The following is a 56,634-nucleotide window of genomic DNA, read 5'->3' on the forward strand; positions in this document are numbered from 1 at the left end:
GTGTCATAGGCCTTGCGTGCTACGCGCTCTTCACGCCCGCGCACGACCATATCGAGTAGACAGGCGTAGCCGAACACATATTCTTGCCACTCTGTTGCGGCAATATCTTTGCCCTGTTTGCCAATCACAATGGCTAATTCACATTCGTGATGAATTTCGCGGTTGGGGGTATTGGGTAGGACAACAGGCTCGTCTGCGCCCGACAGAGAAGAGGCCGGTTTCAGAAAAAAACCCTGGTGCGTGGCACGGTAATCGGCCTGCATTTCCTTGCCATGGTCGTGATAGTTGACAGGAAAGGCGATCACTTTGTTCGGCCATGGGATCGGCGTTTTAAGGGTGACATCACTTAGCTTGTGACGTGGAGCGTGTGTTAGCGCGGCTTCGATGTTGCCGCGTTGCCGATCAAATGCCGCGATTGTCTGCACCATGCCCACGGGAGGCCAGGATTGGCTATTTACCCCGCACACATCTGTGATATCGACAATGCTATCTCCGAGCACGACTCCAAGCCGATGGTCGTTAAAACTGGCCAATTTCATTGTTTCTTCCCGAATACGAAAGTGTCGTTGTTATTGACAACCAGAATTATCATGCAATATATTTGGATTGTCAATTAATATTATACTGTACTATAAAATTAGTTGTAATATCATGTTTTCATTGATTTATATCTCAGGTAGTAAGTGGAAATGGACCAAAAAATCGAGCAGCCACCAAGTAGCACAACTGTTAGCGAGGCATATTTGGCTCACTTGCGTGCACGGGGGATTGAATATCTGTACATGGGCGCGGGGACAGACACGGCGCCGATTGTCGAGGCGTACGCACACGTAGGGAACGCAGCGCGCTACCCCACACCCGTGGTGGCAGCGCATGAGAACCTTGCGGTGGGCATGGCCCACGGCTATTACATGGTGACCGGCAAGCCGCAGGCGGTGATGTTGCATGTGACGGTTGGCGCAGCTAATGCCATTTGCGCCTTGATGAATGCCAAACGCAGCCAGATTCCGATTTTCTTTACTGCCGGCCGCACGCCGTTGTATGAACAGGGCATTCTCGGCTGCCGCAACAGCCCGATCCATTGGGCGCAGGAGATGTACGACCAGGCCGGCATGGCTCGTGAACTGGTCAAGTGGGATTATGAGCTGCGTGATGGTCGCAACGTGACACATATTGTGGATCGGGCGTTGGATATCGCCATGACCCACCCTAAAGGGCCGATTTATCTCACCTTGCCAAGGGAAGTGCTGGCGCAGTCGTTGAGCGCGCAGGCTGTCGGTAGTGAGCGCATTAATGAACCACAGCGGGCCGGGGTGCGGGTGAATGACCAGGATCTGACGGCACTGGCGCAACGCCTGAAGGTGTCCAGCTACCCCGTAATTGTCACTGCCAGCTCTGGAATTGAACCGGCGACGGTGAGTCTGCTGTCCGAGTTAACACGGGAATTCGGTATTGGTGTGGTCGAATCCATGCCACATTATGTGAACATCCCCAGCGGCCATCCGCTCTATTTGGGAACCAACGCATCGGCCGCCTTGCGCAAGGCCGACCTGGTGATTGTGCTTGAATGCGATGTTCCCTGGATTCCAGAGGCTGGTGGTCCGCCCGCAGAAGCCTTTGTCGCTCATGTTGCCGTTGATCCGCTATTCGGCGATCTGCCGGTGCGCGGCTTTCGAAATGATTTGCTTGTTAGCTGCGAAGCCCTGCCGTTTTTATCACAACTGAAAGAGGCGCTGAGCAGGGAACAGGTTCAGGCGTCTGCTCCAGCTCGTTATGCGCAATTGAGCGCCGATGCGGAAAAATATCAAGCGACACTTGCCCGTAGCGCACAGCAAGACGAGTCAACGGGTGGAGCTATTACTAAAATATTCCTGTCGCGCTGCGTGGATCAGGTAAAACCGGGCGATGCCGTGCTGGTCAATGAATATTCAGTACTTCCTGAGCATATGCATTTTGGTCAGGGCGGGACATATTTTCTGAATTCAACTGCTGGTGGACTGGGCTGGGCATTTCCCGCTGCTCTGGGAGCCCAACAAGCCTTGCCGGACAGAACGGTCATTGCCGTCCACGGCGATGGCGCCTATATTTTTAGCAACCCGGCCGCCTGCCATCATGCTGCACAACTGTATCAATTGCCAGTGCTGGTGCTGGTCTATAACAATAGCCACTGGCATGCAGTAGAAAAATCCACACTTGCCATTTACCCGGGTGGAGCAACCCATCTTGCGGTGGATGCCGGACAAAAAAGCCCTCTGTCTAGCCTGGCGCCAGTGCCGGATTTTGAGGCCTATGCCGAAGCTTCGGGCGGCTATGGGGAGCGCGTAGTGCGACGGGAGGACTTGGTGCCTGCATTAAAGCGCGCTCTGCACGTCGTGCAGCATGAAAAGCGTCACGCCTTGCTCAATATTATCGGTATTTGATGCAAGTACCACCGTCCCGACGCTGTAGATGCGGTTATGTGAGCTGGTCGAGGTCACTTGACAACGAAATGTCGCTGACCAACTCCAGCGGATCTATAGCGAAACCCTCGAACGCGAGCTGGTACAGCTCGTGCAGCCGCTCCATACCTTGGCGCAGGTTCATTTTATTTGTGTTGAGCCAATTGCGCAGATGCTGGTTGTATATGCACCACCACAGCTCGGCCACCAGATCCGGTTTGATATCAGCTCTTAAGCGCCCCGCGGCCTGCCGCTGCCGGATGGCATCGGTGAGCATTTCGATCCGATGAGGCTTGCCTGCTGCAAACTTAAGGGCCTCGGGGCCGCTGTATCGGCCTAGCAATACGGCGCTGACTTCTACCCGGGCCTGGCGGGAGATTTCGGGATCGCGGGCCCAATACTGAAACGTCCTGATGCTGAAATGCATGAGCATGTACATCAGTCGCGTTTCCGGCGGCCAGTCGGAAAACTCGCGTAGTTTCTGCAGGGCGATATCGTCGTTGACGATCATGAACAACAATTCGGATTTTGTTGACGCATAGGCAAAGAGCGTGCCTTGAGATACCTCTGCGCGCTCAGCGATTTCGCGTGTGGTTGCGGCCTCGTAACCCATTTCACGGAAAACGATCCGGGCCGCTTCCTTGATTCGATTGCGCCGTCTCAGCTTGCCTTTTTCCCTAATGGTCAATGGCGGCTCAGTGCGGCCGTCGTCTGACTCGTGGCTCATTTTCAACATCTGGTTCCTGAATAATTTCGTATTCAAGTCGAAAAATACCACACGCTCTAAATATAAGCGACCCGGTGCTGGTGATGTTTCCTATCACTCTACCAATTTGCGGGACGGCTCTGTATGTAGTGTGTTGACTGATGTCCGCGCTTTCCACGCACTGGGTGGGCGATCTCCAGGTGCCTGGCGATCTCCGAGTTTGAGGCGCCCTGTGGGTGCATCTGCCGTACATCCTCCCAGCGTTGCTTGCTCAGCATCACCATCTCCTGTGGCGTGAGGTGGGCTGACATGATGCGCTGCTCTGGGTTCAACTGACTGTCCATCTGTTCTGTCTCCAGAAAGCAGGTGGGGAATTTTTAATGACCCTGAGGGGGATTATTGGATGACCGATAACAGACGCCCATACCCTGGCGGGTACTTCGGGCCACGCCTACGACTTTTCTTCTACCACGCGCTGCTTCGGTGCGCTGGGCTCGGCCCGCGGCAACGACGGGCGAACTTCGGTGCAGCCGCGGGCGACGCTGCCCATCGGCAAATCGGCCGGCGCCTATGTGCGCTACGACAGCGTGCTGCACACGGGCAATGTCAATGCGCAATCGCTGCAGGCGGGAGTGGCCTACCAGTTCTGAATGATCAGCGGCCTGCGGCCGCGCTGGATTGCTGGATGGCACGGGCTGGAGAGGATGTTCAAAATAAAGCTTACGAGAAGGGTAGAACTTTATTTTTCCCTTGCACCCCGCCATATTGACGTCAAGAAATGTCGATGGATTTGGCGATAGCGCGCCATAGTGCAACATCATTCGCCAACATGGTCGAAAACTCCTGTGGAGTCGATGCCTGGGGTTCTAGCCCCTGAGTCTCAAACTGCTTGCGCAACGAGGGTTCGGCTAAGCTGGAGACTAGACTTTGGTTCAACGCTGTGACTATTTTCTCGGGGATCTTTGCTGGCGCAGCCAGGCCGTGCCACAGAGCCTCGGCGAACCCATGGATCCCTGCCTGTTCTGCCGTAGGCAGATCTGGAAACAGCGGCGAGCGTTTGGCTGTAGATACGCAAAGAGCCTTCAGTTTGCCGTCCCTAACGTAGCCTGTCACCGAAGGTGCACTGGCAAGCATGAATTGCACACGGCCTGCAATCAGGTCGGTCAGGGCTTGGCCGCTGCTGCGATACGGGACGTGCGTGACTTTAATCCCTGCCTTTTGCGCGAACAATGCCGTTGCCAGGTGCGTGGAAGAGCCCGTACCCGAGCTTGCGTAATTCAGGGAATCCGGCTTGGCTTTGGCCAGAGCCAAGAGCTCTGTGACGTCCGAAACGTGCAAGTTTGAGTTGACCACTAGGATCCAGGGGCCGCTCGCGATGAGCCCAATAGGGGTCACATCCTTTATCACGTCGTAGGTAAGCGACATGACGGCCGCGTTGGACGCGTGCGAGGTCGAAAGCAGAATTAATGTGTAGCCGTCGGCTGGCGCGCGTACCACGTACTCAAGACCCAGCGCGCCACCGGCCCCTCCTTTGTTCTCTACCACTATGCTCTTGCTCAAGCGCCGCGACATCGCGTTTGCAACCAACCTGGCAAGGACATCGGAGCCGCCTCCGGGGGCATACGGTACGACTAAGCGGATCGGTCGCTCTGGATAGGCGGCGTGCGCCACACTGTGAATCAGTCCTGCACCCGGCAAGACCATTGATGCGGCGCCAAGCAGTTGTCTTCTGGTGATCATGTCATTCTCCTGTTGATCCAGCGAAACTCGGATCGTTGATGGAAAGTGGTATGTGGGAGTACGGATGCTTTGAACTGACTGTCTCATCAAGTGCCAGGCCCAAACCCGGTTCCGTCGGTACCGTGAAGTGGCCATCGATAAACCGTGGCGCAGTTCCCGTCACTGCGGTACCGAATAAGTGCGATTCGGCGAACTGCTGCTCCACGGCTTCCTCTAGCCCCAAGGCAGCACAGATTTGTACTGTGTGCGCGTGCGCAATAGGCCCTGATGGATTGTGCGGTGACACACGGACGGCATGGCGGGAGGCCAACTCGGCGATTGCGGAAAATTCGCTGTAGCCGCCGCAATATTTGATGTCAGGCATGATGACGTCATATAGGCCCTGCGTGATGTAAGGCCAGGCCCCATCTCTTGAGAATACGTTTTCTCCGCCGGCCAGGAGCATACCTCGACGATTGGCATGGCGACGCAAGTCCTTTACACTGCGGCACCGCTCGTTGGATTCGGGCACAGGGCACTCGAGCCAGTGCAAATTTATGTCCGCAAGTGCGTCGATCAGATCCATTGCGCGCGGCACGTCCAGCCGCCAGTGGCAGTCCGCCATTAAGGAGACTTCGGGGCCGATCGCGTCGCGCACCGCCTGTAGACGTCGCACGGCTTCTTTCAATTCGGCAGCGCCCTCGGCAGTCGACGCAGACTGCGGCGTCACTGCGTCGAAGGGCATTATTTTGATGCCGCCAAAGCCGGCGCGCACAGCGGCCGAGCAGCTTTCGGCGAAGCCCTTTGGCGTGCGCTGCAAGACGCTACGATTGACGGTCGCATAAGCCTTCAAGCGGCGCGATGAACCGTTTCCCCATAGATGATGGATGGGGCGATTCAAATACTGGCCGGTCAAGTCGCAGCAGCACTGATCGAATGCGCTGAGCACGGCATTGCCGGCACGACCCGACGGAAGCCCTGGGTATGCATGCCTATACGGATGCAGTTGATCCAGAGGCTTGCCCCGTAGCGCCGGTTCCAGCGTATCCAACAAAGCTGACAGCACGGCCTCATGCGACCGCAGCGTCAACTCTCCCCATCCAACGCTACCGTCGCTCATTTCAAGTTTCAAGAAAGACCAGTTGCTTCGCTTTCCCACGCCGATCGCACAGAGTCTCAGAGAGGAGACCAACGCGTCGTTGCATGTGGATATGGGTTTGATCATATGTGCCTGTTTGTGATGTCGTCTGCTAGTATGATATTGGTTGTACTTTTACGGTCAATCTCGATTGCTCGAATCAATATGAGAAATCTGCACCCGACAAAAGAATCAGCAGTCGCGTTGATAGACTCGAAGACGGCAGCCGAGATGTTGGGTATATCGCTGGCGACCTTGTACTCGTACGTAAGCCGAGGAAAATTGGGCCGCTCGTACGATGAACGCACTGGGAATAGCCAGTTCAACCAGACCGAAATCATCGACTTCATCCGGCGTCGTGACCGAGGCCGAACGCCCGGTAATGTGGCGCGCGCATCGCTGGACTTCGGCTTCCCTGTGCTCGACAGCCAACTATGCGAGATCAAGGCAGGAAGGCCCTGGTTTCGGGGAATCGATGCGGTTCAACTGAGTGAAACAGCAACACTCGAGGAAGTGGCTGCATTGCTGTGGGATGTGCCCGTTGCTGATGTAAACAGGGCGGAATTTGTCTCGCGCCATTGCGCTGATGAGAGGGAATTCTTCCCGCGTTTTAGCTTATGGCTTCTACAGCGCATGCGTGAAGTAACGCACGATCAGTGTGCATCCCGCGCGGCTCGCTTCGCACATGCCAACGAAATACTGCACGCCGCGATTGCCTTTGCAGCCGGCGTTAACGCTGCGGCGGCCGAAAACGCGCATGATGTCATTGCCAATGCGTGGCGATTGAACTCCACCCACGCCACGATTATCCGACGTGCCCTGGTTCTCCATGCGGATCACGAGCTGAATCCTTCGAGTTTCGTTGCACGTTGTACGGCCTCCACTCTTGCCAACTCCTACGCGGTGACATTAGCGGGTTGTTGCGCGGCAAGCGGCATGAAGCACGCGGACTTCACACAGTCCTATGATCTCGTCGGCCGTATGCTGTCTTCAGAGCGGCATACACCCCAACTTCTGCAATTGGCGGGGCAGGGCATACCGCCTGGGTTCAACCATCCCCTTTACCCAAAGGGTGACCCCAGAGCTGCCGCGATACTGGCCGACTTGCGCGAGTACGTAGGAGGGCCTGTGGTCGCGCTCATCGACAAATATTTGCACACTGCTCATAGAGAGTTCGGGCTATTACCGAAGAACGACTTCGCCATGGCTGCGGCCGCTCATGCTCTGGGGTTGTCGGTGCTGGCATGCCAGATTCTTTTCATCATCGCTCGCGTCGTGGGTTGGAATGCGCATGCCTTGGAGCAGTATGAGTCTCCGCTCCTGATTCGGCCGCGTGCGCGCTATGTAGCGGGCTAATTGTCATCCTTGGACAATGGTGGCGGACGGCGAGCGTCCAGCACTTGCTCTATCGACATGGCGATTCCGAGCAATCTGGCATCCTGTCCGGGCTTTCCCAGTATGTCCAGGCCTATGGGTAGCCCCTGTGGCGATTTCAGTTCCCTTGGTGTGAAGCCGGCAGGAAGGTCGATTGCAGGAAACCCAATCGCAGACGCGAATACCCCATTACGCTCAGGCCGTCGTGCTTCGTCGATACGCAATGGCGGGCGTTTTTGCGATGGGTACACCAGCGCATCCAGCTTGTAGTCGTCCATTAAGCCAAGTATCCGCTTTCGTAACGCCTCTCCTTTCTTCAGGGATTGTCGGTAGCCGTCCATCTGGAGCGGTGCCTTCCAGGACACGGCGTTCTTCAGAAAGCTTTGCATGGTCGATGGAAATTTTTTCGCGTTGTAGTATTCCTGCAGTGTTGCCACACCTGGTACAGGTTTGATCTGTGCGAGATAGGCTTCGAATAATGGACGAAATTCATAGTTCGCGACATTAAGGTTCTTGCTACTGCGTTCGGAGTCAAAGCTTACGTCGTCTATGTTCACCGTCTCCAGCCCTAGGGCTCGCAACTTCGTCAGGGCAGTGTGGACCACTTCGTTGACGGCCTGGTGTTCGGGGCCAGTCCCGAACAGATTTTCCAGAATACCCACTCTAACGCCCTTCAGTACGATGGGCTGCAGCGCAGTGGCAATGGGTGCAGCCAGTCCCTCGAACGCAGTAGTTGCAGGATCTAGTTGATCGCGGCCTTCGATGATATTCAGTATTTGAATCGTGTCGGCAACCGACCGGCAGATCGGCCCCACGACATCCATTGTCGACGATTGCGGTATCACGCCGCGGCGGCTGATAGCGCCATGTGAAGTCCGTACCGCCACAACACCCGCCGAGCTCGCAGCATTACGTAGGGAGTTCACTGTCTCGCTGCCGATCGCACATGCTGCCATTCCCGTGGCAACGGCGACGGCCGGTCCTCCGCTCGACCCTGCAGCAAAGCGGCGTACATCATAAGGATTCAATGTCTGGCCTCCCAGGGAACTGATGGTGCTGCCTGATACGGCGAACTCATCGAGATTCGCTTTTCCGACGAGCAATGCTCCGGCAGCTCTCAGCCGCCTAGCGATCTCCGAATCTGCGCGAGGCATGTTGTTCCTAAACAGCACGGAACCGCCTGTCGTCGGCATGCCGCGGACATCGATATTGTCCTTGAACGCGATCGGTACACAATGAAGTGGGCGTACATCCCCTACCCGTCGCCTTTCGTCGAGGGCATGCGCGTCTTCTAGCATTCGAGGATTGATGGTAATGAATGCCTTTAATTTTGGATCCAGGCGCTTTATGCGGTCTAAGGTTGAGCGGGCGAGCTGCTCGCAACTGAGATCTCCCTGCGCCTGAGCCCGCAGCAGCGTGGGAATGTCGGCTTCGAGAAGGTCTGCTGCATTGCCAGTGACAGAAGATCCCATTCCCACAAGGCCAATCGCACACATAAGTATTCCTGTTACCCTGCAACTATTTTGCATCGTCATCTCCTCGAGTCATGCCGCCCTTGCGACGTATGGTGTCCGTGCGGATTATGAGCGGTGCGGTTCCGAACCGTCTAGATTGATTCGTCGAAGCAACATGAAAAGTGCACGATATTCGCTCTATCTACACAGATTTTGTGAAGGGGAAAAGGTTTATGATCTGCATTTGTCATCGATACCTTCGTTCGTGTAGCTGCCATGTGCTCGCAGCGACGCGCCACCGAGCTTGGTGTGCGCACCATTACGCCAGCGGGTTTTCTTCAACATCTGGAGACCTCGACATGACTGCCTTGACTATCCGTCTACCAGACTCCGTCCATCGCAAGATCAAAGAGCTTGCCGCGAATGATGGCGTTTCGGTCAACCAGTTCATCGCTAGCGCGGCGGCCGAGAAGATGGCCAGTGTAATGACGCTGGACTATCTTCGTGCCGAAGCCGCCAAGGGGCGCCGCGAAGACTTCCTGGCCGTGCTGAACCATGTGCCGGGTGTGCTGCCGGCACCAGGCGATGAATCGCCGAGCTGAATTTCAGTTTTTTATTTGGTGTCTATAGCATTGGATGACGCCGACTTGGAAGGCAGTTCCGGTTCAAACTTGCATAGGATAGAACTATATTTTCCGTCTACAGTGACAGCAAGGGTTATAGTCTGTCGATTTGCAATTTCTCCTTGTTGCTTCTAATTATTCATAAATAAAGAGCAATTAACTTTAATTCATGCTTAACGCTCTTTGGGCCGTGCGGGCAAATCCAGCTTGTCGGAGCCTGGGTTCAGCGGATACCCTACCTTATTATCTAGAGATCCAAACTATGAATCTGCGGCAGCTCGAAGTGTTCTACGCAATCATGCGTACAGGCTCTGTTACAAGTGCCGCTCGGATGTTGCATGTGTCACAACCGGCAGTCAGCACGGTTCTTAAGCACTTCGAGTCACGGCTCGGCATCAAACTATTCGAGCGCGTTGCGGGAAGGCTGACACCTACTCCGGAGGCGCAAGCTATTCTGCCAGAGGTTCGTTCCATTTTTGGTCGAGTCAATCGCCTTGGGCAATCCCTACAAGATCTGATAGGCGGAAGAATCGGGAGACTGGCCGTCGCTGGATCCTCTCCAATTGCGAACGGTTACCTCGCGCAGGGATTAGCATCATTCGTGAAGGCACGGCCCGATGTCCAAGCATTGCTATACTCAATGACCTCAAGGCAGGTGGTTGAAAGCGTTATCAATCGGGAGAGCGATGTTGGAGTCGCTTATGGGCCCGTCCTGAATTCGGCGGTGCGCACCGATGTTTTGACCAATGACGCCGTCATGTGTGCGATGCGAGAAGATTGTCCATTGGCCGCGCGGGAGAAAGTCAGGATCGAGGATCTCGCCTCATATCCCTTGATTACCTACCTGCCTCAAGCTGGGTTGCGCAGTGGCATCGATAGTGCGTTCGAGCATGCAGGCGTATCGCCGCATATAGCCTTCCAGGTGGTTCTGGCGCTCAGCGCGGCGATGCTTGCTTATCACGGAGCAGGTATCGCCCTGGTACTGCCGGTGGATGTACCGATTGACGGCTTGGTCTGGCGTCCCTTGGAGCCCCACATTGAAGTCAATATGGTGATTATCACCGCCCGGGACTCAACCCTTAGCAGGACTGCCAGCGCTTTCGTCGAGCATCTGAAGAACTCCAGTTCATAATCCAGCGTGAATTCTGCGGAACTCAGACCGCTGCTTGACGCGACTCCTTCTCCTTGATGCGCTCCGCCGTTCGGAGCAGCTGTATCGCTCGGTCATAAATCGGGTAATCCACCATTCGTCCATCGACCTGAACGGAAGCGCGACCGGCCGTCGTGGCATTCACGAATCCCTGCACCACGCGCTGAGCTGCCGCAAGTTCATGCTCCGCTGGGCGGAACCCCTCGTTGAGCAGGGGTACGGATCGGGGGTGGATGCACGTGGCGCCTCGTAATCCGAAATTCCGTGACCGTCGAACCAAATCCCGGTACGCCGCATCGTCATTGAACTCCGCAACTGAATTTAGCAATCCCATAGGCAAGATACCGGCAATGCTCGCGGCTATGACACTGCGCTGGCGCGGATAGATCATCGTCTCGCCGACCGGCAAGGAACCCGTGGCTGTTGCGAAATCTTCACCTCCTGCGCTGATAGCAATGTTGCGGGGGTGGGCTGAAGCGATCGAAACGATATCTTCCAGGGCTTCGGGTGATTCAATCAGCAGCATGAATCGGGTGTGCCCCTTTTTCATGCCGTGTCGTGCCTCGATGCGATCCGCCAGTTCCGCCAGCAGGCGTACGTGGCTGGCCGATTCAACCTTCGGTAAGATCAGTGCCTTTACCTTGGGTGAGATTGCCGTTTCGAAATCGGGTACGCACAGCTCCAACGGCTGATTTACCCGAACCAGGACATCGGCTCCGCTTGCTCCCACTGCGTCCACCGCTGCTGGTAGCTGCTGCCGCACGGAATCCTTTAGCGTCGAAGGGACGCTATCTTCTAGATCGAGGATGATCCCGTCAGCCGCGACCGTCTGTGCCTTATCGATAAAACGCTGGATATTGGCCGGGACAAATAACAGCGAACGCCACACAGGCAGATCTTTTTCGTCGTGAAGCCTCATGATGCTGATCCTGTCTCGAGCCCTAGATGATCTTTCGTGCTTCGAACTCCGCTATCTCGGTATCAGAGTAGAAGCGTGAGTAGACTTCCCTGTTGTGCTGGCCGATGGAGGGCGCTGGGCTCCTTAGCGTCGCGGGCGTATTCATGAGTGCCGGCGCGGCGCAATTCATCATCAACGATCCCAGATCCTCATCTGGAACCTCGTACACGACTTCACGATGCTGAATGTGGGGATCCTCGATCAGTTGCGCAATGTTATATACCGGCGCTGCCGTGATTCCATTCTTCTCGAAGAAGACCAAGTTCTCTGTGAGTGTGTACTGTTTGATCCATCCGCCCACGATGGCGTCCACTTCGCTCCTGAGCTTTACGCGCGCAGGAGCTGTTTTATAGTCGGGATTCTCGTTCAAATCCCCTCTTCCTATTGCCGAGAACAGGCGCTCTGTCATGCGCTGCGTGGAGGCGGAAATGGCGACCCAGCCCCCGTCTTTGGTTGCATAAACGTTGCGGGGCGCAGATATTTCTGAGGCCGACCCTACTCGGGTATGCTTTTTTCCCGTGGCCCGGAAGATTGCTGCCTCTGGCCCCAAGACTGTAAAGAGCGGCTCCATCAGACTCAGGTCGATGACCTGCCCTTCGCCTCTCTTCAACTCGACTTCGCGTATGGCGATCATGGTTGCCATCGCACCGTACAGTCCGGCGACCATATTGGCCAGAGCGAGTGGAGGCAGCACGGGTTCGCGGTCAGGGAAGCCATTGCGATCCGCGAACGTTGACATGGCTTCGATCAAGGTGCCGAATCCCGGACGTGATGCATACGGGCCGGTCTGGCCGAACCCCGATACTCGCACATACACCAATTTGGAATTGATAGTGCGGAGATCCTCCGGCCCCAGGCCTAGCTCCTCCATATAGCGATATCGAAATGACTCGATGACAACGTCGAAGCCGCGTGCAAGCTCCTTGACGATTTCTGTCGCGCCTGGCGACTTTAGGTTGAGCGAGATGCTCTTCTTGTTGCGGCCATAGACTTTCCAGTAGATGCTGTGGCCGTTCTCCTTCCAGTCCCGCAGCGTGTCGCCGCGGCCGGGCTGCTCGACCTTCACGACCTCTGCACCGAAGTCGGCCAACTGCAGGCTGAGCATGTTGCCTGCGACTAGGCGGGAGAAATCCAGAACCCGGATCCCTTGCAACGGTCCTGGCCGAGTTGGATCGTATTGTTTCTTGGCGATGGGCATAAGTGGTATAAGGTCGTCGGAATCGATGGGACAGGACTGCAATTGCTGCTATTGTTTCTTCATGTGTATCGATTCCATCACCTTTCCCCATCTCTCCATGTCTTCCATCATGAGGCTGCGCAATACCTCCGGCCCTCCGTATTGCGGCACTGTACCCAGAACGATAAACCGCTTCTTGACGTCGTCCTGCTTCAGTACCTGGGCAAGTTCATGGTCGAGCCGGGCAACAATAGGCGAGGGCGTCCCTGCCCGTGCAGCCAAGCCATTCCAGGCCCCGACGACATAGCCTGGCACCACGGTACTGGTGATAGTTGGCACTGCGGGCAAGCCGGGGAATTTCTCCTTTCCCGTCGTTGCCAGAGCGCGTAGGGTACCGGAGTGCAGTAGCCCTGCCAACGGCGCAATCGTCTCTATTATGACGTCTGCGTCACCTCTTCGCACCGCACTTACAGCGTCGCCGGAGGTACGATATGGAACCGTGACGGCATCGATGCCGGCCATGGATTTGAAAAGCTCGGCGGCGAAGTACTGGCCACTACCGACCTGTATTGTGCCGATATTCAACTTGCCGGGGTTTGCCTTCGCATAGTCGATGAGCTGCTGCATCGACTGATACGGCGAGTCCGCCCTTACCGTAAAGACGTACGAGAACGACGCAACCTGCCCCACCATCTGGAAATCCTTGACCGGGTCATAGGGCAGGGATTTGAAAAGTACGGGTGCGATCCCGAAATTTCCCCCCGCGGCAAGAACCAGGGTGTAGCCGTCTGCAGGGGCCGCTAGCACAGCTTGCGACGCGGCGATCCCGCCCGCGCCCGGCCTGTTTTCAATGACGATAGGTTGCCCGAGTCGGGCCGACAGCTTGGGCGCGATTATCCTCATGCAGAGGTCTCCAGCGCCGCCCGCTGAATAACCTACAAGCAGGCGTATTGGTCTCGTGGGATAGTTTTGGTCGGCCTTAGTGATTGATCTCGCTAGAGAAGGCCCCATAGCTGCCGTTGCCGCAGCAGCCCGCAGCAGTTTCCTTCGATTCATATGCTATCTCCGTAGTGTTGTACTTTCAGGTCATTCGCCTGAGCAATCCGGCCTGTTCTATCGCGGCGATATAAGCCTCCGTTGCGGCATCCTGAGCCTGCAACGCCGCCATGTCGGGCTGCCCCCCCACGCTCTTGGGCTTGTTGTTCAATCGTTCCAGGATTGTCCTGGCATAGGCACGCGGCACGACAGCGATTCCGTCACCGGAGGCGCACATGACATCGCCCGGGTGGACGATGACTCCTCCACAGCAGACAGGAACATTGATTTCGAAAGGCCCGGTCTTGGGGCCGGACCAAGCTGAGTTGGCTTTTGCATAGATCGGAAATCCCGCAGCTTGGGCTTCGCTCGCGTCACGGTACGCGCCGTGCACAATCAAGCCTGCAAGGCCGCGTTCCCGTATCGCTCGTTGCAGCATCTGGAATCCGCCCAGGCACCATTCCGTAAAACCCTGTGCGTCGACAACGAGGATGTTGCCTGGGTCTATCGCCATGAGCGCCTTTTTTACGCCCAGGTTGTCGCCCGGTGGGCATTTGACAGTGACTGCTGTTCCCGTAATCGCCTTGGCGGGTTGGAACAGGGATTGAATACCATGCACCGTGTACATTCGTCCCACCATATCGGCGATATCGGGAACGTAATACCGTGAAAGGCCGGTCACGACGTAGGAGTCGATCGCTTGCGTACACTCCTGCATTACCGACGGGATCGCCGGATATTTCCATCTGCGATCCAACGGGGATTCGGCTACCACAATCGTCTCCTTGAATGGTTGCGGGTGGCCGACGGCTTTCTATTATTCAATTCCACCCTGGCTGCGACGGTGTCATTGTCACATCGCCCTCCGGGGATCGTCCAATTGCAATTACACAGCTATCCATAAACGTCATTTATAGGGCCACTCAATATTCAAGCCGTTGAGCAACATGCTGTAATCAGCCCTGTCAAGTAGACATTGGTTGATAGAGTGATAGAGATTCGAAGCGAGTATTAGCCGCGACATCACGCTGTACGCCGGGTATTTCCGCAAGCTCATGATGACCGAGTCGCTCCTGCTCAATCACCCATCGACGCGGCAAATTGGGGTTGATGCCATGATCCATGGTAATCGCCGCGAACGACACACCGGGTTATTGGCAATTGGCGACCACCTTCGCCTTGAATTCAGCATTATGCCTACTCCGACGGAGGCGCCCATATGTTTCCAGTGAGCCCATGGTGTGTACGTGCCCATGATCGTTACGTGGACACGTATGGCCTTATGAGCCGAGCATTACTTCAATGGGTGTTAGCCGAACGCTAACGAAAATCCCACTGAACACCTGAATCCTTCGAAAATGCGAGCGTTGACAAGATTTTGTGAGCCAATCTTGCCAAGGTAGAGTATGCGGTCACCCCTGGCACAATGCCTCTAATGTAAAGAAACAACCTATATCAATTGGTATTTTTACCAACCTCGAACGAATGGTACTGTATTTTCATCGCCTCGCCGGAAATCCAGTTGCCACAACTTCCGATTTCCTTCTTTGGCATGTCAGAGGACGGCTTGTTTTGAAAAGTCCTTGCTTTTATTGGGAGGTATGTATGAAAAAGTCTATGATTTTGTCCACTATTTTAATGACGACTGCATTGAGTATGGGTTTGCAGCCAAATGCTGTTGCGGCCGATAACGGCACCAATGTGGATCATTCCTCGACGGTGGGTGCTGCAGTTAGCGATACGTGGATCACCACGAAAATCAAGGCCGATCTTGCAAGTACCAAAAACTTGAAAAGTGCGGATATTTCTGTCGAGACCAATAATGGGGTTGCTACGTTGACGGGGGTCGTGCCTAGTAAAATCGAAGTGAAAAAGGCGATTTCAATAGCGGAAAGTGTCAAAGGCGTCAAAAAAGTTGATGCTGCCGGCCTGAAAGCCAAAGCAGAGAATTAATTTGCGAGGCTGACGCCTATCGAATTACTCATATTTTCGAGGTTTGCGATGAACGAAGACACGATCAAGGGAAAATGGAAACAACTGGCTGGAAAAATCCGTGGGAAATGGGGGAAATTGACCAACGATGATCTTGATGTTGCCGAGGGCAATATGGAGTACTTGGTCGGCAAAATTCAAGAGCGGTACGGCATTGCCCGTGAAGAGGCCGAGAAACAAGTGCGGGATTTCAATGATGGCGCTCAATATTGATATTTGATTGGCGCTTGTCCTTTTAAAACCGCTTCGGGAAAGCTGGGCATTTTTCCGATCAGCAATCCGACGGCCTGTGTGGTCTGCGCTATATCGATTTTGAAGCGGGCGCCGTGGCGCAAACATGGCCTTGATGGCGGCTCAAGAGAAGCTGGGGGAACGTGGTCGTCATGGGCATTGTTCATGACAAGCTGCGGGCCACGCTTCTCGCTGCGAGCCACGCTTCCCATTCCTCCGGAAATGTATTCAGTAGTCTTGTTCTGTCTGGGCGCTGCGGAGGATGCCCCGGCACGGAATAGATAGCGGATATGCCGCAATTCGACCAGCCTCAAACCCCGGCTACGATCGAATTGCGCAACACACCGAGACCGGTGATCTCGATCTCCACGATGTCGCCGGGGTACATATCCAGCGTCGGATCATCCGTTCCCATCCAGATTACGTCTCCGGGCACAAGCGTGATGTAGCGGCTGATGCGGCTGATCGTCGTCGGGACGTCAAACACCATTTCTCCTGTACGAAAGCGGCTGACTTCGCGGCCGTTCAGTCGTACGCACGTGGTCATCTTATCGATGTCCGCAGAGGTGTCTATCCAAGGGCCCATAGGTTTGAAGGTATCGGCATTTTTGCTACGCCAGAATGTTGGGTCGGATTTCTGCCAAACGCGCTCGCTTATGTCATTGCCGATCGTGTAGCCAAACACGTAAGCCATTGCATTCTCAGGCTCGATGTTTCGACATGTGCGGCCGATTACGACGACAAGTTCGCCCTCGAACTGCACTTTACCGGATGAGTCGGGAGGAATGACGACCGACGCTTCATGTCCGGCCAGCGCGCTATTGGCCCGATAGCTTATGTGCTGTTCGGCTGGTGTTGCGGGCTGCAGGGCTGATTCGTGGCTTCGGCGATGGGTGAAGTAGTTCCCGCCCGAAGTGCCTGAATAGAACGTTACGGGCACGATGGGTGGCAAGAGTTGAGTTCCTGCCAAAGGCTGGCGCACGCCATTGAACGAGATCTTGGACTCAAAGAGCCCTCCGCGCAACTCGACGATCTCGAGCCCTTCAATCATTCCGTAGCGGGTGATCCCATCCCGCAAATACCTTACGAAACGCATGGTGAATAGTTCCCGGCGTAGAGTTCTTTTATTGCGGTTGGATGCCGGCTGCCGACAGAATCCGATGCCATTTATCTTTTTCAGCCAGCTGGAATTTCATCAGTTCGTCTGATGTCGTCGGAAAGGCCTCACTGCCTGCGCCAGTCTCCAGGAATTTCTGGACTTTGGGCGACGCCAATGCCTGCACAAACAGGCCATTGAGCCGTTTGACGATAGCGGACGAAGTTTTGGCCGGCACCCAGGCCCCCAGCCAGAAGGACAGCTCGTAGCCAGGGACTCCCGCTTCTTCCACGGTCGGTACATTCGGCATGGTCGAAATGCGCTTCGGGCTTGAAACGGCGAGAATACGGGCCTTGCCGGACGCGACAACGGACGTTGCCGTCAACAATTCGGAGGTCATGAAATCAATCCGTCCTCCGGATAGATCAATTGCGGCTTGCGGGTTGGTTTTATATGAAATGCCTCTGAATTTGACTCCCGTCATCTGCGCCAGCAGCTCGGCTCCTGCCCGCACCGACGAACTCGCATAGCCAAAGGTCAGCTGGCCTGGCGACCGTTTTGCCAAAGCGATGAATTCCGAGAGGTTCGATACCGGAAGATCCTGTCGGACGATCAGCCCCAGATAGCCTTTCGAAATTCCCGAGATCGGTACGAAATCGTGTACGAAGTCGTAGGGTAGTTTCTTGTAAAGGCTTTGGTTGGCCGCATGGGTGGAGCTCGTTCCGATCAGTACGGTATATCCGTCCGGCACACTGCGCGCCACATAAGCTGCCGCCAACGATCCGTTCACGCCGGGCTTCGATTGGACGATGATCGATTGTCCGGAAAACTTGCCGATCTCGTCCGCCAATGCACGGGAAACTGCCTCAGGCAAGCCATTGCAGCAAACGACAAAGGTAATCGGCTTGGATGGATAAGTGCCTTGAGCCCACGCGGGGCACCAAGAGAAAAACGCCAGTAATAGGCCGGCAAGGTAACGAAGCATTTTGTCTCCTTTCATTCTCGATGAAGCCGTTGGATAAGCTCGTGAGCGCATGGTAGGTTCTTCCGGCTCTGTTTTTGACTATCTTGTTTAGGTAATATTCACATTGTGAAATTCCATATCGAAGACGCGAGATGCCTACAAAAGTTCCAGATGTATCTGCGGGGGATCTGCCTCGCACGGGTACCCAAGCAATTAGCCGTGCGGTGATGGTTCTCAAGGAAGTCAGCACTCGCGGCAAGTTCGGATGGCGCATGTCTGACCTTGCCGACCGTTGCGGTCTCGATCGTGCAACCACCCATCGCATTCTTTCCTGTCTGGTTCGTGAGCGCATGATCACGCAGCGCGACGAAGACCGTCACTACCTCCCTGGCCCGCTGCTCTATGAGATGGGGCTCGCCGTGCCTAGATACGTGGGATTCCAGAACGCTTGCGCTCCGGTATTGCGGCGGCTTGTAAAACGGTTCGGTGGTTTCTCGCTTGCGCATGTTCGCAGCGATACCGAAAGTATTTGTGTTGCCCGGGCAGGCGCGTCAGTTTACGTAGGAAACCCGATGGATGTCGGTTCGCGATGGCCGCTCTGTGCGTCTGCGGGCGGAGTCGCCATGCTGATTGAGCTTCCTCCTGAAGAACGGCAGCGCATCTGGGAACAAAACCTGACCCAGTTGCGTGGGCGAGGTAGAGGGGCTATTGGAGCGTTGAAAGCGATGATTCGCCAATCCGAGACGCTCGGCTTCGCTTTCAACCGAGGGCAGACCGCGACGGGTGTGGTCGCAGTGGCGTGTCCTGTTTTCGACGGGCGGAATTGTGTGTTCGGCTCTTTAGTGCTCGTTGGACTTGATCAAAACGTTTCCGAGTCCAGCGTGCTAGAGCTTGTGAAGGCAGTCCGCCGGGAAGCCGAGGTGCTCATGAATGGCATGGCCCAGGCTTCTTAGCAAATAGAAGGGATCGACCATCATGTGTGCGACGCTGAACGCTGCTCGGTAGCTGCTCTGGAAGCGTAGCTGATTGCTCCACCTTTGGGCATTGTCTCCGGTATGTTTTGTACCGATTGGAGGGTGCGAGAGCCTTGTCGCGCTATAACCGCCCGCTTCTGTTCGATTGTGAGTCCTGATAGCGCCGGCTAGTCAGTGCTCACAAAATTTTCTAATGGGCCGTTGAAAATATATCGATGGCGGACAGATCTGGCCGCACCTACCATACGAATACGATCGATACTAATTGATGTGGTAGTGCGCAACCACCAGTTTCGGGAAGAGATACGGAGAGGGAACTCTCCATAGTTGGAGACGTCATCAGGAACTGTCACCAATATGGTTCGAATAAGAAGGAAGGCGCCGTACTTTATGGGCTGTGCCGTCTAGCACTATAACGAGCAGCTCCCTCACTTGTCACAACGGCTCCACAATCCGCCTGCGCAATTGAATAAATATTCTTTGTCGGATGGGAGAGCGGCGAGCCATTGCTCGTTTTTGGTTTTCTTGCTCATGTCGGTGCGCCAGATAGTTGAGCACGGGGAAAGCCGTCTTGATCACGATACTGTGTAGATACAATTTAAGATTTTTATGATATTTCTGAACACTTTCTTATAAAAAAGCATGAATTTCCCATAAGCCTACACAAGGCTGGCAGGTCGATTCTCAACAAGAAGTTCATGCGCCATGTCACTTGGGGACTGCCATGAATATCGGCTTGCGTCAAAACAACGCAGCATCTCCCGCACGTTTCTCCTTGTCCCGGCATTCCTGCGCCCTGGCTCTCGGCCTGGCCGTGGCCGGCTCAATCGGCCCGTCTGATACGGCCCGGGCGGAGCCCATCCAGGCTGGATGGCGGCGCTGGACAGCTGGAGGGCGCGGGCTTGAGAGGCGGTTCGAACCTAAAACTTACTAGACGCTACTGACGCCCAGTTTTTTTATAGTGGCAGAGATGTACCAATCGGCCTGCGTGTTAGTGCTAGCGCGACTTGCATGATCTAGTCATGCATTCCGGGTCACTGCGGTGCCTCCGGATCCAGCTCGAAGGCCGCTTCGAGCACTGGCTTGACCCAGTCCGGTGTGTCGACAGCATTTGCAAGCCTTGTCGGATAAAGGCGCTTGGCGGCACACATTTCCAGGAGCAGCTTCGGCTCGCCGATTGCCTGCCCTATTTCATATTGCGTGCTGTTATCGTACACGCGCAAATGCGCTAAAGAAGGCATCAGGACGATCAGATTTCCCAACGAAGACGTCCAGCGCTGATGCACCTTGGCCTGCGGAATGTCATGACCGCCGTTGCGGACGCAAAGCCTGATGCGATCAAGGTGTAGCTGCGGATCGCGTAGCCCGCAATACCAGATCATGACGTCATGCGTTTTGCACGCCTGCAGCAGATACTGTGTGATGCTTTGCCCACCCAGTGTCGTCTCGAACGCAAAGGAGCCGCGTTTGGCCATGGCTTGCCGCAATCGGCACACGCCTTCTTGCCAGGCTTCTATGTTGGCCTGCTCCTGGACGGCCTTGTAGTCAGATACGAGCGCCCTGGCAAAATCATCCGGGTTATACCAGGCCAGGCCTGCCTGGGTAAGCAAATACCCGCCAATGGAACTCTTGCCGGCGCCGTTGACGCCGGCAAGCACATACAAGACGGGCCTGTTCGCATTAATAGGTTTCTCCGGCCTTGACCTTGCCACCCAATGTCCCTGGATTGGCCATCAGGCCTCGCAGCCGATGCTCGGCGTCAGGCGCATCGAGCGTTGCCAGCCGGGCGTCGAATCGATCCCGGAGCGCTTGTAGCGGATCATTGACCGCGTTGGCGGCGGCGCGAGCAGCTTTGATGAGCCGGTCGTATTCATGGGTAGACAGGATGACGGCCTCTGGTTCGTTGTGATTGGTGACCACCAACCGGCCGGTGCCGCTTAGCGAACGCATAACGCCTTTCCAACCCTCGCGCTTGATGGTCGAAGCGGGCGCCGTCGGCAACTGGGAAATAGCGTCAAATCGAACAGGCATCATGCTCTCCGAGAAATAGTCTATTTAGTCTATTTTATCCAATTTGGGCCTTCTGCTGAGTCACTTGTGCTTGCGGGTGTGCCACCCTGCGGTGGCTAACGGCCTACGATCCTATCAAGTGTCGCTGCAGGTCGAAACGTTATCGTCTGTCAACATCTGAAAAGGACAGTCGCCTGAATCGGCAAATTGGCTGATTCCCTATAAGCTATAGGCCATTACCTGGATGTACAAGGAGGATCACACTTATGCCCCGTTGGCGCTGGATACTGACGCAATTGGCGCGGCGCCTCTGGGTTCGCGCCACCCTGATCGGGCTAATGGGGGTGGCGGCGGCGATTCTCGCAGCCGTGGCCGAACGCTTTATCCCGTGGGACTTTCCCACCAACATCGGTTCCGATGCCGTAAGCAGCATTCTGAGCATCCTCGCGGCCAGCATGCTGACCGTCACTACATTTTCGCTCAGCATCATGACGGCGGCCTATGGCACGGCCGCCAGCACTGTCACGCCGCGCGCCACGCGGCTACTGATAGAAGACCGGGTCGCACAGAATGTGCTGTCCACCTTCATTGGGTCGTTCCTGTTCAGCGTGGTTGGCATTGTTGTGCTCAGCACCGGCGCTTACGGGGATCGCGGACGTTTCGTGCTCTTTGTCGTTACTGTCGCGGTCATCATCCTGATCGTGCTGTCGCTATTGCGTTGGATCGATCATTTGACTCGACTGGGGCAGGTGGGCGAAACGACCGAGCGGGTCGAGCAGGTGGCGCGCCAAGCTATTGAAGCCCGCCTTGAAGAACCTTATCTGGGCGGCCGCGTATTGGACGAGGTGCCGCACGATGCGGTGCCTGTCGTGGCGCAGGCGATTGGCTATGTGCAGTACATCGACATGGCCGCCCTGTCGCATTGCTGCGAGCAGCTTGATGCTGATATTTTCGTGAACGCGATTCCCGGCACGTTTGTCTACCCCGACACGCCGATCGCCTGGATCGCCCCCCATGCTCTCCAGGAATCCGGCTCAGACCTGCCTGAGGCCTTGCAGAGAGCCTTCACCATCGGCAACGAACGCCGTTTCGACCAGGATCCGCGTTTCGGCCTGGTGGTTCTGAGCGAAATCGGATCGCGTGCATTATCGGCGGCGATCAACGACCCCGGCACGGCCATCGACGTTATTGGCCGCATGACGCGCTTGATGAACCTGTGGGCCGGTTCGAGCCAGCAAGGCGACATTGAAGTGGCGCATCCACGTGTACATGTACAAGACCTGAGCTCCGAAGATATGTTCGAAGACGCCTTCATGGGAATGGCGCGCGACGGCGCCGGGCTGATTGAAATTCAGCTGCACATACAGAAATCGTTGCGGGCACTGAGCCGACTGGGCGACGCCGAATACCGTGCTGCAGCCTTGCGCCAGGCTGGCCTGGCGCGCGACCGGGCCGAGGCCGTCCTGGTCGCCGAGGCAGACAAGGCGAGGCTGCATGCCATAACCGACGCGGTGAAGGGCTAGCCGCCAGGTTCATGCAACCGGCGTTGGGCTGCTTGCATCATCCCAGCGCCGGCTGCTTGTTCCGGATCAGCCTGTTCCATAGGGTCTGCGCCGCCACTGACAGGCTGCGGCGCTTGCGTTTGACGAGGAATATCGGGCGCACTGCGTGCCGGTCGACGATCGGCACTGCCGTCACTCCCTTCCTGTTGCACAGCTGCAAAGCGAACTGCCCGACGATGCTGATCCCGAAGCCGTAGGCTACCAGTCCGGCCATCGTGCCTGGCTCCGAGACTTCGAAACCGCTGTCATGGATCTTGGCGACTCCCAGCATGGGTTGCAGGTGTTGCCACACGCTGCCGGTGCGTGTGGTGTGAATGAAGTCGCGGCCGCGTAGGTCGCGCAGGCGGATGCCGCCGTTTCCCGCCAGAGAATCGGTGTCGCGACAGATGAGGAACAAGCGCTCGCTGAACAATAGATGAGTCTCGAATTCCTGCTTGTTGCCGGCGCGGGCGTTCAGACCGAAATCCACCTCGCCTGCCGAAATCATGGATAGGCACCGATCCGATACCACGTCGTGCAATTGCAGTGCGATGCCGGGATGGTCGTCGCGAAAGCTTGCCAGTATGCCGGGCAGCCATTCCGCGCAAACGGAAGGAGGGCCGGCGACCGACACACGGCCGGTGTTGCACAGGCTGCGTTCCTTGAGTTCGGCCAGCGCCGTCGCCATTTCGCCGGAGATGCGGTGCGCGCTCTGCGCGAACATCTCGCCTTCCGGCGTAAGGGAAACATTGCGGGTGTCGCGGTCGAACAAGCGTGCACCGACCTGTTCTTCCAGCCGGCGGATCATCTGACTGAATGCGGACGGCGAAACATGGCAGCGTTCGGCCGCCGTGGCGAACCGGCGGGTTTCTTCCAGCGCCAGGAAAGCATCTAGTAAACGGCCTGACAGATTCATTATATAAACAGCATAATGGTTCAGATAAATTCAATATACATACATAATTTGCAATAGTAAACTTTGCCGAAATCAAGAACGTATCCATGATTTCACAAGGAACGAGACAAATGGAGAAGGAAAAATCGTCCCGGGTTCTGAAGGAGTCCGATTTCCACCCGGAACAGACGCAGCATCAGCTGAGTGGTTGGCCAAAGCAGGCTTTCCATGTCAGCCACTTGCGTGAAGAAGACTTTACTAGCGAAGGTTTTCGATCCTATACCCTGACACGCGACCTGGGTTTTGCCAAGGCCACGGGCGGCATGGTGCAGGCGCACGTCAATCGCCGTGCTCGCCCCTACAACGCAGCCGACGTCTCGCACCCGCACTTCCACGACACGCAGTTCCAGATGGTCTATGTGCTCAAGGGCTGGGTCAAGAGCGAATTCGAGGGACACGGGGTCATGGAGATGCGCCAGGGCAGTTGTTGGCTGCAGCCGCCGATGATCAAACACAATGTGCTCGATTACTCGGACGACCTGGAGATTCTAGAGATCATCATTCCGGCGCGTTACGACACCGTGAATGTAGAGGGGTCTATTCCTCAGCCCGAAAGCGCCTCAGCAAGCTGACGTGAGGGCGACATGGCAGGCATATTGAAAGGGCGATCCGTGCTGGTGACAGGCGCCAGCGCTGGCATCGGCCGCGCCACGGCGCTTGTGCTGGCGCGAGCAGGCGCCGACGTGCTGGCCACGGGGCGACGCCAGGCGGAGCTGGACGAGGTTGCCGACTTGTGCGTGCAAGCGGGCGGCTCCGGCCGGACACTGCGCGGGGATCTCACCGATCACGGCTTCGTGCGCGAGCTCGGGCAAGTGGCACGCAGTGTCGATATTCTGGTCAACAACGCGGGCATCCTGACCTACGCGCCAATACGCGATGCTACGGTCGAGGACTGTGAAGCGATGTTCCGTTCCAATGTGGTCGCTGGTTTTGCTGTGGCCCGTGAAATCGCACTTGGCATGATCGAACGCCGGCGCGGGCACATGGTGTTCATTACTTCGCTTTCAGCGCGCAGCGTCAACCCCATGGCCGCCTCGTACGCAGCCACCAAGCACGCCCTGTCGGCTTATGCCAAAGGCTTCCGGGCCGAATTGAAGTCGTTCGGCATCAAGGTGACCGAAGTGGCTCCCGGCATGGTCGACACCGCCATTCGCAATGGCAGCACCCACCCCGACGTATTGAAGTCCATCGCTGCACGCAAGTTCGCGCCACTGACTCCGGAGGATGTGGCAGACGCCGTTATGTATGCCGTTACGACCAGGGCCGGCTGCTGCCCTGACTTGATTGAGTTGCGCCCGACAGAGAATTGACATGGATATTGGGCTGAAGGGCAAGCGGGCGCTGGTGACCGGGGCTTCCCGCGGCATCGGCCGAGCCATCGCCGAGGCGCTGGCCGCCGAGGGCTGTGCATTGCAGATGCTCGCGCGCAATGCCGAGGCGCTGGATGCCGCCGCGGCAGAGATCGGCAGACGCTACGGTGTAGCCGTGGCCACCCATGCCATTGATCTTTCCCGAAGCGGCGCGGCCGAAGAGGCGGCTGCGCAGTATGCGGATGTCGACATCGTAGTCAACAACGCCGGCAGCACGCCGCGCGGCGACATTCTTTCGGTGGACGAAGACGCATGGCGGCAAGGGTGGGATCTCAAGGTATTCGGTTACATCAACCTGACTCGCGAGTTCTACCGCCACATGCAGGCGCGCGGCGACGGCGTCATTATCAACATCATCGGCATCAGTGCCGAGAAATATGAATATGCCTACGCTGCTGGCGGTACTGGCAATGCTGCGCTGGCGGCAATGACGCGCATCGTCGGCGGCGCCAGCCTGGATCATGGTGTGCGCGTGCTTGGGGTACATCCGGGATGGGTCGAGACCGGCAAGGCTAGGCGTTCGCTGATGGGGCGCGCGGCGGCGGAGCTGGGCGACGAGCAGCGCTGGCCTGAGCTTGTCAAAAGCTGGCCGCGCGGCCGCTTGATCCAGCCCGAGGAGGTGGCCAACGTCGTTGCTTTCCTGGCCTCGCCGCGTGCGGGCGCCATGTCCGGAACGATCGTGACAGTCGACGCAGGCTTTACGTCCCGCGGCTATCCGTATGTCGCCAAGCAGCCTGCACCCAGGAAGCAGGCATGATCGTCCGATAGTGAGCGTCAATCATTTCAGGCGCAAGCCTGGAAGCTGGCGAGTGCCGCTGTGCATCTTCCTGGGCGGCGCCGACGTGGCCTACCTCGTGGCGGGGACAAGAAAAGCGGCGCGGGTACTTCAAGGATAAGAAGTTTTTTTACATTGGATTCAAAAACAAAGAGGAGACAATCATGTGGAAAAATGTGCTGAATATTCTGGTCGCCGCGATCGGCGCCGTAGCGTGTACTGCGTCGGCAATGGCTGCCGGCGCCTATCCATCAGTCAAGCCGATTCGCATGATCGTGGCTTGGCCTCCCGGTAGCGGCGACGATATATTCATGCGTATGATCAACGACGCCCTTAGCAAGGAGCTCGGCCAGACGATCATCGTTGAAAACCGCCCCGGCGCGGCCGGGGTGATCGGTGCACAAGTCGTGGCGGAAGCCGAGCCGGACGGTTATACCTTGCTGTTCAGTTCGGCCGCCATGAACATGGTAGCGGCGATGCGCACCAAGACCTCGTACAAGATGCCGGGCTCCTTCACTCCCATCGTGAACGCGTTCTACTCCCCATTGGCACTGGTGACCAATCCGGCGCTCGGCCTGAAGAGCCCCCAGGATCTGATTGCGCTGGCCAAGAAGGAAAAGCTGTTCTATGCCACCTCGGGGGTTGGGGCGCCGTCGCATTTCGTCGGCGAGCTGTTCGCCAGCCGCGCAGGCATCCACGTGACGGCGGTGCCGACACAAGGGTCGCCGAAGGCGATGATGGAACAGATCGCCGGCCGGGTGACTTACCACTTCGCCGTCACTTCGACAGCGCTGCCGCCAGCGAAGGACGGAAAGATACAGATACTCGCCGTCGCCAGCAAGCATCGCGTGGCCATCGCACCCGATATCCCCACGCTCGACGAGCTGGGCATCAAAGGGGTCGACGGCAGTTACTGGAATGGCATCCTGGGGCCCAAGGGGCTGCCCGAGCCGATTGTGGAGAAGATTGCCAGCGCGGTGAACAAGGTTCTGGCCATGGACGAAATTCGTAAAAGGGTTGCTCCTACTGGCAACGAAATTGACGGACATAGCGACCCCGCCAGTTTTTCTGCGCTGCTAAAAAGCGACTTTGAGCTTTGGCGTGGCGTGGCCAAAACTGCCTCCATCGGCGCCCAATAGTCTGTCTTACGTTTCGGGGGGGCGATTGTGTCGATTCAGAATAAAGTGGCGCTTGTCACGGGGGCGGCTTCCGGCATCGGCCGCGCTGCGGCGCATCTGCTCGCTCTGGAAGGTGCCCAGGTGCTTGCCGTCGACCGCGATGAGTCCGGCGTCGGGCGGGTCTGCGAAGCCATCTCGGCCAGGGGCGCGCGCGCTGGCTGCGCAGTGTGCGATCTTGGGGAGGCGGAACAAATTCGCGCGATGGTCGAGAGTGCGCTGGCGCAATACGGCCGCATCGATGTCCTCGTCCATGCTGCGGGCATCTGCCATGCCATGCCGCTGCTGCAGCTAAGCGACGATCAGTGGCGGGAAACGCTGCGCATCAATCTGGACGGCACTTTCTTCCTGACCCGTGACGTCGGCCGTGCCATGGTGGAGCAAGGTTCGGGCACGATGATCCTGATGACCTCTGATCGCGGCGTCTACGGATCGATCGATTACGCGCATTACGCCGCGTCCAAGGGCGGTATGATTGCCCTGACCAAGAGCCTCGCGCTTGCACTGGGCAAGCACGGCGTCACGGTCAACGGGCTCAACCCGGGTATGACCGACACTCCTCTGGCACGCACCGCCAATCCGAAGAATTGGGATATCAAGGCGGCCGCCGACGTGCTGGGCAAGGCCGCGATGCCGGACGAGATCGCCCAGACCATCCTGTTCCTGGCGGGCACGGGCGGGGCCTATACCACTGGGCAGATCCTGGGCACGCGCATTCGCTACGGGCAATGATTCCGCTCCAGCCATTGAGATACAAAGGAAATTGCGATGTTGAACGGCAGGGGAGCAGTAATCACGGGATCGCTGGGCGGCATAGGTTACGCCATTGCCAGCGCGCTCGCCGGACAGGGTTGTTCTGTCATGCTCAACGGGTTCGGGCCGGACGAGCTGATCCAAAGCCGCGTCGCCGAACTGCGCAGCCTGGGCGTCGATGCTGACTACCACGGTGCCGACATCTCCGACGCGCGGCAGGTCGAGGACTTGGTGGCCGCTGCGAACCGCCGTTTCGGCCAGATCGACATCCTGGTCAATAATGCCGTGACCCGCTTCGACGCCAACATCGAGGATCTGCCTCCCGAAAAGTGGTCGTATGCATTAGCGGTCAACCTGACGGCAGCCTATCACCTGATCCGCTTGACGCTGCCAGGAATGAAACAGAGAAACTGGGGCAGAATCATCAGCCTGGCCTCGATCTTCGGTGTCGAGGGAACCCCGCGGCGCACCGACTACGTGGTTACCAAGCACGGCCTGGTGGGGATGACCAAAGTCGTGGCACTCGAATGCGCCGGCTTCGACATCACCTGCAACGCGCTTTGTCCGGGGTTGGTGGATACGCCGCACATTCGCCAGAGAATCGCCGGCCGCATGGCGGAAATGGGCCTGACGGAAGAGCAGGCTAGAGCGGCTTTCCTGGAGCCGCGCCAACCATCCAAGCGCTTCGTCACCCCGGAACGGATCGGCGCGCTGGCCGCTTTCCTGTGCAGCGACGATGCATGCGACATTACCGGGACGCCCATTCCGATCGATGGGGGTTGGCAGGCTCGGGCGTGAGGTCGGACGGTTCTGATCTTCAAAAAGTAAATGTGAGATCGCAGGCAGCCGTGCCGTCCGGCCGCCTCTGAGCGTGCTTGCGCTAGTGCGTCTCTCGGAAAATCGAGTATGCGCGCCGACATCGGATGAACGGGTGGTGTGTTGGCCCGCCAGCAAGACATCATGAAAACGGCGATCTCATGGTGCCGATCATGATGTAGCCGTTACCCTCGAATCATTTCATGAATAAACCGAGGGATCCCGTCTTCTATGAATTCACGTTGGTGTGTGCGGCAAGCGTTCGTTATGTCGTGGCGGCGGGAAGGTTTGAATATTGCGTGCTGTTTAACTGTTCCGAGAGATCACGGGCAACGCGGTGCAGTGCGTCCACCTGAATGGGATGTGGCGGATCAAGAATGTCGTCGACCGATCCGACGATGCATATCGCGCCCGCGAGCGTGGATCCATCTCGAAATATCGGTACGGCGAGGGTGCTGATTCCGGTCATCACTTCATTGCGACAGATCTCAAAAAAACGGCTTCGGATCACTGTCAAGCGTTCCGTGAGCTTCTCTATCTCAGCCGGTTTCAAGCGTGTTCCCGATGCTGCTAACTGGTTCAAGATTGCGTCACGCTCATGAGGCTCGGCGAATGCAAGCGATACGCGCCCGATGGCCGAGCGATGAGGCACAGGTCGATTTCCCGGCTTGACGCTGACGAAAATCCGAGCATAGATGTTGTCCGACGTGGTGATGACAAGCGGCACACCATTGGTGACAGCAGCCAAGACCACGGTTTCCCTCAACTCGTCGCGCAGTTGAACGAGATAGTGCTCGGCACGGCGACGCAGGTCGAACTGGCTGCTGGCAGATTCGCCTAATTGGAATAGCCGCCAACCTAGCCGATATAACTCGGTCGCCCGATCCTGTTCGATCAGCCCTACTTCCTTCAGTGTTCCGAGATGACGGTGGATTCGTGGTTTGGTCTCGTTCAATTGTGCGGCAAGTTCGGTCACTCCCATAGGTCTCTGAGCCAGCGCAAGGCTGTCGAGGATCCGAGCCGACACCTTTACTGCATCGACTGAATTCTGCTTTTTTTTGTCAGGTGTCTCCAATTTGGTACCTCGTAGATAGGGTCAGATCAACTGTCGGATCATACATATTATTCAAATGAAGTTTGACGGCCCGGCGGTCGAAACTAAGTAAAAACACTAATACACGAATTTTTGCATTTAATTATTATAGACGAAACGTAATAACGCTGACCGTAACAACAAAACCTGCGTGAGATGTATAAGCCTGTCGTGTTGATGGTGCGTTGAAACGCCGTCCGGGCAGGTGGAATGCTCCCGCAATTTTCATGGACAAGGATCATGGGAGGCAGTGCTGATCCGATGTTTGACCCGACACGGCCGATAGTTTGCGATGTCCTGACAGGCTTTCTTGGAAGTGGGAAGACGACGCTATTGAATCGCTTCCTGCGAGAGGGAGGAGCCTTTGGCACGGCCGTCATCGTCAATGAAGTTGGGGCAGTGGGCATAGACCAGTTGATTCTTTCTCGGGTAGCGGAGAACATCGCGCTGCTCGAGTCGGGTTGTCTATGCTGCTCGCTTGTCGGGGCGCTGCATGAGACGCTGCTCGATCTGAAGCGACGCGCCCAGGAGGCGGGCCACCCGGTCGAACGCATCCTGATAGAGACAACTGGCCTGGCGGAACCGGCCCCGATTCTGCATGTGCTTCTGGGTAGCAAAAGCTTGTCGTCAGAGGGTTTCTCTTTGGGACGGGTAATAGTTACCGTTGATGCCCAAATGGCGGCCGGCCAGATTGCGAGGCAGCGGGAAACGGTGCGGCAGGTGGCGCTGGCAGACGTGCTGGCAATCACTAAGACGGATTTGGCTGATGCCCCTGGCATTGTTGCACTTCACGGCGCACTCGACGGGCTAAATTGCGTGGCGCCTCGCTTCGACGTCAACGCAGGTTCTGCGTTATCACGGATATTTGTGGAACCAGTTCCGAAATTCGCTGCCCAGATGGTGACCTCGGTGTCTGGGGCGATCCATGAGATAGATGAGGGTAGCGCCCCGAACGTGGCTAGCCACAGGCACCACGCTCATGATGCGCATGTACATGGTGGCGTCACCAGCTACAGCTTCTGGATGGATGAAGGGGAGGTTCATCCTGCTGGCCTGGCAGCATGGATGCATCTTCTGGTGAATGAATACGGCGACAGAATATTGCGCTGCAAAGGGTTATTCCACCTTACGGAGCCCCAGCGCGATGTACACATCCAAGGTGTCGGGAGCTATTTCTACGCGCCTGCACCGTTGGATACGTGGCCGGACGAAGACCGGCGCGCGCGCGTCGTCGTTATAGGTGAGCAACTTGATGAGGCCTGGTTGCAAGCCAGCCTGGGCGCACTGGCAATTAGGGAAAGCGGGTTATTGCCGAGAAATTTGCAGGAACTCTGTCAGGTTTTGTGAACCGAATGGTTGAACCGATTTGTCAGTAAAGAAAAAGAGGAGCTTTTGATGTCAACCGAGTTTGTACTGCGTGGCGCTCATGTCGTGGAATTTGATCGAGAGCCTCACGCAATGGACTTGCTGGTTCATGACGGAAAGGTCGCTGCGCGCTTGGCGCCAGGAACTCCTATGAGTGACACTATACCGGTCATACGAGCAGACGGCTTGCATGCCTTTCCGGGATTGATCGACGCGCATGTCCACTTCGGATTCGGTGAAAAGATCACGGAATACACCACCGAGACGGTGTACGCAGCCATGGGTGGGTTCACCTCGATTCTCGGGTACTTCCTGAACAACGAAAGCTATTCCGATGTGTATGAGCGGGAACAGGAGTACGCAAAGGCGCGCTGCCACGTTGACTACGCCTTTCACTTCAGCGTGGCCAAAGAAGAGCATGTGCGTGACATGGCTCACTATGTCCGGCGCTATGGGGTCACCTCGTTCAAGTACTTCATGAACTTCAAGGGCGAGGAGGGGCGCTATCTAGGTTTGGATGGAACCGACGACGGCTACCTATACAACTTGCTAGCCACCGCCAGTAAGCTGCCGGGTGTAAAGATTGTTTGTCATACCGAAAATATCGAAATCGTAAATCGGTTGCGCCAAGCGGCGCAGACGATCGAGATGCCGACGCTAAAGGATTGGGCCAACGTGAAACCGCCGGTCACGGAAGCGGAGGCTTGCATACGCGTGATGTATCTTGCAGAACTACTTGGGGCGCACATATACATTCCGCATATCAGCACCCGTATGGCTCTAGACGAAGTCAGACGTTGGAGGAAGCGCTATCCGCACGTCTATGTGGAGACCTGTCCACACTACCTCACACATGATGAGGATTCGGATCTGGGATCGATAGGCAAAGCCAATCCTCCGTTCCGCAGTAAGGATGATGTCGAAGCTATGTGGGAAGGTCTGCATGACGGCAGCATTGATACGGTGGCTTCTGACCATGTGCCACGCAAGCGCGCCACCAAAGAGCGGCCATTCTGGCTTGCGTCACAAGGTTTTCCGGGAACTGCGACGATTCTGCCTGTTTTGCTTTCCGAGGGTTATCACAAAGGCCGACTTTCGCTGTCCCGCATTGCGCAACTTCTGACCGAGGCGCCGGCTCGCATCTTCGATATGGCGCCGCGTAAAGGTTCGTTGCAGGTTGGAGCGGATGCGGACATCACGCTGGTCGATCTAAATCGGACACAGGAGGTGCGATCCGAGGCGCTCGGTTCCTATTCAGACTACAGCCTCTACGATGGTTGGAGGCTCAAGGGCTGGCCAGTTCGCACGATCCTGCGGGGCCAGACGATCATGCAGGATGGAGAGATCATTGGCGCCCCCGGATTCGGCCAGTATCTTGCACGGCCTTTGGCAAACTGAATCATCGGCATGTTCATTTATCCATCGATAGCGAGTCTGAGTTTATGAAACCGTGGGATGACATCATCAGTGCGGACGAGCAAGCGGCCTACCGTGCCGCAGGGTTCGGCCGATCAGGTGGGCTGGGTATACGCCCGGCGCTGTTGATCATTGATGTTCAGTATCGGACTGTGGGTACCCGTCCACAGCCATTTTGGGAGGCAATCAAGGAATTTCCGACCAGTTGTGGTGAGGTGGGCTGGCGCGCCGTTGGTCATATTGCCAAACTGCTCGAGGTGTTTCGCGCTAATGACTGGCCCGTTTTGTATCCGCACGTTGCGCCTAAGGTCTCGACCGAGGGCGGACGGTTGGCGGAGAAAGTGCCAACCATCATGAATATCCCCGCTCGCGGGTATGAATTCGTCGCAGAGGTCGCTCCGTTGGGGAACGACGTGTTGCTGCCGAAGAAACATCCGAGCGCTTTCTTTGGCACGGCGTTAGCGAGCCATCTCATCGATTTGCAGGCCGACACTTTGATCGTAACTGGTTGCACGACTAGCGGTTGTGTGCGTGGCAGCGTAGTAGACGCGTTTTCTTTGAACTTCAAGGTTTTCGTGCCGCATGATGCTGTATATGATCGTAGCGCGGTATCTCATGCAGTCAACTTGTTCGACATGTCGGAAAAGTATGCTGACGTGGGCAGCACGAGCGAGTTGATCGAAAAGCTGCAGTCCCTATGGAGATCAAAAACATGATCTCGGTACTGGTAGCGAGTGGTGTCGCGAACGGACTTCTCTACGGCTTGATCGCGCTGGGCGTTGTCGTCCTCTCGAAAGCGGCGAACGCTGTCAACTTCGCCCAGGGCGACGTAGTTGCCCTCGGGGGGTTCGTGGCGTTTACTACGCTGAAAATATTCGGTTTCGGCATCCTCGCAACGATAGGCGTTGTACTGCTTGTCGCGTTATTAGTCGGGTGTTTGGTCTATGTCGCGTTGAAGCGGCTACTTAAGCCGGAGCATGCTAACGGGCTTCTGATCGGTAGCATCGGGCTATCGTTTCTGATTAAAGGAGTCATTCGCCTGATCTGGGGCGGCCAAGGCGATTATCTGGCGACCCCACCGATGTTCTCAGGGGCACCGTTGATCCTGATGGGAGGAAAGGTAGTTATTCCACTCCAATATCTGGTGATGACGGCTGGTGCAATAGTCATTCTGGTGGTTTTTTCGCTTTTCTTCCGCTTCTCCCGGCTCGGACTGTTTATGCGCTCGGTGGCGGACAATGCCCGCGCTGCAATGATCGTCGGTATTCCGACATCGTTCGTCCTCTGCAGTGCCGTCGTGCTGAGCATTGTCATCGCCGCGATAGCGGGGTTCCTGTTGGCGCCTGCCACCTTGTTATATCCGGATATGGGATTCTCCCTGTTTTTGAAGGGGTTTGCCGCGGCAATTGTCGGAGGCATCTCTAGCCTTCCTGGTGCAATTGTCGGTGGGGTTTTGCTTGGGTTGGTGGAGTCGATCGTATCAGGTTATGTATCTAGCCGAGCGCAAGACCTCTCTGCATTTGTATTGATATTCTCGATGTTGCTGTTTTTCCCGCGTGGTTTATTTGGAGAGAAAAAGCGGAGGGCTGTCTAATGGCAACACTGAATTCACGATGGACGGTTCCTCTTGCGATTGCCATTGTGGTATGTATCGTCGGGTTGAACGTCAATCCATATCTGCAATTCATGCTGAGTAGGATCCTTATCTACATCCTGCTCAGTCTTGGGCTGAACGTTTTGATGGGTTACACCGGCCTGTTGTCGTTCGCTCACGCCGCGCTTTTCGGGATCGGTGCTTACGTCACTGGGTTGTTGCAGATCCGTGTTGGACTGCCGTTTATCCCTTCGTGCCTGGTCGCTGCGCTTGTGACAATGGCGATAGGCATGGTGTTTGCGTTGCCGGCTTTGCGTATGTCGGGCATCTACTTGGCGATCTCGACGATTGCTCTGGAACAAGCGGTGCATTGGATCATGCTCAACTGGACCTCAATGACGTTCGGGGCAAGCGGCTTCCGCGCGCCGACCTTTACGTTGGGAACTGGATTGAGTGCGGCGCAAAGCTCATTCATCGTGGCGCTTGTCGTGTGTTTGGTCGCCTATGTTTCGATCGGCTCGCTGATGACAACGAGCTTCGGAAGGCGCTTCGTGGCGGTTCGTGACAATCAAGTCGCGGCGGCGTCAATGGGAGTGAATGTCACACAGACCAAGGCTATCGCATTCGCCATCAGCGCGTGCTGCGCGGGTATCGCTGGTGGCCTGTTTTCCAGCATGCTCGGTTTTGTCGCGCCCGAAAGCTTCAATCTAGACCAAATGATTCTGATGCAGATCATGATCGTGGTAGGGGGTCTTGGCACCATGGGGGGTTCGATACTTGGTGTAGTGGTCGTAATTTTGATGCAGGAGTTCCTACGCGACTCACCGGGAATGCTGGAAGTGGTCTTTGGCGTGTTGTTGCTGGGTTGCGTCCTCTTCATGCCGAGAGGCATGGCTAGCTTTCTTTCTGATGCCCGAAACAGACGGAAACGCCGCATGGTCGCCGACTTCCCCAGAAATGGAGAGCGGGTAGTCAACGTTGACAGTGGGGGATCCAATGCTTGAATTGAACGATCTTTCGCTTTCTTTCGGTGGCGTACATGTTCTTAAGTCCGTCACGTTCAGGTTGGGCCAGGGCGAAATTCTAGGGCTGATTGGGCCCAATGGTGCGGGCAAGACTTCCGTGATGAATGTGATCACGGGCATTCACAGGCCATTAAAAGGCGACGTTCGCCTCAATGGCACGGCACTTACTGGTCTGCCTGCTCATGTCATTGCTGCAAATGGAATCAGGCGCACCTTTCAGACCAGTCTTTTGTGCCCCGGCCTGACCGTAGTAGAGAACGTAATGCTGGGTCTAGAGCCGAGGACGGGATATGGGTTCCTGCCGGCACTCCTGAACGCTGGTTCGATGCGTCAGCATGAAACGCGAGCCCGAACACAAGCAATGGAGATTCTCGACTGGGTAGGAATGGCGGCGTTTGCTGGGCGGCTCGGCACGAGCTTGTCTTTTGGCCAGCAGCGGTTGGTGGAAATCGCTCGTGCGTTAATAAGTCACCCTAAAGTATTGCTGCTTGACGAACCAGCCGTTGGTCTCACGGAACCCAGGGTTCTGGATCTGGCTGAGAAGATCGAGCAGATCAGGGCAGAGTTCGGCACTTCGGTGTTATTGATCGAACATGTGATGCAGCTCGTGCTCAACTCGTGCGATAGGGTAGTTGTGATGAACAGCGGCTCTGTAATCGCAGATGGCCTTCCCGGGCAGGTCACGGAAGATCGGAACGTAATCGAAAGCTATCTGGGCCGGGGCTACTATGTTGAAGGCTGAGAACATTGAAGTGTGGCGTGGTAACACGCAAGTTCTCTCCGGCTTGAACCTTGCGATTCGGCCCGGAATCGTGACGGCCCTTCTCGGAGGGAATGGTTCGGGGAAGTCGACTACTCTCTACGCCCTTTCGGGATTGATCCCCCTGAAAGCGGGAGAGATCTATGTCGGTGACGAGCGTTTGACAGGCGTGGGCGCCCGCAAGGCCGTGAAGCTCGGTATCGCTCACGTTCCACAAGGGCGCGAGGTCTTTCCATCGCTTTCCATCAAAGACAATCTTATGGCGGGCGCCGCCACGGTGGCTTCCCGAAAGATGCGCCTCGAGCGCTTGGAAAAGGTGCTGGAAATCTACCCTATGCTATCGAGGAAGCTTAAGGTTGTGGCGGGAGCTTTGTCCGGCGGAGAGCAGCAACAGGTCGCCATCGGTCGGGCGCTCATGTCCGACCCCAAAGTGGTAATGATGGACGAGCCCTCGGCGGGGCTCTCGCCCAACATGGTCGACACCTTGATCGATACGATCCGCACGCTGGGAGAAAGAGGGCTTACGGTGCTCCTAGTCGAGCAGAATGTCGGTGTTGCCATGCATTCCGCAACGGACGCGATTGTGCTCAAGGCAGGTGTAATTGCCGTCAGCCGACCGGCCTCCGAATTGTTCAGTGACCGAGCATTGCTGGCTGCTTATTTGGGGCATTGATCATGCGATTCATCAATAAGATTGTGGCGATCACGGGAGCTTGCGGCGGTATCGGCTCAGCACTGGTACGGAAGTTCCGGGACGAAGGTGCGTCGATTGTGATGATTGATCGCGATCGGCACGCCCTGGATGGGCTTGTCGAAAATACCGCGCGAGATCGGATCGTGGTCTGCGACCAGACTGAAGATGTGCAGATCTTGCGGGCTTGCGAGGAAATCGGTGTCGTCGATGTGTTGGTGAGTAATGCGGGCGTGGTGCTGCGAAAACCATTGTTCGAACATACATTGGATGAAATAGATAGCATCTTTGCCATCAATACAACCGGATCTATCAAGCTGACGGTTGGCGTTGCCCGGCGTATGTCGACCAGCCAAGGCGGTCGTGGTGGTGTTGTGATCAATGTTTCCACTCAGCATGCGTTTGGTGGTGCAGGCGGTCGCGCTATTTACGCCGCCTCGAAGGCTGCGATTGCGCAATTTACTAAGGCCGCAGCAGTCGAATGGATTGCGGAGGGCATCCGTGTCTGCGGCATCGCTCCCGGGCCAGTGGCCTCGCCGATGACTGCGCAGGCACGCCAGTCGTCCGAGTATTGCGCCCAGGTAATCGCTCGGATGCCGGTAGCTAGGTTCCTGGAGATCGACGAGATCGTGGATCCGATAGTCGCACTCGCGACTCCAGAAATGTCCGCGATCGTCGGCACAACCTTGCTTGCCGATGGCGGCGGAACATTGTCGTGAAGTTCTAGCCCGAAAACTTCTTCCACAGGCTCAGTATGCAGGCAAGCGATAAGTACCCGCACGTATTCACCCCGTTTCGAATTGGTAAGGTAGAAGTTCGAAATCGGATTTTCCTACCGGCGCATACCACCAATTTCGCCGAGAATTTCCTGCCGACCGATCGCCACAAGGCCTATCTAGTGGAAAGAGCGAAGGGAGGTATAGGCCTGATTTTCCTTGAACCATTGCGGGTTCACCGCACATCCCTAGGTCGTGCAGGTGGCATATCGGGAGCTGTACCTGCTTCGCTGCCGAAGTTGCGCGGCATAACGGATGCGATTAAGGCTGAAGGCGCTAGGGCGTTCACACAGATCACGCATACCGGTAGGCATTCGGACAACTTCACTGATCGCCTGCCTGCCTGGGGGCCGTCGCCAGTGCCGTGGACGACCAGCGGAGAAATACCGCATACGATGACTCGACGCGAAATGGATGAGGTCACGGATTCCTACGTGCGAACTGCACGGTTTGCGGTCGAGGCTGGATTCGAAGGGCTGGAGGTTCACTTTGGTCACGGCCATCTGCTGCACCAGTTTCTTTCTCCGGCTTGTAATGTCCGTGAGGACGAGTACGGGGGCGCGTTCGAGAATCGTCTGCGTTATCCTCTCGAGGTTTTCGATGCAGTATTGGGCGCTGTGGGAAAGCAAATCGAAATAGGTGTCCGCGTATCAGTGGCAGATTTAATGCATGGAGGGATGAGCCAGGACGAGAGCTTCGAAGCTATACGTCGGGCGGCGCAGCGTCAGGGCTGTAAATTCGTCCACGCGTCGGTCGCGGCGTATCACTGGCCAAGTATCGGTCATCATGTCGCTGACATGAGCTACCCGTCCCATCCATACCTTGACGACACTCTGCGGCTGCATGACGTGCTCGGAGATATGCCGCTGCTGGCGGTGAACCGTTATACATCTCTGAAGGACTGCGAAGACGCACTGGCCACTGGCAAGATTGCGATGGTAGGTATGAATCGTGCGCATATGGCCGATCCGTACATCATTGCCAAGACTATACAGGGCAATGAGAACGATATTCGCCCCTGCATCTCATCAAATCACTGCATAGGTCAGATTGCCCTTCATCGACCTGCTGCATGCATGATGAATCCCCGGATGGGCAAGGAGTCCGAATGGTCGGAGCCGCCCGAACCAGCCCGGCACCGAAAGCGTGTGCTGGTGGTCGGAGGAGGGCCCGCCGGACTTGAAGCTGCGCGGGTGGCCAGCCTTCGTGGGCACAATGTCGTGCTTTGGGAGGCGGGTAGCACGCTTGGCGGCCGACTCTTGGTGGGCGAGCTGGGGCATGGCCGTGCTGACTTGAAGCGGATGCGTAAGTACTTGGTCGATCAACTCGAGAGGACCTCGACAAAGGTCGAATTGGCACATGTGGCAGATCCGCAGGGTATTGCCTCCTTTGCGCCGGATGTAGTGATTCTGTCTATCGGTAGCCAAGTTGAAGCCTTGCCTCCTGGCATGACGGGGACGGTCGAAGAGGCGATAGCCGATACTTCGGCTTGCCACCATGGTAGGCATGTTGCGATTTTTGACAAATCTGGTTCATGGGCCGGTTTGTCCGCGGCAGAAACGCTTGCATTCCGCGGCGCGGACGTAACGGTCTTTTCCAGCCCGGACAGCCCGTTCTGGGATGTCAACATCTATAGCCGAATGACTGCAATGGAGCGCCTCGAGCAGCAGGGCGTGAAGCTGAGGCCTGGCCACGTACTTCTTGGGATCAGAGAGGGGCGGGCCCTAATGCGAAACAAGTTTTCCGCAGAACAGGTCGACTATGGCCCGTTCGAGTGTTTTCTATATGCGTCTCGTGGGATAAGTGCGTTCGTTATGCAGTCTGAGATCGAGCGTCTGGGTATCACCGTTGTCACGGTTGGCGATGCGCTTGCGCCTCACAGCCTCTTTGAGGCGATCTACGACGCTAACGCCGCCGCGCGCCTACTTTAAAACATAGGAGTTGATATGGCTGTTTTGTATACCACTAGGGCAACTGCATTCAATGGCCGTGAAGGGCGTGTGGCCACCGAAGACGGCGCGCTTGCCCTCCAATTGTCCAGGCCCCGGGAAATGGGAGGGAGCGGTATTCCCGGAACCAACCCGGAGCAGCTTTTTGCTGCGGGTTACGCGGGCTGCTTCGGCGCGACATTGCAGGCCCTCGCGCGTGCTAGGAAGATTACGCTGGAGCGCAATGAAGTTACCGCGGAAGTAGGGCTTGTCAAACGTGATGAAGGTGGCTTCGTCCTGTCCGCCACGCTCGATATCATCCTATCCGCCATATCTCACGAGGATGCCGCCGCGCTCGTCGAAGAAGCGCATCGAGTGTGCCCGTATTCGAACTCGATCAAGGCAACCATCGACGTCCAGATTCGCTATCAGCTTGCATAACGAATGTCAGGGTTCGCTTTCGGAAACACTGGCTTGACCACATGGAGCGCCGCTTCAACTCGGAAAAGGAGAGTCTTGTGAAAAAATTATTGATGTGGGTGATGTCTGTTGCAATCGGAGGGGGTACGCTAGCTACGGTGCCGGCTGTGGCGGAAGTGGGGGTGAGCAATACAGCGATACGGATCGGAACGTTCGGCCCGATCACCGGCGCGAATTTTGTGTTCGGCAAGTACACCATGAATGGGCTGGAGGTTGTATTCGACGGTGTCAATGCCGCCGGCGGAATTCATGGGCGCAAGCTAGAACTGATACGCGTCGATGATCATTGTGATCCAGCAGGTTCGATCGCGGCTGTTCGCCGGTTGCTTTTCACGGAAAAGGTGTTTGCGATCGTCGGTGGTGCATGTTCGAACGGTGTGATGGCGGCCAAGCCCGATATCATTAACTCCGGTGCGCCCTTTGTGAACTTCGCCGCTGCCTCCGACACGATTTCAGCTCCGAAGGTGCGCAATATATTTACTTCAATGTTGACTTCGGCGTTGGAAAGCAAACTACAGGCCCAGTATTTGGTCGACAAGGGTATCAAGAAGGTTGCTGTCGTCAATCAGCCAGATGCATGGGGCCGTGACCGCCACGATTCGCTGACGGCGGCGCTGAAGGCAGCAAATATCCAGATTCTGGCAGATGAAGAGCTTTCACTGGATGCGAATGACGCGACCGCTCAGGTTCTAAAGATCCAGAGTTCCGGTGCGGGCATGGTGGTGCTGCTGAGTTACCCCAAGCCGGCCGCGATCTTCCTGAGGGACGCCGCACGATTGGGCTTCAAGCCGAGCTTCTTGGGAACGAGTGTGATTCCGGATCCCGTGGCGTTCTATGATCAAGTTGCTATTCCTGGCGCAACCGATAAATTTCTGACGATTTCGCCAATTAAGTACCAATTAACGTCAGCGGAGGCCGCGCCATGGAAGGCAAAGCTCCTCGCCAAATTTCCGTTGGACAAACCCCATGCATACAACTTGTATGGCATTACCGCGGGGCAATTGGTTGTCAAAGCGCTTCAGGATGCGGGCCAAAATTTGACCCGCGATGGGTTCATCAAAGCGCTGGATGCTATCCGCGACCTGCAAACGACGTTTTCACCCGCACCGTTGAACTGCCAGACGCATCAATGCCTGCGATCCGCGGCCTGGGTACAGCGTAGCCCCCAAGGCACGACAGATGTGGTGGGTATCTCTTCCCTTAAGTAAGATATGTATCAGTGTGGCTACTCCCGCCGCTGTCTGTGCGGTGGGGGTTTTGCCTCGCCTAATATGGGACGTGCAGCGCGGCAATATTGATCAAGTGCCATTGGCCGGTGAAGGCTTGTACTTGCTGGAGCGTAGCTGCGTAAAGCACTTCTAGAACCTCCAACGCTGAGCGCATCAATGAACCTTGGCATCGTGTTCAGATGCCAGAGCTGGCTTCTTATATCTTGTAGTACGCCGCCCGCGATAGGCCTGCGATCTGACCGGCGTGTGTGATCGAGAGCCTCGACTGCACCAACTGCTCGACGACCTCGCGCAGGCACTGCAGCTCGGACGGACACCTGCACGCCCGAGTACTTGCTCTTCCACTGGTTGTACGTGGAACTGCTGATGCCGTGCTTACGGCATAACTCGGCGGCCGAGATACCGACCTCACCTTCTTCGAGCACCGCCACGATCTGGCTTTCGGTAAATCTGCTTTTCTTCAAGGGAGTCTCCGACTCGAGGAGACTCCGAAATTCTACCGGCTGTCGTCTACTCACAGGGGGAGCGCATGGTGCCAGTTGCAAGGCTGCCCCTTATTTCAGTCAAGAAATGTAGTAAACGATTCTGGGGGAACGCGCGGCGTAAGCAGGCTATTCTCGGGCGCATTCCCATTGGCATAGCCAATCGCCATGCCACATAGCAACATTTCGTTTGGGCCGGCCCCCACATGAGGGAGGATGATGCGACCAAAGTGGTTCCACGCAGCTTGTGGGCACGTGTCTATGCCGCGTGATTTAGCCGCAAGCATCAGGTTCTGCAAGAACATACCACAGTCGACCAATGAGCCATGACCTAGATTACGGTCTATTGTGAAGATCATGCCTATCGGAGCGTCAAAGAATCTGAAGTTGCGCTGGTGCTGAGCATGCATGCGAGCCTTGTCACCTTTCTCGATTCCAAGCAACGCATATAACGCATATCCATTCTGCCGGCGGCGCGCAAGATAGGGTTCGAACCACTTCCTCGGATAATAGTCATATTCCTCCAGATACTTTGCCCCAATCAAGCTGTCTGCATAGATTTGATCGTGTACTCGGCATATCTTATCGACAAGATCGGCCCGGTTCTTCCCGCGCAGCACATAGACCTTCCAGGGCTGGCAGTTCGTACCACTAGGCGCCCTAGAAGCCACACGCAGTATCTGCATAATTTCGTCCTTCGGAACCTCTTGCGCAGTGAAGGCGCGAATTGAGCTACGAGATTCAATTACCGCGTCAACGATAGTCTGTCTTTTGTCAGACTGCATATTTAAAGCGGCTTTATTCATTGTGAGGCTCATGATATTGCAATGTTGATCGATTCATGCATTTTTTAGTTGCCAATCTCTCCCCATCAGATTCATGCGCCATATAAGTGACTGTCTTCAGATCGGAGCATTCCGAAAGGGTGGCCTTTACTCTATCCAACTTATTACCTCGTTAAGTGGCGCCCTACCGGTTCGGAAGGAGTTAGCGGGGTGTTCATCATCGGAGAAGCCAAAGGAAATTCCACACACGACCACGCGATCATCTGGTAATTTTAAGTAATTGCGAATGGCCGACGACCGAGATGCCAGTGCCGCTTGGGCTATGGTCGCAATGCCTAAACTGGTCGCTGCAAGCATGAAATTGCTGATATATGCCCCACAGTCTATTGCCCCGTATACTCCTAATGACCGATCAGACGTGATAATCGCAATATGAGGTGCATCGAAGAATCGGAAATTCCTCATGGCCTGATGCCCAGAGGCTTGACGATCCCCTTTCTGAATTCCCAGGCTTTCGTAAAGGCCCCAACCGCACTCCCGACGGCGGTCACGGTAAATACCTTGATATTCGTCAGGCCACGGCAAGTCCGAATCGTGAGGCGGCTTACTTGCCGCAGAAACCATGATATCGCGAAAAGCCTCAATAGCTTCATTATCGATAATATGTACTTTCCATGGTTGCACATTGGTCCAGGAGGCTGTGCGTTGCGCTAGATATAAAATACGTTCGATTTTCTCTTTTGGCACGCACTCAGATTTGAACCCTCGACAGCTATAGCGCAAATAAAGTAGCTTTTCAAGCAACGAATCGGCGCTCGGGGGAAGGTTTTTTTTGAGGTCGGTATTTTTTTTCATAAGAAAAGATAATCGACTGCTTGTGGGAAGTGTGTGTTGGGTATTTAAATAATACCGAGTTGGCGCAGCTTTAGGATTTCGTCAACAGGAAACCCATAGCTCGCCAGCAAAACGTCTGTATCCTCTCCGACAGCTGGGCCACTGCGTGGAACCTCATCAACATAAGTATCAGAAAAGCGCGGAACCACGCATGGTGATGCAATAGTCCCGAAATCTGGGTCGCTCATTGGAACAATGGCACGTCGCGACAAGAATTGAGGATCCTTTGCTATATCGGCCATACTATTGATACGACTGCAGGGGACACCCGCTTCATTCAGCATGCTTTCAATATATTTGAAATCATTTTTTTTGCACCAATCGGCAACCAGTGTATTGACCTCTGATATATTATTTAGTCTCGCTTTTAACGTGGCATATCGCTCATCTTGGGTCAAATAATTTACATTCATCACTCCGCACAATCTTTTAAACATGAGATCCGAGGAGGCCGACAAAGTTATCCATAACTTATCACATGTCTGATAAACATTAGAAGGAGCTGCGATTGCAGAAAACGAGCCGGTTCGTTCTCGAATAGTGCCTTGCTGGTCATATTCGACGGGAAGTACCTCTAGAAGCCTAAAGATTGACTCGGTAGCGGATAAGTCAATTTCCCGTCCTGGCTGTTCTGGATTTTTAGCGCGCTCGACCAGCGCAGCGGTTATCGAAAATGCACCAAAGACGCCAGCAATCATATCTCCTATTGGATAGTTCATATGTTGCGGGGGGCCGTCTGCCTCTCCGGTCAGATGTGCCAAGCCGCTCATAGCCTCAAAAACTCGCGCGAAGCCGGCGCGCTTCTTGTATGGGCCTGTTTGACCAAACCCAGTTAGGCGTAAAACAGATAAGGATGGATTGATTTTGTGAATCGTCGAAAAATCTAGCCCCCAGCTGTCAAGTGTTCCAGTGCGGAAGTTCTCAACTAATACATCGAAGTGTGGAAGTATTTTAAGGAAAGCCTCTTTACCTGCTGGTGTTCGCACATCTAGGGTAAGGCCACGTTTCCCGCGATTGGATACTTTCCAGTAGAGCGATTGGCCGTCCTGCAGGGGGGGAAAGGTTCTTAGCGGATCTTTCCCTCCTGGGAGTTCGAGCTTGACCACCTCCGCACCTAGGTCTGCACAGAGAGTCGCCGCAAATGGCGCGGCGACAAACGTCGCCATATCAAGTATGCGAACGCCGCGCAGAACTCCACTATTATGTTTTTTTTGATGCATGCCCTCATTTCCACCCATGATATTTGCTCATACGAAATAAATTTATAGAAAGCGCCCTTGGCCGAGAAAAGTCGACGAAGCCTTCAGAATGCTAAACGTTCCCAGGTGAGGGTTGGTGTGTCCTGAACCTCTCTAAGTTGCTTCTCAGCATTTGCTTGTTGCGCCTTTTATCTGCTCTGTGTCCATGCGTGCCCAATCACTCATATATCGGCATGCGCAAGCAACGTGTGCAATTTAATAGTGATATTCGTTCGGAGCTCCAGAGTGCATGGTTCTATTTCGTATAACTAACACTTGAAATCCATGCTGAGGTACAGCCTAGCTATCGGTTCGTGTGCTAACACAGGCCCTCTCGACCTATTATCGGATCCGGCAATAGAATTTTCTCGTTCACGAGTTCTATTGCATGAAAAATCACTCCAACGGCCCGCTTTCCCGAGCAATAGCAATGATTTTTCCCCAAGTATTCCATTGCTTGGAAAACCAGTCGGGTATTCTGTTTAGCGGGACATCTAGGTGTATAAATCCGCTTGAACGCAGAAACTCTTTTCCTGCGCTACCTTTTAAGTAGCCTTCGATCGAGGAATTCAATTTGTTGGCACTGTCGTCATCTAGCCGTGCTGGTGCAAATACGCAGAGCCAGGTGTCAGTAACAAGGCTATTTATGTATTTGCTTGCCAGTGGAACCTCGGGAAGGCCGTAAGATGGGACAGACCCCATAATTGCGAGCGCGGTTAACTGCCCGCTTTTAATACGTGGCAAGGACGATGCGGTATTAGTGATCATTAGATCAACTTGTTTTGAAACTACTGCGAGCTCGGCAGGTGCAGCACCAGTGAAGGGCACATGCAATAATTTTATGCCGGCCAAGGACTCAAAATACGCCATTGCTAGATGGTAGGCGCTTCCAATACCGTTAGACGCGTAGGTTAATTTACCTTCATTTTCTTTGGCATATTTAACCACATCGGCCAATGACTTAAATCCCTTTGAGGGGTTGGCGACAAAAACAGTATCTGCGATTATTACGGCCCCTATGGGGCGAAAATCCTTTCGTGGATCGTAATGAACGGGTTTAACCTGTGGGTTTATAGCCATAGTGGAGCTATTTCCAAGCAGTAACGCCGGCGACTCAATAGGTGTGTTTTCAACAAAAAGGGCAGCGATTTCGCCCGATGCACCGGGCTTGTTTAAAACAATGGACGACGCCTTAAATCCTCTTGCAATGTTTTCCGCGAGAGCTCTCGCCAAAATATCAGACGCACCGCCAGGATTGCTCGGGACTACTATAGAGATTGTCTTGCGAGATTGGGCTAGTGTGAGATTTGACACACCAGATACAACCAACCCGCCAATATAAGAGTTGAAACGTCTGCGGCCTATTTTCATTGTGTATTTCCTCCAAGGTGTTAGGTACGGCTGTGTATTGTGGTTCTGCTTAGTATCAATGGATTAGGTTCTAGCTACAGCAATTCACAAGTAATCGACGATTTATCAGTGGCGCTCAGTGTGGCATGCCCGAACAACTTGTGTGGCCGCGTGTATGGATCTCTTGCCTCAAAATCCAAGTTGCGTTTCTGAGTCGCCTTAGTACATCACACCGCTGCAATCACAACGCGTTGTGATTGCAGCGAGCATTGTTCAGATAGTTCTCGCTCAATATCATCGACAAATTAGAGTAGACCGATCTACTCCAACATGTGCAAGCTAGGGAATACCCGTATATCGATAGTCGTATGGCTGTCTTCGCGCAGATCTGTGTCTGTTAGAAGTCGGTATTCCGCAATGTCCTGATCTACGTTAGACGGAATGCTCGACAAACGTAAGCAGTCATTTAATGTCGCTTTATGCGTAGGCCCCTAATGCTCTCAATTGATTCCAGCCGAAAATAGATTGGAAGTAACGAGTAAATAGAAGATTGCCACAGTGTCGCACCGCCTTTTTCCCGGCGCCGCTTTAGCCAAGAATTTAAGTACCAGGGAATTGAACAACTACTCAATTTCTTTTTAACGGTGGAAGGAGGTAGCATGGCGAACGCGAACTACATCCGAGCCGACTGTGTCTCTGGCGTCAGAACCTGCTGCGTAGCTGGCGAGGTGAGTTTGCGGATCGCGTTGGCTAGGGGACAAATCGATGTTCTGTATGGTTGTGCGCCGCAGATCAAATTCTAGGTCTAGCAGCTGCTAGACCTTACGGCTGAAAGTTTCGCGCGCGGTAAGCGATACATGAAAGTCGTCTAGGTGTATTAGCGCTAATTGCGTTTCAGTTGCAGAATAGTGATACTGTGACTTATGAAGATCAGTTCGCCCTCGTCGAGGATTGCTTATTCAAGTATCGAGGCAACATCAGCATGATCGACCTACAAGTCGTCAACGTGATGCTGTACGTTGCCGAGCATGACTGAAAATGGCGTGGCCTGCCAAGCGCGTTGGTAACTGGCATGCGATCTACACACGTATGCATCGTAGGGCCAGTCGGCGTACCCGACAAGGCGCTTGACGCGCTGCAGAGCTTGGGGCCCACCACGCACCCTGTCCATCTGCTGACAGGCTCGACCCACGTGGAAAACGGGACACGCCAGTTGGCCCTGCACCTTGTGCTCATCCTAGCCGTGCTTTCGAATGCGCGGTGGCCCGCTCCCTGAGGATATGACAGCGAGATATATAAGATAAACATCGCAACGAAGTCGAACGGTTGCTTCGGTGCTTGAAAGGCTTTCGGTGCGCCTTCTCTCGCATTGAAACGCCTGATGTGATGTTCCTGGCCTTCCTGTGCTTCGTGCTGGCCGTTCATGGCTTGCATCAAGAGGCCCTGGACAAGATAAGCGTGGTGCGTCGGCAGTTATAAAGCTTCAAGATTGGAGCAAGGGTATGCTTCTCGCGGAGAGCAACGAGATACTCCCATCCTCGTCTGGCGGGATGGTAGCCACAGTTTCGGCAGAATGAAGGCAGGCCAGAGAGGCTACTAAGCCGCAAATTTAAGTACGGTTACATGGCGCCTCAATCTGTATATGTTATGGATCGCGGCCGCTATGCGTAAAATCCAACTTCGAAGTAGACTGTATGGACAGCAGTAATAAGTTACGCAAATTTACATGAAAATTTCACCATGAATACTCTCTACACGACTACACGTATTTCGGCTCCCGAGACAACTGGAGCGAGGCGTTCAAGACGAAGTAGAAATGAAATTGCAATGGCTCATTTGGGCACCAGGGAAAAGCTTATCTGGTGTGGCACTGAATTATTGACTGAACGCGGATTTCATGCCATTGGCATCGAAGAAGTCTTGAAAATTGCGGGCGTAGCTAAAGGCTCCTTCTATCATTTCTTTGAAAGCAAACAAGCGTTTCTTATAGCGGTAATTGAAAAATGTCGTGAATACTACAACAAAAAGTATGAAGAAATACTTTTGAATCCATCTCGACCTCCATTGGATCGAGTGCAAGATTTCGCAGCGCAAGCAATCGCTGGAATGGAAAAATTTGAATTTAGGCGCGGATGCTTGGTGGGTAATCTCGGGCAGGAATTAGCATCTATGGATAATCATATCGCATCTCTTCTCAATGAAATCATGCAGTCATGGGAAGATGTTTTGGCGCAATGCTTACAAGAAGGCGTGGATTGTGGTGACATTTCTAAAAGTGTTGACGTACGGCGGCAAGCTCAGTTTTTCTTCATAGGATGGCAGGGTGCAGTTTTGAGAAGTAAATTAAGAAAATCCAGCGAGCCACTTTCACTGTTTGTCGATGTTTTTCTTGCTGCGACTCAATCAGAAGGTGCGGTGTCGACCGAAAAAAAACATGAACTACAATAGTTTTAGGATTGCAGCCCCACAAGTAGATTAATACGGTTTAGGCATCTGAGCGGAGACTTAGGTTGCGTGGTGTTATTACCGAAATAATACTAACTTGTTTTGTCAACGTCGAAACACGGATCTATGTGCGCTGTCTGGGTAATGGTCTGTCTATTTACAAAGCAAATTGACAAAAGCTCGGGCACAGGCCGGCAGAGCATCAAGTTCACGATATAAGACGCGTCTCTCTCGTATTGACCACTCATCGGAAAGCTGGATAACGCGCAACTTTGCATGTTGTGAATGCCTTAGCGCAGCGCTTTCGGGCAGTACTCCGATTCCGACGCCTGATTCGATCATGCAACACATGGACTCGAAGCTGCCCATCAAGATTCGCATATCCAAACGGCGTTCTGCCAAGCGCGCCTTTTGCACAAGGAACTCTTGCAATGTACTACCACGCAGTCCCACGTGGGGGTAGCCCATGGTCTCGGAAAAGGCTGCGACCGTAAGGCCAGCCAGAGGGTGCCGGGGTGGCGTAACGAGCACAAGGCGATCAGTGCTGAAGCATCGACTTTCCAAACCTTCAGTAGTCACGACGCCTGCAACCACGCCTACATCGGCACTGCTATCCAGAATGCTACGAACGACGTCGTGGGTATTTCGCTCTTCGATATGGACGGCGACATGCGGGCGCTCCCCGAGGAAATCTGCCAGAACCTTGGGAAGGATTTCGTTGATTGCCGTGGTATTGGCAAATAAGCGGAAATGACCGGCTGCCGTCGTTGGATCCGCAGAAAAATCTGTCCGTACATGCTCTACCTGGCGCAAAATGACGCGAGCGTGTCGCAGCAGCGTTTCACCCGCTGCGGTAAGAGTCACACCTCGGCTATCTCGATAAAACAGTCGTTGACCAAGTTGAGCCTCTAGGGCCTTTAGCCGTGCGCTGGCCGCCGCTGGCGAAAGTGCGGCACGATCTGCTCCTTTGGTCAGGTTTCCCGCTTCCGCAATATGCGTAAATAGGCGCAAATCAATGATGTCGAAGTGCACTGCGCCTCCTCTTGATCGACATTAGTGTGAATGACGAAGCTGTGCAGCCTTTGCAAAGTAAAGGCCCAAGTATAGTTACTCGGCTAGAAGCCAATTTTTCAGCCAGCCGAATTGGCTCCAGTAGATGTTATATCGACTTGGGTTGGACGGCCAGCACGCATAGCTTCGGATGATTCATTATTCGGCCCGTGCAAACCCGCTTGTTCCCGAGAGCGGCTCAAATGAGTTAAGCGTGTGAGGTTGTGTCTCGGGAAGCCGATCGGTACTCATTGGGCCGTATGCCGGTCCAATTTTTGAACGCTCGGTAAAAAGCACTGCTCTCCGAGAAGCCTAGCGCGGCAGCAATATCGGTGATGCGTTGATCGGTATCGGTAAGCAGCGAAATTGCTATGTCCCGGCGCATGTCGTTCTTGATCGAGCGATAGGACTGGCCCTCGCCACCAAGCCTGCGTCGCAGTGCCGCTGCCGACAGATGATATCGTCCGGCCAGGGCGGACAGCCCCGGCCACTCCTGCGGCGGCGTCTCGCGTAAATACTGTCTTATTCGGGCGGTCAGGCTTGCGCTGTCGCGGTACTTTACAAGGAAGTTGGCGGGTGCATCACGGAGGAACTCTTTCATGCTGCGCTCGCTCTGAATAATTTTCATATCCAGGTATTCTGCATCGAAGGCTATTGCGGAGGTTTGGCAGAGGAATTCCAGGTTCGGGGACAAGAAAGCCCGCAATTCAGCGCTGTAATCGGGCTCCGGACAGCGGAAAGATGCCGACAGCAGGGGAATTCTACGGTTCACCAGCCAACAGGCTAGGCCATGCAGAATGACGAAAAAAGTTCCGTAAGTGAAGGCCCGTTTGGGTGCAGGAAAAACGCCCGGGGCTCTTGTCGGTTTGTCATGCAGGATGATGCGGGCGTACTTTTCATCTCGCACTAGCTCCCCGCTTAGGCCATCGAGTATTAGCCTGAGAAAACGTAAGGCACGGTGTAAAGCTTGTTCGAGCGAGTCGCTGTGGATCACGGTGCGGCAAAGCAGAGCGAAGCTTCCTGCTTTCATCGGATGCTCGTCCATGCCAAAAAATTCGTCGTCCAGTGTTTTGGCAATCAGCCGCCATAATTGGCCGTATTGTCTGGATGAAACGCGTGCCCGTGGGGCTCCAAGTAGATCGAGTGGGATGCCCGCCTGGCTTAGCAGAAGGCTTTGATCCATTCCATTTGCACGCACACAAACCAGTGCTTCGTTGACGAAGCAAATGGATATTGTTCCTTTCTCGGGAGTGCCCGTGCGCATATCACCGGTGTCGAAGGTGAGTGGCAAATTCTAGCATGTAGCTTGAGCGATTTAGGCATAGAAACAGCCCGATAAATTTTATAGACTCGAAAGATGGGCGTTTCGTTTGAAGCGAGTGGGCTACCGGCTGTGGGCGGTATTTCACGGCCCGTCGCCTCGACATACCCGATGCAAGAATTGCGTAGTTGACCAATACCATCTCAAGAGGGAAGAGCATGATTCTGAGCCAGGAACAAGAAATGGTGCGTGACGCAATGCGTGCATTTGCACAAGAGCGGCTCGTTCCCTATGCCGCAGATTGGGACAGGAACCATACTTTTCCTGCCGACGCGCTGCGGGAGTTCGGCAAGCTGGGGGGTATGGGAATGTGCGTTTCCGAAGAATGGGGTGGGGCAGGTTTGGATACCATGTGCTTGGTTCTGGCCCTGGAAGAGGTGGCGGCCGGCGACGGGGCAACCTCTACCATTGTCAGTGTTCAGAATTCTTTGGTGTGTGGAATCCTCAGCCGCTATGGCGGCATGGGCCAGAAGAGGGAATGGTTGGTGCCGTTGGCCAGAGGCGAGAAACTAGGCTGTTTCTGCCTGACAGAGCCGCATACGGGCTCGGACGCTTCGGCTATTGTCACGCGCGCTGAACGCGAAGGGAGTAGTTTCGTCATCAATGGCGTCAAGCAATACATTACTACTGGCTCGCACGCTGATGTGGCCATTGTCTTTGCGGTAACTGACAAGGCGCTCGGAAAGAATGGCATTTCGTGCTTTCTGGTTCCAACCTCTAATCCCGGTTACAAGGTCGCTCGCATTGAACGCAAAATGGGACAACATGCGTCTGATACGGCACAGATTATCTTTGAAAATTGCCGTATCCCAGACTCGGCCATGATTGGCGAAGCGGGGCAAGGATACAAAATAGCTCTTTCGAATCTAGAAGCGGGACGTATAGGTATTGCCGCACAAGCTGTGGGCATGGCTCGCGCTGCATTCGAAGCGGCTGCCGCATATGCCTGCGAGCGCAGTACCTTCGGATCTCCCATCATTCGGCATCAGGCGATAAGTTTCCGCTTGGCGGATATGGCTACCCGAATAGATGCCGCACGATTGATGGTATGGCGCGCCGCCGCCTTGAAAGACGCGGGTAGGCCGTGCCTGATAGAAGCCTCCATGGCGAAGATGTATGCATCGGAGATGGCGGAGCAAGTCTGTTCGGCGGCGATTCAAGTTCATGGAGGCTGTGGCTACACCGATGAGGCCTCTGTCGAGCGTATTGCTCGTGATGTGCGGGTTACACAAATATATGAAGGCACTAACGACATCCAGCGTTTAGTCATCGGCCGAGCAATAGCAGAGCGATGAAACCAGTCTCTTGCCGCAGTGGGGAGGTATAGCATGGGGCCGCTTGCCGGTATTAAAGTCGTCGAATTTGCCGCTCTTGGGCCGGCGCCGATGGGCGCGATGTTACTTGCGGATCTTGGGGCGGAAGTCGTGCGCATAGAGCGCAAGGTAGATCGCGAGCGTCGCAATGTGGCGCCCATATTCGACCCTAGGCTTGACATTCTGAATCGCGGCAAACGGGTTGTAGTACTCGATTTGAAAAAGTCCGCAGGGGTAAACGCCGCAGCGCGCATGATCGCTCGAGCTGATGTACTCGTCGAAGGTTTCAGGCCAGGTGTGATGGAGCGCCTTGGCCTGGGGCCCGAGATATGCTTGAAGAACAATCCGAGGCTAATATATGGCCGCATGACTGGATGGGGGCAGATCGGGCCATTGGCGCACGCCGCCGGACACGATATCAACTACCTCTCGCTTACCGGTGCCTTGCATGCAATAGGAGGCGGCGAAGGAAAGCCTGTGGTGCCTCTGAATCTGGTCGCGGACTGCGGTGGTGGTGCGATGTTGTTGGTTGTCGGGCTACTTGCCGCAGTGGTCGAGGCACGTAATTCCGGCCGCGGCCAGGTCGTCGATGCAGCGATGACAGATGGCACCGCCTTGTTGATGTCAATGATATACACACTGAAGGCGATGGGTCAGTGGAAGCAAAGTCGCGCCAGCAATTTGCTCGATGGTGGCGCACACTTTTACGACACTTATCAATGTCGTGACGGAAAATGGCTGGCCGTTGGTGCCATCGAGCCCCAGTTTTATGCGCTCTTGTTAGAAAAACTAGGCATTACGGATCCAGCCTTCGACGATCAATGGCGACGCGAGCAGTGGCCGTTTCTAAAAGAAAAGCTAGCCTCATTGCTGGCCAGGCGCACACGAGACGAGTGGTGCGAGTTGTTCGAGGGCAGTGACGCCTGCATAGCGCCCGTCCTGGATATGGATGAAGCGCCAAAACATCCGCATAATGAGTTCCGCCAGACTTTCATCAACGTGGGTGGAATCGTTCAACCTGCGCCGGCGCCCCGTTTTTCTCGGACGTCGACCAGCCTCCCCACCCCTCCTTCAAGGGCTGGCGATGTTGCAGCCGTACTCAAGGACTGGGACTTCACTGAGGAGGAGATCATCGACCTTCGGCAAGCGGGTGCGCTCTAAGCTCTAGTCGCGTAAGTCTCTGTGGATAAGCTGAGCCTGACTTTCCGGATATGAGAAATCGGGGAACAGGGCTATTTATAGGCATGCCATTTATGAAATGGCTCCTCTTGCTTTCACTGCGTCCACGATTTTCCCCCAAGTTTTCATCTCCTGGCGGTTCCAGCGCGCGGCGTCGGTGAGCGTGCCGGGAATGGGAATAAGGCCTTGTCGTTGAAACAACGTCTTGCCTCGGGGATCTTTCAGATACTTATTCAGTGTCGAATTCAACTGGACGGCAGTATTTTCGGGAGTTGCCGCTGGCGCATACACGGCCACCCAGGTATTGACGACAAATCCTGGAATGATGTGTGACGCAATGACGAGATTCGGCAGATCAATCGAGGGCTTTTCGCCGACAACGGCAAGCGGCGTAACTTTCCCCTTGCGGATAAATTCGACGACAGGGCCGGTGTTGGCGATCATCAATGCCACTTGGTTGCTCACCAGCGCCAGTTCGGCTTGAGCGGCGCTATTGAATGGGACGTGAAGGAGTTTGGTTCCCGTCAGTGCTTGGAAATATTCCATGCCGAGATGGAAGGCCCCTCCGACCCCGTTGGAAGCAAACGCCAGCTTGCCCGGATGCGCACGAGCATAGCTAATAACGTCGTTTAGTGTTTTGAATCCCAAGGAGGCATTTGCCACCATGATGGTGTCCGCCAATACAATACCCCCCAAGCACTGGAAATCGCGCAGTGGATCATATCTGACCTTCTTGACTTGGGGGTTGACGACCATCGTGCTGCTGTTGCCCACCAGCAAGGTCATGCCATCTGCTGGTGAACGAGCTACATAGTCCGCTGCGATTTCTCCCGCTGCCCCCGGTTTGTTCTCAGTGATCGTCGGAGTCTTGCCCGATTGTTGAATGAAATCGGTAAACGCTCGCCCGATAATGTCGACGGTACCTCCCGGCCCTTGGGGAACAATGAGCTTGCGTATGCGCTTTTCCGCAGAATGGGATTCAGTTAGTCCGCCTTGAAGGGCGAGTATTGTTCCACCAAGTGCGCCCAGATATTGTCGTCTCGTCCATATTGTTTTCATCGTCATCCTCCTTGCTTATGTCGGGAATGGATCCCGTGTTCATATCTACCTATTCGGGGCCTTGTCGTTTATTTCAATGACAACTCGGCCGACTGTCGAAACATTGAAGAAGCTGTCCATGACCTGATCGAGTTTTTCGAACTCAATCGGGCGTGAAATCATGTTCAGGTACCTGGGCTTGAGGTCGGTCGCCAGACGCTTCCAGAGATGCAGGCGCTCGGGCATAGCGAGTTGCCTTGATACATTTATTCCCAGTATGTCTATTGAACGAAGAACGAACGGCAATACCGTACTTTGTAGTTCGATTTGAACCATACCGCTTATGGCGACCTTGCCGTGAGGGCGTAATTGAGCGGTCAGACGATCGAGCATGATCCCGCCTACGTTGTCTATCGCGCCTGCGAACTCGGGGTTGGTGACAAGCGGTGCTTTACGGGAAAGGAACTCTTCTCGATGCATTACGCGTGTCGCACCGATCGACTTCAGGAAGTCTATTTGCTCTGGCTTGCCAGAGATGGCGACGACTTCGTAACCCCGTCCGGCGAGTATGTCCACCGCCAGGCAGCCAACCCCACCGCTGGCGCCCGTGACAGCAATGGGGCCCGAGTCCGGGCTTAGGCCGGACTGTTCCAGACGATCGACCGCCAGCGCAGCGGTAAGGCCGGATGTGCCCAGCGCCATAGCCTCATAGAGGGACAGGCCTGTGGGTAAGGGAACGATCCAGTCTGCGGGAATGCGCGCATACTCCGAATAGCCGCCATCGTGTGTATTGCCAAGGCCGTAGTTGGTCGCGATGACCGAGTCTCCCTTCATAAACCTGGGGTCTTGCGAGCTGATCACTATGCCTGATAAATCCACTCCGGTTACACAGGGGCGATCAGTGCGTACATTCTTACCCACACCTCGCGCCGCCATGGCGTCTTTGTAATTGACGGCGGAGAACGCGACGCGGATGGTCACGGCTCCCGGATCGAGGTCGCCCAGATCCAGGTTTTCAAAACGGCAGACGGCCTCGCTGTCAATCGTGTGGACGCGGAAGGCTTTAAAGGTATTCATGAGTGGCTCGCTGGGTCGCTGAATATCAGGTCTTGGATGCATAACGTCATTTACGCAGGCGCGAAGCGTTGCGGATCGCAACTTATCGCACCGCTCTCTTCCAGTTTCTCCATTTCTTGGTCAGTGAGCCCAGCCATGCTTTGCAGCACTACCCTAGTGTCTTGGCCAATCCGCCGCCCTGCCCATTTGATGTGGCCGGGCGTCAGGGACATGCGCGGCACCACGCCTGCCAAAGTCACTTCGCCCAGATCGTCGTCAGGTGTGCGGACAAGCATATCCCGTGCTTGGAAGTGTTCATCGGCGAAAATGTCTGCCATGGTAAAAATGCGGGTCGCAGGCACCTCTGCTGCATCCAGCGCTGCCTGCACTTGTGCTAGGGCATGCGTTGATGTCCATGCCCTGATCAAAGCCTCCAATTCGGCCTCATTCTGGTTGCGGGCTGCTTGGCTGGAAAATCGATCATCGGTTCCGAGGCCAGGTTGCCCCATGGCTCCGGCGAGTCGCCGGAATATCGAATCGGCAAAAGCCGCAATGTGAATGTAATTGCCGTCAGCCGTCGGGAATAGCGTGTTGGGCGCACTATCCGGCAGGCGCGATCCCGATCGCATACCTGTTTTTTGAGTTTTATCGTATGTGGGAACGTAGGATTCCATGAAACTGAAAGCCGATTCCAGCAGGCTGACATCCACGCATTGGCCTTGGCCCGTTTTTTCTCGCGTCAGTAGTGCCAGCATTGTCCCGAGTGCTGCATAGAGGCCGGCGATGTAATCGGTAAGGGGAATCGCGACTCGGGAGGGGGGGCGATCCGGGTCTCCGATCATATGCCTCAGGCCACTCATCGCCTCGCCGATGACTCCGTATCCTGGTTTTCCAGAATACGGGCCGGTTTGCCCATAGCCGCTTATGCGTGTCATCACGATATCCGGCCGGAGCACTTTCAAGTCATCGTATGACAGTCCCCATTTCTCCAAAACTCCAGGGCGAAAGTTCTCTACGACCACGTCAAACCTAGATATGAGTTTTCTGAGTACTTCGCGGCCTTCTGGAACTCGTAAGTTGAGGGAAATGATTTGCTTGTTGCGGGCAATAGTTGCGGCATATAGAGATTTCCCGTCCACGGTTTGCCCTAGGCCACGGATGGTGTCGCCGCTTTTTGCCTCGACCTTGATCACTTCTGCCCCAAAATCGGCAAGAAGGCGGGCACAGAACGGCCCTGACGCCGTTGACCCCAACTCAAGGACTCGATATCCCGAAAGAGGGCCTGCTTCTTTGAGTTTAAGGATGAGGTCGTCGTGCACCGCTGTGTCCTTGTGATATGAGAGAACACATTGTGAGAGGCATAGAGAAGACTAACAATCCACATTATTGGAATGGCATGTTCGGAAGCGCCGAACACTGTAGCCGTGCGTAATTTTCTTGTTTGCTGGGCTTGGGGGAGAACCTCCGTAAGCCCGTTCTTACTGCGCGACAGGGTAGGCGCGATGCGCGTTTTCCGAATTTGATGACTGCTTACTTAATGGCCGAAAAGGCTTGCCTGATTCAACATGATTTGCCTGGGATCGACGGATGCGCCTGTCGGTGTTTTTTGGGCCAGCCTTTGTTGCTTTTTTCTGATGGGGTTCGACAGGGGGAGGCTTATTTCCAACCGCGGTGCAGCTACGTTCAGACATAGCAGTCTATG

General features: G+C 55.2%; 55 protein-coding genes and 2 pseudogenes (1 of these 57 running past the window's edge). 30 read left to right on the forward strand and 27 right to left on the reverse strand.

Annotation, left to right across the window (positions count from 1 at the left end; all coding sequences use genetic code 11):
- On the reverse strand, positions 1-539 hold the 5' portion of the coding sequence (locus tag CEY11_RS06260) for a fumarylacetoacetate hydrolase family protein (RefSeq protein ID WP_088602483.1). The gene continues 355 nt to the left of window position 1, outside the view; the window shows 539 of its 894 coding nt (coding positions 1-539); its start codon is at positions 537-539; its stop codon lies beyond the left edge, outside the window.
- Between the two features lie 150 nt (positions 540-689).
- Between CEY11_RS06260 and CEY11_RS06265 the strand changes: the two genes are divergently transcribed.
- Positions 690-2,420 (forward strand): thiamine pyrophosphate-requiring protein, encoded by a 1,731-nt coding sequence (locus tag CEY11_RS06265; protein ID WP_088602484.1) that lies wholly within the window; start codon positions 690-692, stop codon positions 2,418-2,420.
- A 34-nt stretch (positions 2,421-2,454) separates the two neighbouring features.
- On the opposite strand, the gene CEY11_RS06270 is transcribed toward CEY11_RS06265, so the two are convergent.
- The gene (locus CEY11_RS06270) at positions 2,455-3,174 is read right to left on the reverse strand and encodes a TetR/AcrR family transcriptional regulator (protein ID WP_088602485.1); all 720 of its coding nucleotides are present in this window, start codon (positions 3,172-3,174) and stop codon (positions 2,455-2,457) included.
- A gap of 494 nt (positions 3,175-3,668) precedes the next feature.
- Here CEY11_RS06270 and CEY11_RS25925 point away from each other — a divergent pair, with 494 nt between their 5' ends.
- Positions 3,669-3,794, forward strand: a complete 126-nt coding sequence (locus CEY11_RS25925) for a hypothetical protein (protein WP_269845255.1) — start codon at positions 3,669-3,671, stop codon at positions 3,792-3,794.
- A gap of 121 nt (positions 3,795-3,915) precedes the next feature.
- Here the strand turns inward: CEY11_RS25925 and CEY11_RS06280 are convergent, their stop codons facing one another.
- Entirely contained in the window at positions 3,916-4,884 is a 969-nt protein-coding gene (locus tag CEY11_RS06280; protein WP_158215198.1) for a tripartite tricarboxylate transporter substrate binding protein, read from the reverse strand.
- A 1-nt stretch (position 4,885) separates the two neighbouring features.
- Positions 4,886-6,088, reverse strand: coding sequence for a mandelate racemase/muconate lactonizing enzyme family protein (locus CEY11_RS06285; protein ID WP_143322703.1), 1,203 nt, complete (start codon positions 6,086-6,088; stop codon positions 4,886-4,888).
- 78 nt (positions 6,089-6,166) lie between these two features.
- Between CEY11_RS06285 and CEY11_RS06290 the strand changes: the two genes are divergently transcribed.
- Positions 6,167-7,357, forward strand: a complete 1,191-nt coding sequence (locus CEY11_RS06290) for a citrate synthase family protein (RefSeq protein ID WP_158215199.1) — start codon at positions 6,167-6,169, stop codon at positions 7,355-7,357.
- On the opposite strand, the gene CEY11_RS06295 is transcribed toward CEY11_RS06290, so the two are convergent.
- Entirely contained in the window at positions 7,354-8,871 is a 1,518-nt protein-coding gene (locus tag CEY11_RS06295) for an amidase (RefSeq protein WP_158215200.1), read from the reverse strand. The genes CEY11_RS06290 and CEY11_RS06295 overlap by 4 nt on opposite strands.
- Positions 8,872-9,188: 317 nt before the next feature.
- Between CEY11_RS06295 and CEY11_RS06300 the strand changes: the two genes are divergently transcribed.
- Together CEY11_RS06300 and CEY11_RS06305 are read left to right on the forward strand one after the other, a co-directional pair.
- The gene (locus tag CEY11_RS06300; RefSeq protein ID WP_088602490.1) at positions 9,189-9,431 is read left to right on the forward strand and encodes a YlcI/YnfO family protein; all 243 of its coding nucleotides are present in this window, start codon (positions 9,189-9,191) and stop codon (positions 9,429-9,431) included.
- Between the two features lie 283 nt (positions 9,432-9,714).
- On the forward strand, positions 9,715-10,584 hold the full coding sequence (locus CEY11_RS06305) for a LysR family transcriptional regulator (protein ID WP_158215201.1): 870 nt from the start codon (positions 9,715-9,717) through the stop codon (positions 10,582-10,584).
- A 22-nt stretch (positions 10,585-10,606) separates the two neighbouring features.
- Here CEY11_RS06305 and CEY11_RS06310 read toward each other — a convergent pair whose 3' ends face one another.
- The 5 genes from CEY11_RS06310 to CEY11_RS25345 form a co-directional block, all read right to left on the reverse strand.
- The gene (locus CEY11_RS06310) at positions 10,607-11,521 is read right to left on the reverse strand and encodes an HpcH/HpaI aldolase/citrate lyase family protein (RefSeq protein ID WP_088602492.1); all 915 of its coding nucleotides are present in this window, start codon (positions 11,519-11,521) and stop codon (positions 10,607-10,609) included.
- 22 nt (positions 11,522-11,543) lie between these two features.
- Positions 11,544-12,758 carry a CaiB/BaiF CoA transferase family protein gene (locus tag CEY11_RS06315; protein ID WP_088602756.1) on the reverse strand — a complete coding sequence of 405 codons (1,215 nt, stop codon included), beginning with the start codon at positions 12,756-12,758 and terminating at the stop codon, positions 11,544-11,546.
- Positions 12,759-12,806: 48 nt separating this feature from the next.
- Positions 12,807-13,640, reverse strand: coding sequence for a Bug family tripartite tricarboxylate transporter substrate binding protein (locus CEY11_RS06320; protein ID WP_088602493.1), 834 nt, complete (start codon positions 13,638-13,640; stop codon positions 12,807-12,809).
- 178 nt (positions 13,641-13,818) lie between these two features.
- On the reverse strand, positions 13,819-14,547 hold the full coding sequence (locus tag CEY11_RS06325) for an RraA family protein (protein ID WP_143322707.1): 729 nt from the start codon (positions 14,545-14,547) through the stop codon (positions 13,819-13,821).
- 190 nt (positions 14,548-14,737) lie between these two features.
- Positions 14,738-14,896: a hypothetical protein gene (locus CEY11_RS25345; RefSeq protein ID WP_158215202.1), complete on the reverse strand. Its 159-nt coding sequence runs from the start codon at positions 14,894-14,896 to the stop codon at positions 14,738-14,740.
- 481 nt (positions 14,897-15,377) lie between these two features.
- Between CEY11_RS25345 and CEY11_RS06330 the strand changes: the two genes are divergently transcribed.
- Together CEY11_RS06330 and CEY11_RS06335 are read left to right on the forward strand one after the other, a co-directional pair.
- Positions 15,378-15,725, forward strand: coding sequence for a BON domain-containing protein (locus CEY11_RS06330; RefSeq protein WP_088602495.1), 348 nt, complete (start codon positions 15,378-15,380; stop codon positions 15,723-15,725).
- Positions 15,726-15,773: 48 nt separating this feature from the next.
- The gene (locus tag CEY11_RS06335) at positions 15,774-15,977 is read left to right on the forward strand and encodes a CsbD family protein (protein ID WP_088602496.1); all 204 of its coding nucleotides are present in this window, start codon (positions 15,774-15,776) and stop codon (positions 15,975-15,977) included.
- On the opposite strand, the gene CEY11_RS25050 is transcribed toward CEY11_RS06335, so the two are convergent.
- The 3 genes from CEY11_RS25050 to CEY11_RS06345 form a co-directional block, all read right to left on the reverse strand.
- Positions 15,968-16,198 (reverse strand): hypothetical protein, encoded by a 231-nt coding sequence (locus CEY11_RS25050; protein ID WP_143322709.1) that lies wholly within the window; start codon positions 16,196-16,198, stop codon positions 15,968-15,970. The genes CEY11_RS06335 and CEY11_RS25050 overlap by 10 nt on opposite strands.
- 107 nt (positions 16,199-16,305) lie before the next feature.
- On the reverse strand, positions 16,306-17,091 hold the full coding sequence (locus tag CEY11_RS06340; protein ID WP_088602497.1) for a fumarylacetoacetate hydrolase family protein: 786 nt from the start codon (positions 17,089-17,091) through the stop codon (positions 16,306-16,308).
- A 28-nt stretch (positions 17,092-17,119) separates the two neighbouring features.
- Positions 17,120-18,076, reverse strand: a complete 957-nt coding sequence (locus tag CEY11_RS06345; RefSeq protein WP_158215203.1) for a Bug family tripartite tricarboxylate transporter substrate binding protein — start codon at positions 18,074-18,076, stop codon at positions 17,120-17,122.
- A gap of 131 nt (positions 18,077-18,207) precedes the next feature.
- On the opposite strand from CEY11_RS06345, the gene CEY11_RS06350 reads away from it, so the two are divergent.
- Positions 18,208-19,008 carry an IclR family transcriptional regulator gene (locus CEY11_RS06350; protein ID WP_088602499.1) on the forward strand — a complete coding sequence of 267 codons (801 nt, stop codon included), beginning with the start codon at positions 18,208-18,210 and terminating at the stop codon, positions 19,006-19,008.
- Positions 19,009-20,063: 1,055 nt separating this feature from the next.
- Here the strand turns inward: CEY11_RS06350 and CEY11_RS06355 are convergent.
- Positions 20,064-20,741, reverse strand: a complete 678-nt coding sequence (locus CEY11_RS06355) for a zeta toxin family protein (protein ID WP_269845256.1) — start codon at positions 20,739-20,741, stop codon at positions 20,064-20,066.
- Entirely contained in the window at positions 20,710-21,063 is a 354-nt protein-coding gene (locus CEY11_RS06360; protein WP_088602500.1) for a type II toxin-antitoxin system prevent-host-death family antitoxin, read from the reverse strand. The genes CEY11_RS06355 and CEY11_RS06360 overlap by 32 nt, the downstream gene beginning before the upstream one ends.
- Before the next feature lie 242 nt (positions 21,064-21,305).
- On the opposite strand from CEY11_RS06360, the gene CEY11_RS06365 reads away from it, so the two are divergent.
- Positions 21,306-22,562, forward strand: coding sequence for a DUF2254 domain-containing protein (locus CEY11_RS06365; RefSeq protein ID WP_088602501.1), 1,257 nt, complete (start codon positions 21,306-21,308; stop codon positions 22,560-22,562).
- Between the two features lie 37 nt (positions 22,563-22,599).
- Here CEY11_RS06365 and CEY11_RS06370 read toward each other — a convergent pair whose 3' ends face one another.
- Positions 22,600-23,496: a LysR family transcriptional regulator gene (locus CEY11_RS06370; RefSeq protein WP_088602502.1), complete on the reverse strand. Its 897-nt coding sequence runs from the start codon at positions 23,494-23,496 to the stop codon at positions 22,600-22,602.
- 110 nt (positions 23,497-23,606) lie between these two features.
- Here CEY11_RS06370 and CEY11_RS06375 point away from each other — a divergent pair, with 110 nt between their 5' ends.
- The 6 genes from CEY11_RS06375 (at position 23,607) to CEY11_RS06400 (ending at position 28,406) form a co-directional block, all read left to right on the forward strand.
- Positions 23,607-24,107, forward strand: a complete 501-nt coding sequence (locus CEY11_RS06375; RefSeq protein WP_088602503.1) for a cupin domain-containing protein — start codon at positions 23,607-23,609, stop codon at positions 24,105-24,107.
- A 12-nt stretch (positions 24,108-24,119) separates the two neighbouring features.
- Complete coding sequence (locus tag CEY11_RS06380) at positions 24,120-24,845, forward strand: SDR family oxidoreductase (RefSeq protein ID WP_088602504.1); 726 nt, start codon at positions 24,120-24,122, stop codon at positions 24,843-24,845.
- A gap of 1 nt (position 24,846) precedes the next feature.
- Entirely contained in the window at positions 24,847-25,662 is an 816-nt protein-coding gene (locus CEY11_RS06385) for a short-chain dehydrogenase/reductase (protein WP_088602505.1), read from the forward strand.
- 182 nt (positions 25,663-25,844) lie between these two features.
- Positions 25,845-26,819 (forward strand): Bug family tripartite tricarboxylate transporter substrate binding protein, encoded by a 975-nt coding sequence (locus CEY11_RS06390; protein WP_088602506.1) that lies wholly within the window; start codon positions 25,845-25,847, stop codon positions 26,817-26,819.
- A 27-nt stretch (positions 26,820-26,846) separates the two neighbouring features.
- A complete protein-coding gene (locus CEY11_RS06395; RefSeq protein ID WP_158215205.1) occupies positions 26,847-27,587 on the forward strand; it encodes an SDR family NAD(P)-dependent oxidoreductase in 741 nt (246 codons plus the stop codon).
- Positions 27,588-27,623: 36 nt separating this feature from the next.
- Entirely contained in the window at positions 27,624-28,406 is a 783-nt protein-coding gene (locus tag CEY11_RS06400) for a 3-hydroxybutyrate dehydrogenase (protein ID WP_088602508.1), read from the forward strand.
- A 283-nt stretch (positions 28,407-28,689) separates the two neighbouring features.
- Here the strand turns inward: CEY11_RS06400 and CEY11_RS06405 are convergent, their stop codons facing one another.
- On the reverse strand, positions 28,690-29,499 hold the full coding sequence (locus tag CEY11_RS06405) for an IclR family transcriptional regulator (protein WP_088602509.1): 810 nt from the start codon (positions 29,497-29,499) through the stop codon (positions 28,690-28,692).
- A gap of 228 nt (positions 29,500-29,727) precedes the next feature.
- Here CEY11_RS06405 and CEY11_RS06410 point away from each other — a divergent pair, with 228 nt between their 5' ends.
- The 11 genes from CEY11_RS06410 to CEY11_RS06460 all read left to right on the forward strand — a co-directional run bounded on the left by CEY11_RS06410 (position 29,728) and on the right by CEY11_RS06460 (position 40,760).
- Entirely contained in the window at positions 29,728-30,864 is a 1,137-nt protein-coding gene (locus CEY11_RS06410) for a CobW family GTP-binding protein (RefSeq protein ID WP_088602510.1), read from the forward strand.
- 168 nt (positions 30,865-31,032) lie between these two features.
- Positions 31,033-32,280: a dihydroorotase gene (locus CEY11_RS06415; protein ID WP_158215206.1), complete on the forward strand. Its 1,248-nt coding sequence runs from the start codon at positions 31,033-31,035 to the stop codon at positions 32,278-32,280.
- Between the two features lie 44 nt (positions 32,281-32,324).
- Positions 32,325-33,014: an isochorismatase family protein gene (locus CEY11_RS06420; protein ID WP_088602512.1), complete on the forward strand. Its 690-nt coding sequence runs from the start codon at positions 32,325-32,327 to the stop codon at positions 33,012-33,014.
- Positions 32,996-33,892, forward strand: coding sequence for a branched-chain amino acid ABC transporter permease (locus CEY11_RS06425; protein ID WP_088602513.1), 897 nt, complete (start codon positions 32,996-32,998; stop codon positions 33,890-33,892). Before CEY11_RS06420 ends, CEY11_RS06425 begins: the two co-directional genes overlap by 19 nt.
- Positions 33,892-34,896 carry a branched-chain amino acid ABC transporter permease gene (locus tag CEY11_RS06430; RefSeq protein WP_088602514.1) on the forward strand — a complete coding sequence of 335 codons (1,005 nt, stop codon included), beginning with the start codon at positions 33,892-33,894 and terminating at the stop codon, positions 34,894-34,896. Before CEY11_RS06425 ends, CEY11_RS06430 begins: the two co-directional genes overlap by 1 nt.
- On the forward strand, positions 34,889-35,659 hold the full coding sequence (locus CEY11_RS06435; protein ID WP_088602515.1) for an ABC transporter ATP-binding protein: 771 nt from the start codon (positions 34,889-34,891) through the stop codon (positions 35,657-35,659). The genes CEY11_RS06430 and CEY11_RS06435 overlap by 8 nt, the downstream gene beginning before the upstream one ends.
- On the forward strand, positions 35,646-36,350 hold the full coding sequence (locus CEY11_RS06440; protein ID WP_088602516.1) for an ABC transporter ATP-binding protein: 705 nt from the start codon (positions 35,646-35,648) through the stop codon (positions 36,348-36,350). Before CEY11_RS06435 ends, CEY11_RS06440 begins: the two co-directional genes overlap by 14 nt.
- A gap of 2 nt (positions 36,351-36,352) precedes the next feature.
- Entirely contained in the window at positions 36,353-37,087 is a 735-nt protein-coding gene (locus CEY11_RS06445) for an SDR family NAD(P)-dependent oxidoreductase (RefSeq protein WP_088602517.1), read from the forward strand.
- Positions 37,088-37,122: 35 nt separating this feature from the next.
- Positions 37,123-39,075 (forward strand): oxidoreductase, encoded by a 1,953-nt coding sequence (locus CEY11_RS06450; RefSeq protein ID WP_088602518.1) that lies wholly within the window; start codon positions 37,123-37,125, stop codon positions 39,073-39,075.
- 15 nt (positions 39,076-39,090) lie between these two features.
- On the forward strand, positions 39,091-39,513 hold the full coding sequence (locus CEY11_RS06455) for an organic hydroperoxide resistance protein (protein WP_088602519.1): 423 nt from the start codon (positions 39,091-39,093) through the stop codon (positions 39,511-39,513).
- A 41-nt stretch (positions 39,514-39,554) separates the two neighbouring features.
- A complete protein-coding gene (locus CEY11_RS06460) occupies positions 39,555-40,760 on the forward strand; it encodes an ABC transporter substrate-binding protein (protein ID WP_088602520.1) in 1,206 nt (401 codons plus the stop codon).
- A 332-nt stretch (positions 40,761-41,092) separates the two neighbouring features.
- Here the strand turns inward: CEY11_RS06460 and CEY11_RS25675 are convergent.
- The 5 genes and pseudogenes from CEY11_RS25675 to CEY11_RS06485 form a co-directional block, all read right to left on the reverse strand.
- Positions 41,093-41,245 (reverse strand): annotated as a pseudogene (locus tag CEY11_RS25675) (transposase); the annotation flags it as partial.
- A 95-nt stretch (positions 41,246-41,340) separates the two neighbouring features.
- Positions 41,341-42,069 (reverse strand): nitroreductase, encoded by a 729-nt coding sequence (locus CEY11_RS06470; RefSeq protein ID WP_233154741.1) that lies wholly within the window; start codon positions 42,067-42,069, stop codon positions 41,341-41,343.
- 126 nt (positions 42,070-42,195) lie between these two features.
- The gene (locus CEY11_RS06475; RefSeq protein ID WP_088602522.1) at positions 42,196-42,903 is read right to left on the reverse strand and encodes a nitroreductase; all 708 of its coding nucleotides are present in this window, start codon (positions 42,901-42,903) and stop codon (positions 42,196-42,198) included.
- A gap of 44 nt (positions 42,904-42,947) precedes the next feature.
- Positions 42,948-44,162: a CaiB/BaiF CoA transferase family protein gene (locus CEY11_RS06480; RefSeq protein WP_158215208.1), complete on the reverse strand. Its 1,215-nt coding sequence runs from the start codon at positions 44,160-44,162 to the stop codon at positions 42,948-42,950.
- Positions 44,163-44,576: 414 nt separating this feature from the next.
- Entirely contained in the window at positions 44,577-45,551 is a 975-nt protein-coding gene (locus tag CEY11_RS06485) for a tripartite tricarboxylate transporter substrate binding protein (protein ID WP_088602524.1), read from the reverse strand.
- An 895-nt stretch (positions 45,552-46,446) separates the two neighbouring features.
- On the opposite strand from CEY11_RS06485, the pseudogene CEY11_RS25515 reads away from it, so the two are divergent.
- Together CEY11_RS25515 and CEY11_RS06495 are read left to right on the forward strand one after the other, a co-directional pair.
- Positions 46,447-47,009, forward strand: a pseudogene (locus CEY11_RS25515) (transposase).
- A gap of 261 nt (positions 47,010-47,270) precedes the next feature.
- The gene (locus CEY11_RS06495) at positions 47,271-47,978 is read left to right on the forward strand and encodes a TetR/AcrR family transcriptional regulator (RefSeq protein WP_088602525.1); all 708 of its coding nucleotides are present in this window, start codon (positions 47,271-47,273) and stop codon (positions 47,976-47,978) included.
- Between the two features lie 150 nt (positions 47,979-48,128).
- On the opposite strand, the gene CEY11_RS06500 is transcribed toward CEY11_RS06495, so the two are convergent.
- Together CEY11_RS06500 and CEY11_RS06505 are read right to left on the reverse strand one after the other, a co-directional pair.
- Positions 48,129-49,007 carry a LysR substrate-binding domain-containing protein gene (locus CEY11_RS06500; RefSeq protein WP_088602526.1) on the reverse strand — a complete coding sequence of 293 codons (879 nt, stop codon included), beginning with the start codon at positions 49,005-49,007 and terminating at the stop codon, positions 48,129-48,131.
- A 226-nt stretch (positions 49,008-49,233) separates the two neighbouring features.
- Complete coding sequence (locus CEY11_RS06505; RefSeq protein WP_233154742.1) at positions 49,234-50,208, reverse strand: AraC family transcriptional regulator; 975 nt, start codon at positions 50,206-50,208, stop codon at positions 49,234-49,236.
- Positions 50,209-50,504: 296 nt separating this feature from the next.
- On the opposite strand from CEY11_RS06505, the gene CEY11_RS06510 reads away from it, so the two are divergent.
- Both CEY11_RS06510 and CEY11_RS06515 read left to right on the forward strand, forming a co-directional pair.
- Positions 50,505-51,641 (forward strand): acyl-CoA dehydrogenase family protein, encoded by a 1,137-nt coding sequence (locus CEY11_RS06510; RefSeq protein ID WP_088602527.1) that lies wholly within the window; start codon positions 50,505-50,507, stop codon positions 51,639-51,641.
- A gap of 33 nt (positions 51,642-51,674) precedes the next feature.
- Positions 51,675-52,820 (forward strand): CaiB/BaiF CoA transferase family protein, encoded by a 1,146-nt coding sequence (locus tag CEY11_RS06515; RefSeq protein ID WP_088602528.1) that lies wholly within the window; start codon positions 51,675-51,677, stop codon positions 52,818-52,820.
- A 90-nt stretch (positions 52,821-52,910) separates the two neighbouring features.
- On the opposite strand, the gene CEY11_RS06520 is transcribed toward CEY11_RS06515, so the two are convergent.
- Genes CEY11_RS06520 through CEY11_RS06530 form a run of 3 tightly spaced genes read right to left on the reverse strand, consistent with a single transcriptional unit; the run spans position 52,911 to position 56,251 of the window.
- Entirely contained in the window at positions 52,911-53,897 is a 987-nt protein-coding gene (locus CEY11_RS06520; RefSeq protein WP_158215209.1) for a Bug family tripartite tricarboxylate transporter substrate binding protein, read from the reverse strand.
- Positions 53,898-53,942: 45 nt separating this feature from the next.
- On the reverse strand, positions 53,943-54,953 hold the full coding sequence (locus CEY11_RS06525) for an acrylyl-CoA reductase family protein (RefSeq protein ID WP_088602530.1): 1,011 nt from the start codon (positions 54,951-54,953) through the stop codon (positions 53,943-53,945).
- 50 nt (positions 54,954-55,003) lie between these two features.
- The gene (locus tag CEY11_RS06530) at positions 55,004-56,251 is read right to left on the reverse strand and encodes a CaiB/BaiF CoA transferase family protein (protein ID WP_198958841.1); all 1,248 of its coding nucleotides are present in this window, start codon (positions 56,249-56,251) and stop codon (positions 55,004-55,006) included.
- Between the last annotated feature and the right edge of the window lie 383 nt (positions 56,252-56,634).

The organism is Candidimonas nitroreducens (assembly GCF_002209565.1).
Lineage (GTDB): Bacteria > Pseudomonadota > Gammaproteobacteria > Burkholderiales > Burkholderiaceae_B > Candidimonas > Candidimonas nitroreducens.

Coding starts and splice junctions, on each gene's coding strand:
- CEY11_RS06485 (WP_088602524.1), bottom strand. CDS start 45,551: ATGAAAATAGGCCGCAGACGTTTCAACTCTTATATTGGCGGGTTGGTT.
- CEY11_RS06345 (WP_158215203.1), bottom strand. CDS start 18,076: ATGCTTCGTTACCTTGCCGGCCTATTACTGGCGTTTTTCTCTTGGTGC.
- CEY11_RS06495 (WP_088602525.1), top strand. CDS start 47,271: ATGAATACTCTCTACACGACTACACGTATTTCGGCTCCCGAGACAACT.
- CEY11_RS06460 (WP_088602520.1), top strand. CDS start 39,555: ATGGAGCGCCGCTTCAACTCGGAAAAGGAGAGTCTTGTGAAAAAATTA.
- CEY11_RS06365 (WP_088602501.1), top strand. CDS start 21,306: ATGCCCCGTTGGCGCTGGATACTGACGCAATTGGCGCGGCGCCTCTGG.
- CEY11_RS06430 (WP_088602514.1), top strand. CDS start 33,892: ATGGCAACACTGAATTCACGATGGACGGTTCCTCTTGCGATTGCCATT.
- CEY11_RS06505 (WP_233154742.1), bottom strand. CDS start 50,208: ATGGATCAAAGCCTTCTGCTAAGCCAGGCGGGCATCCCACTCGATCTA.
- CEY11_RS06400 (WP_088602508.1), top strand. CDS start 27,624: ATGTTGAACGGCAGGGGAGCAGTAATCACGGGATCGCTGGGCGGCATA.
- CEY11_RS06435 (WP_088602515.1), top strand. CDS start 34,889: ATGCTTGAATTGAACGATCTTTCGCTTTCTTTCGGTGGCGTACATGTT.
- CEY11_RS06265 (WP_088602484.1), top strand. CDS start 690: ATGGACCAAAAAATCGAGCAGCCACCAAGTAGCACAACTGTTAGCGAG.
- CEY11_RS06480 (WP_158215208.1), bottom strand. CDS start 44,162: ATGCATCAAAAAAAACATAATAGTGGAGTTCTGCGCGGCGTTCGCATA.
- CEY11_RS06350 (WP_088602499.1), top strand. CDS start 18,208: ATGCCTACAAAAGTTCCAGATGTATCTGCGGGGGATCTGCCTCGCACG.
- CEY11_RS06515 (WP_088602528.1), top strand. CDS start 51,675: ATGGGGCCGCTTGCCGGTATTAAAGTCGTCGAATTTGCCGCTCTTGGG.
- CEY11_RS06305 (WP_158215201.1), top strand. CDS start 9,715: ATGAATCTGCGGCAGCTCGAAGTGTTCTACGCAATCATGCGTACAGGC.
- CEY11_RS06290 (WP_158215199.1), top strand. CDS start 6,167: ATGAGAAATCTGCACCCGACAAAAGAATCAGCAGTCGCGTTGATAGAC.
- CEY11_RS06470 (WP_233154741.1), bottom strand. CDS start 42,069: ATGAATAAAGCCGCTTTAAATATGCAGTCTGACAAAAGACAGACTATC.
- CEY11_RS06385 (WP_088602505.1), top strand. CDS start 24,847: ATGGATATTGGGCTGAAGGGCAAGCGGGCGCTGGTGACCGGGGCTTCC.
- CEY11_RS06370 (WP_088602502.1), bottom strand. CDS start 23,496: ATGAATCTGTCAGGCCGTTTACTAGATGCTTTCCTGGCGCTGGAAGAA.
- CEY11_RS06330 (WP_088602495.1), top strand. CDS start 15,378: ATGAAAAAGTCTATGATTTTGTCCACTATTTTAATGACGACTGCATTG.
- CEY11_RS06425 (WP_088602513.1), top strand. CDS start 32,996: ATGGAGATCAAAAACATGATCTCGGTACTGGTAGCGAGTGGTGTCGCG.
- CEY11_RS06450 (WP_088602518.1), top strand. CDS start 37,123: ATGCAGGCAAGCGATAAGTACCCGCACGTATTCACCCCGTTTCGAATT.
- CEY11_RS06285 (WP_143322703.1), bottom strand. CDS start 6,088: ATGATCAAACCCATATCCACATGCAACGACGCGTTGGTCTCCTCTCTG.
- CEY11_RS06320 (WP_088602493.1), bottom strand. CDS start 13,640: ATGAGGATAATCGCGCCCAAGCTGTCGGCCCGACTCGGGCAACCTATC.
- CEY11_RS06525 (WP_088602530.1), bottom strand. CDS start 54,953: ATGAATACCTTTAAAGCCTTCCGCGTCCACACGATTGACAGCGAGGCC.
- CEY11_RS06390 (WP_088602506.1), top strand. CDS start 25,845: ATGTGGAAAAATGTGCTGAATATTCTGGTCGCCGCGATCGGCGCCGTA.
- CEY11_RS06340 (WP_088602497.1), bottom strand. CDS start 17,091: ATGCGTTTCGTAAGGTATTTGCGGGATGGGATCACCCGCTACGGAATG.
- CEY11_RS06375 (WP_088602503.1), top strand. CDS start 23,607: ATGGAGAAGGAAAAATCGTCCCGGGTTCTGAAGGAGTCCGATTTCCAC.
- CEY11_RS06295 (WP_158215200.1), bottom strand. CDS start 8,871: ATGTGTGCGATTGGCCTTGTGGGAATGGGATCTTCTGTCACTGGCAAT.
- CEY11_RS25345 (WP_158215202.1), bottom strand. CDS start 14,896: ATGGATCATGGCATCAACCCCAATTTGCCGCGTCGATGGGTGATTGAG.
- CEY11_RS06300 (WP_088602490.1), top strand. CDS start 9,189: ATGACTGCCTTGACTATCCGTCTACCAGACTCCGTCCATCGCAAGATC.
- CEY11_RS06520 (WP_158215209.1), bottom strand. CDS start 53,897: ATGAAAACAATATGGACGAGACGACAATATCTGGGCGCACTTGGTGGA.
- CEY11_RS06360 (WP_088602500.1), bottom strand. CDS start 21,063: ATGATGCCTGTTCGATTTGACGCTATTTCCCAGTTGCCGACGGCGCCC.
- CEY11_RS06410 (WP_088602510.1), top strand. CDS start 29,728: ATGCTCCCGCAATTTTCATGGACAAGGATCATGGGAGGCAGTGCTGAT.
- CEY11_RS06270 (WP_088602485.1), bottom strand. CDS start 3,174: ATGTTGAAAATGAGCCACGAGTCAGACGACGGCCGCACTGAGCCGCCA.
- CEY11_RS06455 (WP_088602519.1), top strand. CDS start 39,091: ATGGCTGTTTTGTATACCACTAGGGCAACTGCATTCAATGGCCGTGAA.
- CEY11_RS06315 (WP_088602756.1), bottom strand. CDS start 12,758: ATGCCCATCGCCAAGAAACAATACGATCCAACTCGGCCAGGACCGTTG.
- CEY11_RS06445 (WP_088602517.1), top strand. CDS start 36,353: ATGCGATTCATCAATAAGATTGTGGCGATCACGGGAGCTTGCGGCGGT.
- CEY11_RS06440 (WP_088602516.1), top strand. CDS start 35,646: ATGTTGAAGGCTGAGAACATTGAAGTGTGGCGTGGTAACACGCAAGTT.
- CEY11_RS06310 (WP_088602492.1), bottom strand. CDS start 11,521: ATGAGGCTTCACGACGAAAAAGATCTGCCTGTGTGGCGTTCGCTGTTA.
- CEY11_RS06335 (WP_088602496.1), top strand. CDS start 15,774: ATGAACGAAGACACGATCAAGGGAAAATGGAAACAACTGGCTGGAAAA.
- CEY11_RS06415 (WP_158215206.1), top strand. CDS start 31,033: ATGAGTGACACTATACCGGTCATACGAGCAGACGGCTTGCATGCCTTT.
- CEY11_RS06510 (WP_088602527.1), top strand. CDS start 50,505: ATGATTCTGAGCCAGGAACAAGAAATGGTGCGTGACGCAATGCGTGCA.
- CEY11_RS06475 (WP_088602522.1), bottom strand. CDS start 42,903: ATGAAAAAAAATACCGACCTCAAAAAAAACCTTCCCCCGAGCGCCGAT.
- CEY11_RS06280 (WP_158215198.1), bottom strand. CDS start 4,884: ATGATCACCAGAAGACAACTGCTTGGCGCCGCATCAATGGTCTTGCCG.
- CEY11_RS06380 (WP_088602504.1), top strand. CDS start 24,120: ATGGCAGGCATATTGAAAGGGCGATCCGTGCTGGTGACAGGCGCCAGC.
- CEY11_RS06420 (WP_088602512.1), top strand. CDS start 32,325: ATGAAACCGTGGGATGACATCATCAGTGCGGACGAGCAAGCGGCCTAC.